The 57,671-nt window shown below is 37.9% G+C and carries 56 protein-coding genes, 2 pseudogenes and 3 riboswitches (1 of these 61 running past the window's edge); of the genes and pseudogenes, 16 read left to right on the plus strand and 42 right to left on the minus strand.

Annotated features, from left to right (window positions below):
- Positions 1-238 precede the first annotated feature (238 nt).
- Complete coding sequence (locus DS031_RS19430; protein WP_113807803.1) at positions 239-805, plus strand: MEDS domain-containing protein; 567 nt, start codon at positions 239-241, stop codon at positions 803-805.
- 188 nt (positions 806-993) lie between these two features.
- Here DS031_RS19430 and DS031_RS19435 read toward each other — a convergent pair whose 3' ends face one another.
- Both DS031_RS19435 and DS031_RS19440 read right to left on the minus strand, forming a co-directional pair.
- Positions 994-1,677 carry a GDSL-type esterase/lipase family protein gene (locus tag DS031_RS19435; RefSeq protein ID WP_113807805.1) on the minus strand — a complete coding sequence of 228 codons (684 nt, stop codon included), beginning with the start codon at positions 1,675-1,677 and terminating at the stop codon, positions 994-996.
- Between the two features lie 198 nt (positions 1,678-1,875).
- A complete protein-coding gene (locus DS031_RS19440; protein WP_113807807.1) occupies positions 1,876-2,364 on the minus strand; it encodes a GNAT family N-acetyltransferase in 489 nt (162 codons plus the stop codon).
- A gap of 241 nt (positions 2,365-2,605) precedes the next feature.
- Between DS031_RS19440 and DS031_RS19445 the strand changes: the two genes are divergently transcribed.
- On the plus strand, positions 2,606-3,034 hold the full coding sequence (locus DS031_RS19445; RefSeq protein WP_181833257.1) for a Fic family protein: 429 nt from the start codon (positions 2,606-2,608) through the stop codon (positions 3,032-3,034).
- Positions 3,035-3,077: 43 nt separating this feature from the next.
- Here DS031_RS19445 and atzF read toward each other — a convergent pair whose 3' ends face one another.
- From atzF to DS031_RS19470, 5 genes are all read right to left on the minus strand, one after another.
- Positions 3,078-4,829 (minus strand): allophanate hydrolase, encoded by a 1,752-nt coding sequence (gene atzF, locus DS031_RS19450; protein ID WP_113807809.1) that lies wholly within the window; start codon positions 4,827-4,829, stop codon positions 3,078-3,080.
- Positions 4,826-8,461: an urea carboxylase gene (gene uca, locus DS031_RS19455; protein ID WP_113807810.1), complete on the minus strand. Its 3,636-nt coding sequence runs from the start codon at positions 8,459-8,461 to the stop codon at positions 4,826-4,828. The genes atzF and uca overlap by 4 nt, the downstream gene beginning before the upstream one ends.
- 37 nt (positions 8,462-8,498) lie before the next feature.
- On the minus strand, positions 8,499-9,149 hold the full coding sequence (locus DS031_RS19460) for an urea amidolyase associated protein UAAP2 (protein ID WP_113807812.1): 651 nt from the start codon (positions 9,147-9,149) through the stop codon (positions 8,499-8,501).
- Positions 9,150-9,194: 45 nt separating this feature from the next.
- Positions 9,195-9,935: an urea amidolyase associated protein UAAP1 gene (locus DS031_RS19465; RefSeq protein ID WP_113807814.1), complete on the minus strand. Its 741-nt coding sequence runs from the start codon at positions 9,933-9,935 to the stop codon at positions 9,195-9,197.
- A gap of 95 nt (positions 9,936-10,030) precedes the next feature.
- Positions 10,031-10,163, minus strand: a riboswitch (guanidine-I (ykkC/yxkD leader).
- Positions 10,164-10,274: 111 nt separating this feature from the next.
- Positions 10,275-11,624 (minus strand): APC family permease, encoded by a 1,350-nt coding sequence (locus DS031_RS19470; RefSeq protein WP_113807815.1) that lies wholly within the window; start codon positions 11,622-11,624, stop codon positions 10,275-10,277.
- A gap of 190 nt (positions 11,625-11,814) precedes the next feature.
- A riboswitch (guanidine-I (ykkC/yxkD leader) is annotated at positions 11,815-11,936 on the minus strand.
- Positions 11,937-12,351: 415 nt separating this feature from the next.
- On the opposite strand from DS031_RS19470, the gene fbp reads away from it, so the two are divergent.
- The gene (gene fbp / locus DS031_RS19475) at positions 12,352-14,283 is read left to right on the plus strand and encodes a fructose-1,6-bisphosphatase (RefSeq protein WP_113807817.1); all 1,932 of its coding nucleotides are present in this window, start codon (positions 12,352-12,354) and stop codon (positions 14,281-14,283) included.
- A 118-nt stretch (positions 14,284-14,401) separates the two neighbouring features.
- Here the strand turns inward: fbp and DS031_RS19480 are convergent, their stop codons facing one another.
- Both DS031_RS19480 and DS031_RS19485 read right to left on the minus strand, forming a co-directional pair.
- Positions 14,402-14,869: a 2-thiouracil desulfurase family protein gene (locus DS031_RS19480; RefSeq protein WP_113807819.1), complete on the minus strand. Its 468-nt coding sequence runs from the start codon at positions 14,867-14,869 to the stop codon at positions 14,402-14,404.
- Between the two features lie 129 nt (positions 14,870-14,998).
- Positions 14,999-15,568 (minus strand): TetR/AcrR family transcriptional regulator, encoded by a 570-nt coding sequence (locus DS031_RS19485; RefSeq protein ID WP_113807821.1) that lies wholly within the window; start codon positions 15,566-15,568, stop codon positions 14,999-15,001.
- Between the two features lie 180 nt (positions 15,569-15,748).
- On the opposite strand from DS031_RS19485, the gene DS031_RS19490 reads away from it, so the two are divergent.
- Both DS031_RS19490 and DS031_RS19495 read left to right on the plus strand, forming a co-directional pair.
- On the plus strand, positions 15,749-16,678 hold the full coding sequence (locus tag DS031_RS19490) for a DsbA family protein (RefSeq protein ID WP_245947558.1): 930 nt from the start codon (positions 15,749-15,751) through the stop codon (positions 16,676-16,678).
- 15 nt (positions 16,679-16,693) lie between these two features.
- Entirely contained in the window at positions 16,694-16,999 is a 306-nt protein-coding gene (locus DS031_RS19495) for a monooxygenase (protein WP_113807822.1), read from the plus strand.
- Positions 17,000-17,024: 25 nt separating this feature from the next.
- Here DS031_RS19495 and DS031_RS19500 read toward each other — a convergent pair whose 3' ends face one another.
- The 18 genes from DS031_RS19500 to DS031_RS19585 form a co-directional block, all read right to left on the minus strand.
- Positions 17,025-17,942, minus strand: a complete 918-nt coding sequence (locus tag DS031_RS19500; RefSeq protein ID WP_113807824.1) for an energy-coupling factor ABC transporter ATP-binding protein — start codon at positions 17,940-17,942, stop codon at positions 17,025-17,027.
- A gap of 34 nt (positions 17,943-17,976) precedes the next feature.
- Entirely contained in the window at positions 17,977-18,753 is a 777-nt protein-coding gene (gene cbiQ, locus DS031_RS19505; protein ID WP_113807826.1) for a cobalt ECF transporter T component CbiQ, read from the minus strand.
- Between the two features lie 19 nt (positions 18,754-18,772).
- Entirely contained in the window at positions 18,773-19,051 is a 279-nt protein-coding gene (locus DS031_RS19510) for an energy-coupling factor ABC transporter substrate-binding protein (protein WP_113807828.1), read from the minus strand.
- Between the two features lie 2 nt (positions 19,052-19,053).
- Positions 19,054-19,812: an energy-coupling factor ABC transporter permease gene (locus DS031_RS19515; RefSeq protein WP_113807830.1), complete on the minus strand. Its 759-nt coding sequence runs from the start codon at positions 19,810-19,812 to the stop codon at positions 19,054-19,056.
- A 17-nt stretch (positions 19,813-19,829) separates the two neighbouring features.
- On the minus strand, positions 19,830-20,399 hold the full coding sequence (locus DS031_RS19520; RefSeq protein WP_113807832.1) for a nitroreductase family protein: 570 nt from the start codon (positions 20,397-20,399) through the stop codon (positions 19,830-19,832).
- Positions 20,383-21,183 (minus strand): uroporphyrinogen-III C-methyltransferase, encoded by an 801-nt coding sequence (gene cobA, locus DS031_RS19525; RefSeq protein WP_113807834.1) that lies wholly within the window; start codon positions 21,181-21,183, stop codon positions 20,383-20,385. The genes DS031_RS19520 and cobA overlap by 17 nt, the downstream gene beginning before the upstream one ends.
- 86 nt (positions 21,184-21,269) lie before the next feature.
- Entirely contained in the window at positions 21,270-22,787 is a 1,518-nt protein-coding gene (locus DS031_RS19530; RefSeq protein ID WP_113807836.1) for a cobyric acid synthase, read from the minus strand.
- Positions 22,780-24,156 (minus strand): cobyrinic acid a,c-diamide synthase CobB, encoded by a 1,377-nt coding sequence (locus DS031_RS19535; protein ID WP_113807838.1) that lies wholly within the window; start codon positions 24,154-24,156, stop codon positions 22,780-22,782. Before DS031_RS19535 ends, DS031_RS19530 begins: the two co-directional genes overlap by 8 nt.
- An 18-nt stretch (positions 24,157-24,174) precedes the next feature.
- On the minus strand, positions 24,175-25,299 hold the full coding sequence (locus tag DS031_RS19540) for a cobalt-precorrin 5A hydrolase (RefSeq protein WP_113807840.1): 1,125 nt from the start codon (positions 25,297-25,299) through the stop codon (positions 24,175-24,177).
- Complete coding sequence (gene cobM, locus DS031_RS19545; RefSeq protein WP_113807841.1) at positions 25,296-26,069, minus strand: precorrin-4 C(11)-methyltransferase; 774 nt, start codon at positions 26,067-26,069, stop codon at positions 25,296-25,298. The genes DS031_RS19540 and cobM overlap by 4 nt, the downstream gene beginning before the upstream one ends.
- Positions 26,069-26,770, minus strand: coding sequence for a precorrin-2 C(20)-methyltransferase (cobI, locus tag DS031_RS19550; RefSeq protein ID WP_113807843.1), 702 nt, complete (start codon positions 26,768-26,770; stop codon positions 26,069-26,071). The genes cobM and cobI overlap by 1 nt, the downstream gene beginning before the upstream one ends.
- A gap of 2 nt (positions 26,771-26,772) precedes the next feature.
- On the minus strand, positions 26,773-27,981 hold the full coding sequence (gene cbiE, locus DS031_RS19555; RefSeq protein ID WP_113807845.1) for a precorrin-6y C5,15-methyltransferase (decarboxylating) subunit CbiE: 1,209 nt from the start codon (positions 27,979-27,981) through the stop codon (positions 26,773-26,775).
- Complete coding sequence (locus tag DS031_RS19560; RefSeq protein WP_113807847.1) at positions 27,947-29,083, minus strand: cobalt-precorrin-5B (C(1))-methyltransferase; 1,137 nt, start codon at positions 29,081-29,083, stop codon at positions 27,947-27,949. Before DS031_RS19560 ends, cbiE begins: the two co-directional genes overlap by 35 nt.
- 3 nt (positions 29,084-29,086) lie before the next feature.
- On the minus strand, positions 29,087-29,734 hold the full coding sequence (locus tag DS031_RS19565) for a precorrin-8X methylmutase (RefSeq protein ID WP_113807848.1): 648 nt from the start codon (positions 29,732-29,734) through the stop codon (positions 29,087-29,089).
- A gap of 25 nt (positions 29,735-29,759) precedes the next feature.
- A complete protein-coding gene (cobK, locus tag DS031_RS19570; protein ID WP_113807849.1) occupies positions 29,760-30,533 on the minus strand; it encodes a precorrin-6A reductase in 774 nt (257 codons plus the stop codon).
- Positions 30,530-31,402 carry a sirohydrochlorin chelatase gene (locus tag DS031_RS19575; RefSeq protein ID WP_113807851.1) on the minus strand — a complete coding sequence of 291 codons (873 nt, stop codon included), beginning with the start codon at positions 31,400-31,402 and terminating at the stop codon, positions 30,530-30,532. The genes cobK and DS031_RS19575 overlap by 4 nt, the downstream gene beginning before the upstream one ends.
- Positions 31,403-31,425: 23 nt before the next feature.
- Complete coding sequence (gene cobJ, locus DS031_RS19580; RefSeq protein ID WP_113807853.1) at positions 31,426-33,063, minus strand: precorrin-3B C(17)-methyltransferase; 1,638 nt, start codon at positions 33,061-33,063, stop codon at positions 31,426-31,428.
- Positions 33,064-33,132: 69 nt separating this feature from the next.
- Positions 33,133-33,531 (minus strand): (2Fe-2S) ferredoxin domain-containing protein, encoded by a 399-nt coding sequence (locus tag DS031_RS19585; protein ID WP_113807855.1) that lies wholly within the window; start codon positions 33,529-33,531, stop codon positions 33,133-33,135.
- 214 nt (positions 33,532-33,745) lie between these two features.
- Positions 33,746-33,944: riboswitch (cobalamin riboswitch) on the minus strand.
- Between the two features lie 215 nt (positions 33,945-34,159).
- On the opposite strand from DS031_RS19585, the gene DS031_RS23890 reads away from it, so the two are divergent.
- Both DS031_RS23890 and DS031_RS19590 read left to right on the plus strand, forming a co-directional pair.
- Entirely contained in the window at positions 34,160-34,336 is a 177-nt protein-coding gene (locus DS031_RS23890) for a hypothetical protein (protein ID WP_181833258.1), read from the plus strand.
- Between the two features lie 53 nt (positions 34,337-34,389).
- Positions 34,390-35,037: a MerR family transcriptional regulator gene (locus DS031_RS19590; RefSeq protein ID WP_113807857.1), complete on the plus strand. Its 648-nt coding sequence runs from the start codon at positions 34,390-34,392 to the stop codon at positions 35,035-35,037.
- A 356-nt stretch (positions 35,038-35,393) separates the two neighbouring features.
- On the opposite strand, the gene DS031_RS19595 is transcribed toward DS031_RS19590, so the two are convergent.
- Both DS031_RS19595 and DS031_RS19600 read right to left on the minus strand, forming a co-directional pair.
- Positions 35,394-36,161 (minus strand): TerC family protein, encoded by a 768-nt coding sequence (locus tag DS031_RS19595; protein ID WP_113807859.1) that lies wholly within the window; start codon positions 36,159-36,161, stop codon positions 35,394-35,396.
- Positions 36,162-36,302: 141 nt separating this feature from the next.
- Positions 36,303-36,605 (minus strand): SIR2 family NAD-dependent protein deacylase, encoded by a 303-nt coding sequence (locus DS031_RS19600; RefSeq protein WP_245947560.1) that lies wholly within the window; start codon positions 36,603-36,605, stop codon positions 36,303-36,305.
- A gap of 628 nt (positions 36,606-37,233) precedes the next feature.
- Between DS031_RS19600 and DS031_RS19605 the strand changes: the two genes are divergently transcribed.
- Positions 37,234-39,168 carry an electron transport protein gene (locus DS031_RS19605; RefSeq protein WP_113807902.1) on the plus strand — a complete coding sequence of 645 codons (1,935 nt, stop codon included), beginning with the start codon at positions 37,234-37,236 and terminating at the stop codon, positions 39,166-39,168.
- A gap of 175 nt (positions 39,169-39,343) precedes the next feature.
- Here DS031_RS19605 and DS031_RS19610 read toward each other — a convergent pair whose 3' ends face one another.
- The 4 genes from DS031_RS19610 to DS031_RS19625 all read right to left on the minus strand — a co-directional run bounded on the left by DS031_RS19610 (position 39,344) and on the right by DS031_RS19625 (position 42,577).
- On the minus strand, positions 39,344-40,045 hold the full coding sequence (locus tag DS031_RS19610; RefSeq protein ID WP_113807861.1) for a GDSL-type esterase/lipase family protein: 702 nt from the start codon (positions 40,043-40,045) through the stop codon (positions 39,344-39,346).
- Between the two features lie 169 nt (positions 40,046-40,214).
- Positions 40,215-41,021 carry a DUF2935 domain-containing protein gene (locus tag DS031_RS19615; protein ID WP_113807863.1) on the minus strand — a complete coding sequence of 269 codons (807 nt, stop codon included), beginning with the start codon at positions 41,019-41,021 and terminating at the stop codon, positions 40,215-40,217.
- Positions 41,022-41,067: 46 nt separating this feature from the next.
- Positions 41,068-42,234 carry an alpha-hydroxy-acid oxidizing protein gene (locus tag DS031_RS19620; protein ID WP_245947562.1) on the minus strand — a complete coding sequence of 389 codons (1,167 nt, stop codon included), beginning with the start codon at positions 42,232-42,234 and terminating at the stop codon, positions 41,068-41,070.
- Positions 42,235-42,394: 160 nt separating this feature from the next.
- Positions 42,395-42,577, minus strand: a complete 183-nt coding sequence (locus tag DS031_RS19625; protein ID WP_245947564.1) for a hypothetical protein — start codon at positions 42,575-42,577, stop codon at positions 42,395-42,397.
- Positions 42,578-42,731: 154 nt separating this feature from the next.
- Between DS031_RS19625 and DS031_RS19630 the strand changes: the two genes are divergently transcribed.
- The 5 genes from DS031_RS19630 to DS031_RS19650 all read left to right on the plus strand — a co-directional run bounded on the left by DS031_RS19630 (position 42,732) and on the right by DS031_RS19650 (position 45,330).
- A complete protein-coding gene (locus tag DS031_RS19630; protein ID WP_342767268.1) occupies positions 42,732-42,935 on the plus strand; it encodes a DUF2281 domain-containing protein in 204 nt (67 codons plus the stop codon).
- Complete coding sequence (locus tag DS031_RS19635) at positions 42,922-43,206, plus strand: type II toxin-antitoxin system PemK/MazF family toxin (protein WP_245947566.1); 285 nt, start codon at positions 42,922-42,924, stop codon at positions 43,204-43,206. Before DS031_RS19630 ends, DS031_RS19635 begins: the two co-directional genes overlap by 14 nt.
- 543 nt (positions 43,207-43,749) lie before the next feature.
- Positions 43,750-44,268: a DUF4489 domain-containing protein gene (locus DS031_RS19640; protein WP_113807865.1), complete on the plus strand. Its 519-nt coding sequence runs from the start codon at positions 43,750-43,752 to the stop codon at positions 44,266-44,268.
- 12 nt (positions 44,269-44,280) lie between these two features.
- Positions 44,281-44,832 (plus strand): DUF4489 domain-containing protein, encoded by a 552-nt coding sequence (locus DS031_RS19645; protein WP_181833259.1) that lies wholly within the window; start codon positions 44,281-44,283, stop codon positions 44,830-44,832.
- Between the two features lie 27 nt (positions 44,833-44,859).
- Positions 44,860-45,330 (plus strand): DUF4489 domain-containing protein, encoded by a 471-nt coding sequence (locus DS031_RS19650; RefSeq protein ID WP_113807869.1) that lies wholly within the window; start codon positions 44,860-44,862, stop codon positions 45,328-45,330.
- Between the two features lie 1,423 nt (positions 45,331-46,753).
- Here the strand turns inward: DS031_RS19650 and DS031_RS24300 are convergent.
- The 4 genes and pseudogenes from DS031_RS24300 to DS031_RS19680 all read right to left on the minus strand — a co-directional run.
- Positions 46,754-47,425, minus strand: a pseudogene (locus DS031_RS24300) (IS3 family transposase); the annotation flags it as partial.
- A gap of 207 nt (positions 47,426-47,632) precedes the next feature.
- A complete protein-coding gene (locus DS031_RS19670; RefSeq protein ID WP_113807877.1) occupies positions 47,633-48,325 on the minus strand; it encodes a GNAT family N-acetyltransferase in 693 nt (230 codons plus the stop codon).
- A gap of 12 nt (positions 48,326-48,337) precedes the next feature.
- Positions 48,338-49,219, minus strand: coding sequence for a carbon-nitrogen hydrolase family protein (locus DS031_RS19675; RefSeq protein WP_113807879.1), 882 nt, complete (start codon positions 49,217-49,219; stop codon positions 48,338-48,340).
- A 296-nt stretch (positions 49,220-49,515) separates the two neighbouring features.
- On the minus strand, positions 49,516-49,878 hold the full coding sequence (locus DS031_RS19680) for a winged helix-turn-helix transcriptional regulator (protein WP_113807881.1): 363 nt from the start codon (positions 49,876-49,878) through the stop codon (positions 49,516-49,518).
- 177 nt (positions 49,879-50,055) lie between these two features.
- Between DS031_RS19680 and hxlA the strand changes: the two genes are divergently transcribed.
- Both hxlA and hxlB read left to right on the plus strand, forming a co-directional pair.
- Positions 50,056-50,703, plus strand: coding sequence for a 3-hexulose-6-phosphate synthase (gene hxlA, locus DS031_RS19685; RefSeq protein ID WP_113807883.1), 648 nt, complete (start codon positions 50,056-50,058; stop codon positions 50,701-50,703).
- Complete coding sequence (gene hxlB / locus DS031_RS19690) at positions 50,700-51,257, plus strand: 6-phospho-3-hexuloisomerase (RefSeq protein WP_113807885.1); 558 nt, start codon at positions 50,700-50,702, stop codon at positions 51,255-51,257. The genes hxlA and hxlB overlap by 4 nt, the downstream gene beginning before the upstream one ends.
- A 176-nt stretch (positions 51,258-51,433) precedes the next feature.
- Here hxlB and DS031_RS24595 read toward each other — a convergent pair.
- The 4 genes and pseudogenes from DS031_RS24595 to DS031_RS19710 all read right to left on the minus strand — a co-directional run.
- Positions 51,434-52,011: pseudogene (locus DS031_RS24595) on the minus strand (Fic family protein); the annotation flags it as partial.
- Between the two features lie 4 nt (positions 52,012-52,015).
- Positions 52,016-54,337, minus strand: a complete 2,322-nt coding sequence (locus DS031_RS19700; protein WP_113807886.1) for a heavy metal translocating P-type ATPase — start codon at positions 54,335-54,337, stop codon at positions 52,016-52,018.
- 12 nt (positions 54,338-54,349) lie between these two features.
- Positions 54,350-54,655 (minus strand): ArsR/SmtB family transcription factor, encoded by a 306-nt coding sequence (locus tag DS031_RS19705; protein WP_245947573.1) that lies wholly within the window; start codon positions 54,653-54,655, stop codon positions 54,350-54,352.
- A 716-nt stretch (positions 54,656-55,371) separates the two neighbouring features.
- The gene (locus DS031_RS19710) at positions 55,372-56,355 is read right to left on the minus strand and encodes a tRNA dihydrouridine synthase (protein ID WP_113807888.1); all 984 of its coding nucleotides are present in this window, start codon (positions 56,353-56,355) and stop codon (positions 55,372-55,374) included.
- Between the two features lie 440 nt (positions 56,356-56,795).
- Between DS031_RS19710 and DS031_RS19715 the strand changes: the two genes are divergently transcribed.
- The gene (locus DS031_RS19715; protein ID WP_181833261.1) at positions 56,796-57,422 is read left to right on the plus strand and encodes a hypothetical protein; all 627 of its coding nucleotides are present in this window, start codon (positions 56,796-56,798) and stop codon (positions 57,420-57,422) included.
- 76 nt (positions 57,423-57,498) lie between these two features.
- On the opposite strand, the gene DS031_RS19720 is transcribed toward DS031_RS19715, so the two are convergent.
- Positions 57,499-57,671, minus strand: partial view of a DinB family protein gene (locus tag DS031_RS19720; RefSeq protein ID WP_113807890.1) — the end only. Its footprint extends 352 nt past the window's final position; only the last 173 of its 525 coding nucleotides appear in the window; the start codon falls outside the window, past its right edge; its stop codon occupies positions 57,499-57,501.

Genomic DNA, 57,671 nt, shown 5'->3' on the forward strand with positions numbered 1-57,671 from the left:
ATGTGGAAATGGTTAAAAGGAAGCGTCATCGCCAATTGTTTCTATCAAAATCGAGCTGAAATCTGTTCTGCCGTTGATGAATTTGTACGTTTCATTCAGGATGTTCCTCAACAAGTACTAAAAAGAAGAAGCGATATTCATATGTCGATAAATTAACCTGAACTTATATATTTTTAGATTTATCTATTAAAATTTGATAGTATGGATGTAGATGGCTCAAGATGAAGGGAGTAATTTCTTGAAAAATAAAATGAAGCAATTATTCAAGGATCAAAGAAGTGTTCATGTGCTGTATGCCTATAACAACATAGAAAATTACCTTAAACAAGTCGTAAGTTTTATAGAAGAAGGCATTATGACAGGAGATTACGTTATCCTTATTGAAAATGAACCTGTTTACCATATGATTTACAAAGAGTTGAACACACGATTAACAGAAGAAGAAATGGAATTCGTGCACTATGTAAACAGTTTTAATTTCTATTTTTCAAGCGGTAGCTATCATCCTCCTGCCATTCTTGATTATTTTAATAAAATGGTTCAGCCATATGTAGAAAATAAAGTTTCTTTCCGGTCCTGGGCCCATGTGGAGTGGACCACTATGGAAGAGCCTCTTTATTTAATAGAAAATTTTGAGAAAATAGTAGACGAAGCTGTCAATCAGCTTTCTTTTCCATTAATTTGTGCCTACGAAGGAGAAGAAATGCCGGACTACCTTGTAAAAATTTTGATGGAAACCCATCCTTATGTTCTAATGGAAGATGATTTCATCGTTTCTGAACAATACCAACAAAAACTTGATTGAAATCGATAAGCGACTTGTTGAACTTGAAGATCATATAAACAATTAACACCAAGCAAGGAAAAAGTCCTCTGCTTGGTGTTTTCACTAGAAAAACGAAGCCATTATAATAATTATCCATTATTAACTAAAACCCATTGTATGACCGTAATTAATCGTTCTTTAATTACTGTAAATGGTTCTACTTCAAATTACTCTTCAGGCATATTTTCTAAATCTAACGGAGCATATCCTAACTCATTCAATACTTCCGCAATCTTGTCATATCCGAAATCATTCGGATGAACGCCATCGAAAGAAAGAAAGCGCTCTTCATTTCCTTGAAAAGCCTGATCTATTTTAGCAACACTCACACCTTTTAAACGACTAAAGCTTTCCAAATGCTTATTAAAGGCACGCACCCACTTTACGGCTTCTTTTCTGTCAGGAAACGGATTATATAAATTAACTAATCTTATAAAATAAAGGTCAGCTGACTGCGATTTTAGTTGATGAATTTTCTTTAAAATGCTGCTCATATTTTTCCTACAGTTCGTTAATGCCTGCAAGAGAACCTGTTCATCTTTTGTTTCTAAAAACTTTTCTGCAACATCAATCAGGTCGTTTCCTCCAGCAGTGATTGTGATCATTTCGGAATTTTTTATTTCTTCTTCTACAAAAGGTAAGTCAAGGCTTTTCAATACATCTTCTGTTGTAGCTCCCGTCTCTGCAAATTTCATTACATCAATTTGTTTCTGGAGCTTATTTTCAGCCAAATGTAAGTATCGTTCAACAAATCCTGGTGAAAACAATGATGCGCCCACACCAACCGAAAGCGAATCTCCAATCGCCGTATACCGCAGAACATCTTTTTCATTTCCATTCATCCAGTTCATAGTTCACCACTCTTTTTCTTTAATTGTAATTGTTATATTCCTATTCACAGCGATAAGAAGAAGCATCTGCTTTTTATAAAATTAGGCTGACAACACAAACGTGCTCCCAGCCTAAAGGTCTTTTCTACTAAATTATTTTGATTAAATACAAAAAAACGCCTTCTTACTTAAGAAGCCGTTCGTTTGTTTTAGAAACATTTACGACAATTTTTTAATCATATTGTACCAGGTGACTCCGCCGTGCTGAGAACTTGAAACACCGCTGTTACCGTATCCATACTTTTCATAAAAGCGAATTAAGTTCTCTTTACATGTAAGAGTAATCGTTTCACGTTCTTTCTTACGCGCTTCTTGTTCAAGGTGGGCAAGAAGCGCTGCTGCCACGCCCCGTTTTTGAAAGCTTGGTGAAACCGCTAATCCTAACACACTTTGATGCCCGCCGGATGCTGGATTTTCCTTTATCTCAGTAAATAAATCATCTGTAATAAACGCTGTTTCAATGACCGGTCCATTCACTAAACCTACAATTTTGTCATTCTCTTCAGCGATAAAAAAGCTATCGGGTATGAAGCGAATCCGCTGTTTAAACGCTTCTTCTGTCGCAGCCTCTTCTTTTGTAAAACAAGAATTTTCAATCGCAACAAGTTGTGGTAAATCTTCTATTGTGACGTTTCTTATTTTTAGCATGTCCCTTTCCTCCAATTCTGAATAAACTCGGCAGCCTTTTCCTCTGAATCATTGTGCCCAATTAGTTCCAACTGAAATTCTTTTAGTCTATCTCGCTCATATTCAGCACTCCATGAATCTTCATCATTTTAACATTAGTTGAGATGTAATAAACGTCTCACTCGCATGACCTTGTTTTAAATAATCCGCAAGCTAAATGAGAGTGTTTAAATTATGAAAAATTAAAAAACTTATGCTGCCGATGGAGACAGTACATTTAATTGGAAAAATTAATGAATATAAAGGAAAACAAGAGCTCTATAAAAAACAATCCCCTCAACTCTTAAAAAAATTAATTGATGTTGCTGTTATGCAATCAACGAAAGCATCGAATGCCATTGAAGATATTATTATTAAGGATAAACGTTTAAAAGGCATTATGACAAATAAAAACAAACCTATCGACCGATCTAAAGGAGAAATTTCTGGATATAGAGATTTTTTAAATATTATTCATGCATCCGCTGAGGCTATTCCTGTTAATAAAAATGTGATTTTACAGCTCCATCGCGATTTATATAAGTATGTATCTGTAAGGATAAACCTATTTGAATTTACTAAAAAACTAGTGCCAGCCTCTTGTCATACTCCCCAAGAGGCTGGCACTAATCCAAACTTCTTATATAATTAAGTCTTATAACGCCATTTTTATAAAATCGCTCATCAATAAGAAGTTAAATATTCAGAGGCACTTTCCTCCAACTTCCAGCGTCTGAAATATCCTCGGCATCTTCTGCGGCATAGCCTTCACAAATAAAGCCGGGTACTTCTGAGCCGTCTTGGAGCTCGATTTTACCGATCCCAAGCGGCGCTGGAATAAGTGCTGCAAAGGCGCCAAAGGAAGCGAGCGGCATTTCCCAAACTTCGATTTCGATTGCTTTACCGCCTGATTTCTTTTTAATTAAGCCTGGCTTTGTCGGTTCGGTTGCAAGTTTAATAAATTGGTAGCTTTCAGCAGTTTTAGCTTCACGAACAAAAGTTGCGCCAAATTCGAGCATTTGTTTTTCTAACGGAAAGCCTCTCATATGGAGGCCGCACACAGCAACAAGTGTTGTTTCCTGTTTCGCTTTCGATTGGTTTTTGTTAACGAACGCCTCAGCCGCTCCTGCGATCAGTCCTTCATCGTTCGCTAATGCAAACAATGTAATTCCAAACGGAAGATTTGTATCAGCTTCCCCAGCCTGCACGGCAACTGCACATAAATCTAACAAGTTGCAGTGATTCGTGTATAATCCCATGTCTCTGTTCGTTTTAATTGGATCGTTACGTACTTCATCGCGCGTCCATGTTCCGCCCGCTGTTGGTGTCACAAGTACAGCATCTTTTAAGAGAATACTTGCTCTCCGCTTAAATTCCTGTAATTTGTGCATCGCGTTAAAAACAGATGCGGCATCATATTTTGGCTGCGCGCCTGAGCGCAGTACTTTTTCTGTAACCGGGAATGTTACACCCGGATGATCATTAATAAAGCCGCCTAAATCTGCCCAGCGCTCTGCAACAAATGGACCGTCATATAAAATCGCTGCCGCTTCAGAAAAGAAATTATAGTCAATCGTTTCAACCGGGATATTAAGCTTCTTTACTTTTTCAACCGTTTCATTCCAAGCCTTTTCATATTGCTCTGCAAACGGACCGTAAAATGTTAACGGACCTTCCGGCAGGCAGATTTTTTTCGGAAGCTTGCCCTGCGGAATTGGAAGCTCACGCGACCATGGATCTTCTGAATCTAATCCTCGTGCGACCGCATCTACTCTATAAGCATCTTCTAAATTATGAGAAAAAACTGTTACACAGTCAAGACTTGCGCACGCTGGGACAACGCCTTTAGTCGGCCATGCGCCTAAGCTCGGTTTTAAGCCGACTAAGTTATTAAGCGCAGCCGGGACGCGACCGGAACCGGCTGTATCCGTGCCGAGTGAGAAAACAGCCTGCCCTCTTGCAACAGAAACGGCTGAGCCGGAGCTTGATCCGCCGCTAATAAGTTCTGGGCGCAGTGAGTTATGCGCCTCACCATATGGACTTCGTGTTCCGACTAACCCTGTCGCAAATTGATCTAAATTCGTTTTTCCGACTGGAATTGCACCTGCTTCAATTAATCGTTTGACAACAGAAGCATGTTCAGTCGGTGTATAGCTAAACTCCTCGCAGCCAGCCGTTGTCGGAACATCAGCTAAATCAATATTATCTTTAATCGCAAACGGAATTCCCCATAATGGCGCGGCGTTCATATCAAGTTCAGCAAGGCGATCAAGATAAGGCTGAATATGTTCAAGCTTTGGCACCGTAATCCAAATGTTCATTTCTTCGTCTTTTTTAGCACGTTCAATAACCTCTTCGATCACTTCTTCTGGTGCTAATTCATGATTTTGATATTTTTCACGAAGCCAAGCTAGCGTTAACTTACTAGGAATGTCTATTTTTCTCATTGCGCAACCCCCACCTTTTTTTCTTCATATATGCTGACAATTAATTGTCCAGCATGAACGGAATCACCAGGTTTTACATACACATCGGCAATTTCACCGTCGCAGGGAGACCCTTGCGGAAATTCCATTTTCATGCTTTCTTCGATAATAAGTACATCGTCTTTTTTCACCTGCTGTCCTCGAGACACAATCACTTTCCAAACACTTCCCGGCATTGAACAGTTCACAGCAATTGCACCTTCCGGAAGTTCATCTTCTTCGCCGTCAGCTAGTGAATCTTCCTCTGCGACATGCTCGGCGATTCCCTGCTCTTTCCATCGTTCACGTTCTGCACGGAAAGCTTTTTGCTGACGTTCTCTAAACTGCGCAGCACTTTCCTTAATCTCATCTTGGAATTTCAAATAGTCACCAAGATCAAATGTTGTTTCAGTTATATCCACTTCAAAACGGCCGCGGAGCACATCTTCTCTTAACTGCAGCAGTTCATCTGCTTCAACCGGGTAAAATTGAATTTGGTCAAAGAAGCGTAATAACCACGGCTTACCAGGCTCAAAGCTTTTCGTCGTGCGAAGCTTATTCCACATTTGAATCGTCCGCCCAACAAACTGATAACCGCCAGGACCTTCCATGCCGTACACACACATGTAAGCTCCGCCGATCCCAACCGCATTTTCCGGTGTCCACGTTCGGGCTGGATTGTATTTTGTTGTAACTAGTCTATGGCGCGGATCAATTGGTGTTGCCACCGGTGCTCCTAAATACACATCACCAAGTCCAAGCACAAGATAGTTAGCATCAAAGACAACATTTTTTACATCTTCAATACTGTCTAAGCCGTTAATTCGGCGAATAAATTCAAGATTATCCGGGCACCACGGCGCATCAGGACGAACATTTTGCTGATAGCGCTCTGTCGCAAGCTGTACAGACGGATCATTCCACGATAATGGCAGACGGACAACTCGTGACGGCACTTGAATGGATTCAAGCGGTGGCAAGCTTTGATCAATTTCGAGTACCTTTTTCGCTGCTTCTTTTACCGTCATTTTTGAAGCATCAATATGAATTTGTAAGGAACGGATGCCCGGCGTTAAGTCTAGTACGGGAATGTCTTCGCTTTTTTGAATCGCATCCATTAACACATGTGCTTGAAAACGAAGTAATAAATCTAATTCCATCTCTCCATACTCAACAAGCAGGTTTTCATCACCACTAAAGCGGATCGTGATTGGAAGTTGTCGATTTTCCTTTTCAGCGACAAACACCGGATAAGCTGGCGTGATTTCCTCTGTTGGTTCAGAGAGCACGACTGCTTTTAACTGTGCTGGACGATTTTCACCAATCTCTTGAAGGTTTTGATCCTGAAGTTTACGCAGACGGTCAGCTTCTTCAAGTGTAATCAGTTTAAATTGAACGGTATCGCCTGGGTGAAGCTGACCAATTTTCCAAAACTCTGCTGAAGCAGTCGTCACCGGACAAACAAAGCCGCCGAGACTAGGACCATCCGGACCGAGTAAAATCGGCATATCGCCTGTTAAATCAAGTGTTCCAACTGCATACGCATTATCATGAATGTTTGAAGGATGCAGTCCTGCTTCACCGCCATCTTCACGCGTCCAAAGCGGTTTTGGTCCAACTAAACGGACACCTGTACGCGAGCTGTTAAAATGAATCTCCCATTTTGTTTCCGTTAGCTGCTTTAAATATTCAGGCTGTAAAAACTCCTCTGTACAATGCGGACCTGGAATCACACCGATTGTCCATGTTTTATTAATTTCCGGCTGATGAGTTTCTGGAACGAAAGCATCAATACTTGGCGTTATATTATTATAAACAGAAAGCACATCACCTGTTCGAAGCGCACGGCCGCCGTGACCGCCAAAGTTACCTAATGTAAACGTAGAAGAGCTGCCTAAAATTTTCGGCATATCAAATCCGCCGGCAGCAAGCATATAAGCCCGCATTCCTGTTTTTGCTTCGCCAAATGATAGAATTTGCCCTTTTTTCGCAAGCACCGGCTTATATAACGGCACCGCTTCGTTATCTAATTTTGCTTCCATATCGGCACCCGTTAAGCAAAAAACCATCTCATTTCGGAATTGATACGAGCCGCCGCGGAGTGTAAATTCTAAGCCCGGAGCATTGTCGTCATTTCCTAACAGCTTATTGCCGATACGAAATGATAAAGGATCCATCGGCCCACAAGGAGGAACACCAACACCCCAATAACCTTTTCGGCCCGGCCAATCCTGTACTGTTGTCTGAACACCGCCGTCTAATACTTCAAGCGCATTTTCAACCGCTTCAAACGAATTCAGCATTCTCGTGTACACATCACCGGCAAGACAAGCTTCTTCCTGAAGCAGTGCTTGTAAATACTGCAGATTTGTTGTGATGCCGTATAAACGCGTTTCACTTAACGCCTTACTTAATTTTTGAATTGCATCGTTTCGGTTTTCTCCATGTACAATAATTTTTGCAAGCATCGGATCATACAGCGATGTAACCGTAATGCCGTCTCTCACCCACGTTTCATTTCGGGCGAGCTCAGATAAAATCACTTGATCTAACTGACCGGCACTCGGACGGAAATCATGAAAGCAGTCTTCTGCGTAAATTCGCGCCTGAATGCTGTGACCTGTTGGCTTCTTTACAAGCGGCTGTAAATTTTTTAACTCATCGGCCGCTTCTTTTACCATCCATTCGACTAAATCAACGCCTAATACTTCTTCCGTAACACCATGTTCCACCTGCAGGCGCGTATTCACTTCTAAAAAGTAAAACTCGCAGCTTGTTGGGTCATATAAAAATTCAACTGTTCCGGCACTGCGGTAGCCGACCTCTTCCGCTAACCGTTTCGCCGCTGCAAACATTTTCTCGCGTACGTCATCAGAAAGCTTCGGCGCCGGACTTTCTTCAATTACTTTTTGGTTGCGGCGCTGAATCGAGCAGTCACGCTCGCCTAATGTCACAACTTCGCCAAAGCGATTTCCGAAAATTTGCACCTCGATATGACGCGCTTTTTCGATATATTTTTCTAAAAATAAGCCGCCGTTGTTAAAGTTCGTTTCCGCTAAGTGCAGCACACCATCGTACGCGACACGTAACCCTTCTTCACTTTCACAAACACGCATCCCGATTCCGCCGCCGCCTGCTGTACTTTTTAAAATAACTGGATAGCCGATTTTCTGCGCCTGTTCTAATGCTGTTTCTAAAGAATCGATTAAATTTGTTCCGAAAAGAAGCGGAACCCCGGCACGCTCGGCAACTTCGCGTGCTGAGTGCTTCAACCCGAACACTTCCATCTGCTCTGGTGATGGACCAATAAACGCAATGCCTTTTTCTTCGCAAGCTCTTGCAAAGGCTGCATTTTCACTTAAAAATCCGTATCCTGGGTGAATGGCCTCTGCTCCTGTTTCAAGCGCTGTTTTAAGGATTAATTCAGCATTTAAATAGCTGTCTTTTGCGGCACCTTCGCCAATTAATACCGCTTCATCAGCATGATCAACGTGTAAGCTGTCTTGATCGGCCTTTGTGTAAACGGCAACAGAAGCTATCCCTAACTTTTTCAATGTTCTCTCTATTCGAACGGCAATTGCGCCGCGGTTGGCGATTAATACTTTTTTAAACATATGATCCTCTCCCTATTCTAAAAATTCTATGCTGTTTTTAGTTATCCCAAATTAACACGCGCACTGGTGTTGGATTGTAAGCATTACAAGGATTGTTTAACTGCGGGCAGTTGCTGATTAATGCAATTGTTTTCACGATTGACTGCACTTCGACGTAACGTCCTGAAGCGGAAACGCCGTCCGCAAATGTTAAGCCGCCTTCTGGTGTAACCGGTACGTTCATAAAGAAATTAATGTTTGGTGCTAAATCGCGCTTCGTATATTTGTCGTCATATTGAGACAGCTGCAGCATGAACGTGTCGCGGCAGTTGTGCATCGGCAGCGTGTCGTGTGAATAGCGGACGGTGTTGCTCTGCGCTGAGCAGGCACCGCCTAACGTATCATGACGGCCGCACGTATCGGCAACAATTTTTAATAACTCTTTATTCGATTCAGAGCGTAAAATCGTTCCTGTTGAAAGGTAAATATTTTGCTGACCTGCAATTGTCGCAACAGCGCTGTAGTGATCTTCTGGATCTTCCGCATTATAAAAAAGTGTATCTGCCGCTTGATTGCCTTCTAAATCAACGATTCTTAACACCTGACCCGGCTTCAGCTCATGCATCCATCCTTCCCCTGCAGGAATCACATGATCATAAATTGCTTCTTCGACTTTTCGCGGACTTTCGGTATAGTTTAAAACGGCCATTTTTTATTCCTCCTTTAAATTTCTTCTTACTTCTGCACAATTTTTTTATTTCACAACAACAGGTTTTGCTTCGCCTCGTAATGCGTGATATTCCCACGTATTTTCAAATGCTCGGCGGTTTTCCGGACGGAAGTTTACACAAACATCGTCCTCTTCAACCGGAGCTGCCTCAAAAACCTCTACTTTTACCGGAACAGATGGATAGCTTTCACTCGAATCTAACGGGTTCGGTGTATTTGAGAAAACAAATAATGTATCCAGTTCGGTGCGAAGGGTAACGGACGCCCCTTGTCGACAGTGATTCTTCACAAAATGCATATTGCCGTCTTCATCGCAGTACACTTTTGAAAATAAGTTTAAGACTGGCACGATGTCGCGTACGCCTAAACCATTTCGAACAAGCTCCACCGCAAAGTTTTCTTCGCCGCTTCGTAACCAATCATTGCGAAGCTCTTGATATGTTGTTACACCATATTTCTGATCAGTCAGTTTTCGTGACGTATAACCTGAAATGCTGTCATGCCAGCCGAGGGTATCTTCCACAATGCTCGTTAACACTCTGCCGTTATCGCTCATCAAGACATGACCTTTCGTTAAATGAGACGTATGCTGCGCCTTTAACGTATCCGGCATATTGTAGCGCTCTGTTAAATTATCAGCGTGATACAGTAGTGTTGAAAGATTTACGCCGTTCCCTAAAGCTGTTAAACGAACGAGTTTTCCTTTGCCGATTGTTCCAGACCATTTCCCGCCTGCAGGGATGATTTTGCTAAAAATGCTATTCATAAAGAATTCCTCCTTTAAATTAGTAATGTGAAAGGCAGCCTCTTATCGCAGTCAGCCTATTAAAATAAAAAAAGATAAAAGCCTGGGAGATTTTCGTCTCCCAGGCTTTTATCCTTCCGTGTATACAGCTGGCGATTGCCTGCCGCTGTACGCTCTCTCTCGGACCAGACTTCCTATATTGAATAAGGAGATATTCAACACAGAAACGGAACCCTAGACAGCTTTTTTCTTCTCAATAAGAGAATCTTTATTCAATTCGATGTATTCTGTAAATTCATTGTAAACAAATCTGTTAAACTTGTAAGATCTTTCGTTAGATTATGTAACGCATTTTTAAAATTACCGATTTTCGACTGCTACTTTTCCTTTTCTTAACTCTGTTTCAGGTTTTCGGGCTAGACTTGTGCGAATGCCGATGTAAACAAAGCCTAATACAATCCAACCGACGCCGATCAGAAGTGTTTGCTTTTCCAATAACGTTAACAACCAGCCGATAAAGCAGGCGCCAATTAGCGGGAAGACGAGATATAAAAACGTTTCTTTTAGAGAGCGCTTCTTATTTCTCACATAATAATGAAAAATCACGGAAACATTTACAAACGTAAATGCTGTTAATGCCCCAAAACTAACGAATGTAACAGCCGTATCAAGGTCAATGGCGATCGAGAAAAACGATATTATTGTCACAAACACAATATTTACAACCGGTGTTTTAAACTTCGGATGAAGATAGCCAAACACTTTATTAGGTAAAATCGACTCTCTACCTAAAGCAAATAAAAATCGTGTTACACTCGTTACTGATGAGACGCCCTGTGTAAAGATCGCGACAATTAATACGGTAGTAAAAAGAGCACTTAATACATTACCGCCAACCATCTGCACAAGTTCAAATGAAGCTGTATCACTATTTTCAAATACAAATCCTGGATACGCAACTTGAGTTAAATAAGAAATCGAAATATATAAAACAGCGGCAATACTTACAATCATAAAAATCGCTTTTGGAATCGTCTTACGTGGGTTTACTGTTTCTTCTGCCATCGTTGTAACGGCATCAAAGCCTAGAAAACAGAAGCAAATGAGCGCGGCCCCTGAAAAGATGGTAGAAACAGAAAAGTCATTTCCAAAAAACGGCTGCATCGAAAACAGTGCCATGCCATCACCGCCAACAATGATATCCTTTGCAACGAACACACAAAATAAAATGATAAACAAGATTTGAAAGATAACAGAAAAGCCGCTCACTCTTGCTGCTGATTTAATACCGATAATGTTTACAAATGCTAAGACGAGATTTAAGACGATAATCCAAACATACACCGGGATACTCGGAAACTGCGCATTTAAAAAGAGACCAAATGTTAAACATGCAATAATTGGTGAAACGATATAATCAAGAAGAAGCGCCCAGCCGACGAGAAAGCCCATCTTTGGATTAAGTGCTTTTTTCGTATACGTATAAGCAGAGCCTGAAATCGGATAAGCTTTCACCATGCGGCTGTAGCTGTAAGCTGTAAAAAAGATTGCCAGAAAAGCGACCACATAAGCCGCTGACAGCATCCCACCCGCCGCTTCAAAAGCAACACCATACACTGTAAAGAAAATCATAGGCGTCATCCACGCAAGTCCGAGAAAAACAACTCCAAATACATTTAAAGACTTTTTAAATTCCGTTGTTTGTGCCATTATGAAACCCTCTCCCTTTTATAACTGAATATTCTGAACGAAATGGCCATACTTATTTACATTTTCCTGTTAATGATAAACGAACAGTTTTCTTACAAAATTGCGCTCAACTTTTTCAAATTAGTTTGAAAATGTAATAGTCAAAAGAATATCTAGCTCGCGAAAAAAAAAGAAAAGCCTGGGAGAGGTCGTCTCCCAGGCTTTTATCCTTCCGTGTATATGGAAATCAACACATTTTCCATACGCTCTCTCTCGGACCAGACTTAATCGTTGTGTAATACAATGATCAACGGAACCCTAGACAGCTTTTTCGTTCACTTTAACCGTGAACCTTTATGAAATTAGTGGGATTAATGTGCTTTGTTACTTCAAGTATAGAGAGGAAAAAAGGAGCCTGCAATGATCGCGTAATAAAATATCACATGCTTTTCACATGGAGTGGACTAAAAGTTATCATATGAACATTTATAAAATCGCTTCTTAATCCAAAAAATAACGAATGAATCAACTGCTTTGACGTTTCCAAATAATTCTTTTCACACTGGAACCAAAATATGTTACGATCTATCATATAAAATTAAGAAAATTCTTTACAATTGCAAACAAAACCAACAAAAATTTACGTACTGTTATAGTTTCAATTTAAGGTTTCTCTTATAATATAAGTAGTTAGCAGAAATCTTTTAAAAGCTAAACAGCTCTGGATTGTGAAAGGGGATACATAGTTTTGAACAAAAAATACTTAGATTTACTCGCTCAAAAATATGATTGTGAAGAAAAAGTAGTTACTGAAATTATTAATCTTGAAGCAATTCTTAATTTACCAAAGGGAACTGAACATTTTGTCAGTGATTTACACGGCGAGTATCAAGCCTTTCAACATGTGTTAAGAAATGGATCAGGGAGAGTAAAAGAGAAAATCAGAGACCTTTTTAGCGGGGTCATCTACGAAAAAGAAATTAATGAACTAGCCACATTAGTTTATTATCCTGAAGAAAAATTACAGTTAATTAAAAATAATGTTGATAATGAACAAGAATTAAATCTATGGTACAAAGAAACGATTGAGCGTATGATTAAGCTTATTTCTTTTTGCTCCTCTAAATATACACGCTCGAAAGTACGTAAAGCACTGCCTAATCAGTTTACCTATATTATCGAAGAGCTGCTGTACAAAACAGATGAATCCGCAAATAAGGAACAGTATTACACAAAAATGGTCGAGCAAATTATTTCACTCGGACAAGCTGATAAGCTTATTACAGGTCTTGCTTACAGCACGCAGCGATTAGTTGTTGACCATCTTCATGTTGTAGGAGATATTTATGATCGCGGACCGGAACCTGATAAAATTATGGAAGCTCTCATTAACTATCATTCCGTTGATATTCAGTGGGGCAACCATGATGTGCTGTGGATCGGTGCCTTTGCCGGTTCAAAAGTTTGTCTTGCGAATATTATTCGTATTTGTGCTCGCTACGACAATTTAGATATTATTGAAGATGTATACGGAATCAATTTAAGGCCACTTCTTAACCTTGCCGAGAGATACTATGGAGACAATCCAGCCTTTCGACCAAAAATACATTCCGATAAAAAAACAACGGACCATGAACGATTACAAATTACGAAAATGCATCAAGCGATCGCAATGATTCAGTTCAAACTTGAAAGCCCGATCATCAAAAGACGACCGTACTTTAATATGTCAGAAAGACTGCTTCTTGAGAAAGTTGATTATGATAAAAACGAAATCACGATTGGTGAAACAACGTACCCATTAGAAAATTCTTGTTTTGCAACGATTAACCCAGAACAACCTGATCAGTTATTAGAAGAAGAACAGCAGGTAATAGATAAACTGTTATTTTCTGTCCAACATTCAGAAAAGCTTGCGAGACATATGAATTTTCTTATAAAAAAAGGCAGTCTTTATTTAAAATATAACGGGAACTTATTAATTCATGGTTGTATTCCTTTAGATGAAAACGGAAATATGGAAAAAATGGTGATTGAAAATAAAACGTATGCAGGTCGTGATTTACTTAATGTTTTTGAACATTATTTACGTCATGCATTTGCCCATCCTGAAAAGACAGATGACCTTGCGACAGATATGGTTTGGTATTTATGGACAGGAGAATATTCATCACTGTTTGGAAAAAGAGCAATGACAACCTTTGAACGATATTTCATTGAGGATAAAGCCACTCATAAAGAGGTAAAAAATCCATACTACTATTTACGTGAAAATGAGGATACGTGCCGTCAAATCCTGGCAGAATTTGATCTTAACCCAGATCAAGGTCATATTATTAATGGCCATACACCTGTTAAAGAAATTGAAGGAGAAAATCCAATTAAAGCAAACGGCAAGATGGTTGTTATTGACGGCGGCTTTTCGAAGGCGTATCAATCAAAAACAGGCATTGCCGGCTACACGTTATTATATAACTCTTACGGCATGAAACTTGTCGCCCATAAGCATTTTAACTCAAAAGAAGATGTTCTCCTAAATGGAACAGACGTTTTATCCGTAAAAAGGTTGGTCGATAAAGAACTGGAGCGCAAAAAGGTTCTAGAAACAAATGTTGGCGAGGAATTATTACAGGAAATCTCTATTTTGAAGAGTTTAATGGAATATCGTTATATGAAATGATGAACCTCCCCCACTTCCCTATGGTTGAAGTGGGGGTTTCTAATGTTTCTAAATGGATGGATACTTACAATCTTTAGGTTACTTTTACTTCTTTGGAGCAGCTAGCAGGATGCTATTTTTAATCGATTTCCTTAATCATTTCAAATATATTTTCCTCTGAAACAACTTTAATACCGTTTTGTTGAAGTAAAGCGGCCGTTACACCGCTCCCAGCAATCTTCTCACCTTTAAATGTTCCATTATATATCATGGCACTTCCGCATGATGGGCTGTTTTCTTTCAAAACGACAAGTAAAGCCCCTACTTCTTGCGCAATTTTTAACGTTTCATACGCACCTTTTATATATTGACCCGTGACGTCCTCACCTGATACAGTGATTACTTTTGCTTTCTCGTTAAGAACATCTTCGCCACTCCCACCAACAATCTCAGCCGGTTCTCTTGGAGTTGAAAAACCGCCGAGCAGCTCAGGGCATACTGTCATTGCCTTATTTTCTTCTACCAGTTTTTTAATTTTGTTATGTAAGCAGTCTGTGCCGTTGTATCTGACCTTTAAACCTGCGAGACAAGAACTGACTAGAATCATAGAATTCACCTCATTTCCCTTTATTTAAAGCCTACTGCTTTTTTGTTTTATAAAATGTTAAGATGACAAGTACCGTTCGCCATATCTTACTCCTCGTTCGATAATTGTTGCATGATCAGACATTTTGATTTAATCTTTGTAAGGCTCAAAATCAACCCCATACATAATAAAAGGAAGAAGTGATGTAATAAATTCTTCCGGCGGTACTTCTCTATTTCTTCTCCATTCTACAGATGCGCCGTAAATTCCCCAGCTTAACATAACAGCTGCTCTCTTCAGTGCTGTATTTTCATCAAGTGAACGCTTTTTCAACAACATTTTACAAAAAATAATTTCGAGCTGCTCCCTTATAATCTGGGCTATCGTGTCTTCGTATCCTCGATGGCAGCGGTTAGATAAAGAATTTTGAAAATTGGTAATCGCTAAGAAAATATTAACCACCACCTCTTCATTTAGATCATTTTGTTTGATTTTCTCAGAATCCAAATTAATCAACAGCACTTCTGATAATACCTTTTCCAATAAATCATATTTATCAGCGAAATGATAATAAAACGTCGCACGGTTTACCATTGCCTTTGTTGTAATATCTTTAATCGTAATATCCTTGAATTCTTTTTCACTTGAAAGTTCAATAAAAGCATCCATTATTAATTTACGTGTCCGAACAATTCTAGGGTCCGTTTTTTCTTGAGTCATTTTTTAACATCACCTTCTACTTTTTAGACAATTTTTAAAATGTGTTGTATATACGATAAATTTAATTAATTATCGGTATGGGTGTTTTTTCTTATGTATTACAATGCCATTGTACAACAACTATTCACGCAAATCTAAACTGCAGCTTTTTATGCTTATAAAAAAAGGTGGTATGTTGATATGAAGGAAACGAATAAAATGATTTGTGATCTGGAATCCGGTGTCTGTGGAGAAGTTGGAGAAAAAGAGTTCGAGATCATTGATTTCAATCAACGTAAGAAAACGGTTGATTTATATTATGTAACAGACCCTATCTGTTCACATTGCTGGGTGCTCGAACCAGTGCTGCGCCGTTTTACAGAGCAGTATGGACACTATTTTAACTTTCATACGGTGATGGGCGGATTGCTCGAAAAATGGGGTGACGATCCTGTTGATCCTGCAAACGGTATTTTTGGACCGGCAGACGTTACCGGTCACTGGAGGGAAGTTGGCGAATATTCCCGCATGCCAATTGACGGGACATTGATGATTGATAATCCAGTTCAATCATCTTACCCTCCTTCCCGTGTATTTAAAGTGATTCAAAAACACTATAATGATGGATTAGCTTCTGAATATTTACGGCGTACAAGAGAAGCTCTTTTCCTATTCAATCAAAATATTTCAGAAAAATCTGTTTTGATTGACATTGTAAATAAGCTTGAACTTGATGGAAAAACAATTGTAAACGAAGCGGAACAACGAAGCGGACAGCAATTATTAAATGAAGATTTCAAGCTTGCCGCAAGTCTCGGTGTGCGGGGATTTCCAACAATTATTATCGTAAACAAAGAAAATAAAGGAGTAAAAATTGTCGGTGCCCGCGCTTTAGAAAACTATGTTTCCGGGCTAGAGCAAGTTTTAAATAATGAAGAACTTCTGCCAAAGAAACAACAGGCACTTTCAAGCTTGCTTAAACAGGAAAAATTATTATTTTCAAAAGAAATTGAAGTCATGTACGATATTGACCAATCAAAAGTAAAAGCTTTCATTGAAAAAGAGCTTTCACAAAATGAATATCAAGTAAAAGAACTTCTAGGAGAATCCTATTTTACAACCACAAACTAGTAAAGGAGAATAGAAATGGCATACGTATTACAAATCGATTTTACAATGAATGGACCGTTCGGTGATCAAATGGCTGAGGAGTTTTCCGATTTAGCAAAGAGTATCACTGAAGAAGAAGGTTTCATGTCGAAAATTTGGACGGAAAACCCGGAAACAAATGAAGCCGGCGGCATTTACATTTTCGAAACAAAAGAAACAGCCGAAAAATATTTAGAGATGCATTCTAAACGATTAGCCGGATTTGGCATAGAAAATGTTAACGCAAAAATCTTTACGATCAATTCTAAATTAACTGAAATTACGAACGGGCGAGTGAACTAAATAACTCGGAAAGCTTTACCGATTTTCAGAAAAAAAGTCTAGTGCCTTTAAGCCTGGCATGAAAATAAGTCGAACAGGGTTTATTCATTATGTAGTTTTTATTACAAGAAAAAGATAAACTCATTCGTTCCAATAGTTCTTTTTTTGATTTAGGATAGCTTACACCTTGGAAATCGTTTAGTTCCTTTAATTGATCGTATACTTCCATTACCCAAGGTTGTTCTAAATGACTTTGACGAACAGCTTTAACATTTTGAAAGACTTCAACTGGTGAGCCATGTGAAAGAATCGTTCCGTTGTTTAAAACAATCACTTCATCAGCCCATTCATAAGCAAAGTCAACATTATGAGTAGACAGTATAATTGTTCTGCTTTCATGATGAATCGAATCTAATAACTTCATAATTTTTTTCGAGTAATACGGATCAAGTCCTGCTGTTGGCTCATCTAAGACCATGATCTCCGGGTTCATCGCAATAATACCTGCAATAGCGACTCTCTTTTTTTGACCAATGCTTAAAAAATGGGGCGGTTTATCTTTTAACGATTCAGTCTCTGTTAGCTTCATTGCGTCCTCAACAGTTTGCTTCACCTTTTCTGGGGATAGTCCTAAATTTTTAGGACCAAATTTAATATCTTCGTAAACACTTGAAGAAAAAAGCTGGGAGTCAGGATTTTGAAAAACAATCCCGACCTGTTGGCGAAGTTCCCGTATTTCCTTTCGTGTATAGGATAGCATTTTTCCCTTATATAGAACGGTACCCTTGGTAGGCTTAATAATCCCATTAAGGAGTAAAAACATTGTCGACTTTCCCGCCCCATTGTTTCCAATTAACGCAATTTTTTTCCCGTGATTGATCGATAAATTAATATCTTTTAACGCAACCGTTCCATCCGCATATTTATAAGATAAATGTTCAAAGGAGAGAATTGGTGATTTCACAATGCATGCCCCGTTTCCAATTTGATTCAACGTGTTAAGTTAAAATAGTAAGAGTAAAAAGCCCTGTCATCGAGAAGAAAATGGTAGCACAATGTAATCGATTATAGTTTAAGTTTAATTCAATTTCATATAACCCTTCACCCCCACTGCGACTTTCTATCGCGATTTGTACTTCCTTAGCGGACTGGATCGATTTTATAAAAAGACTCACAATTAATTGGGCTGCAGATATAATCCAAACTCGATAATTTTTATAGCCTAGTCTGCTCGATTGTGCCAAATAGATTTCATGCATTTTATCTAAAAGCACAAAGATAAAGCGATATGTTAAGGCTACTAATTCGATAAATAGAGTTGGAAGTTTTACTTTTTGCAAGATCCATATGAGCTGATTAAGAGGTGTTGTTAAAATAAGAAAATATAGACAGCTCACACTAGCTATTACCGTCGCGCTGAGATGATAAGCTTGTTTTAGATTAGATAAACTAATATAGATTTGCCATGCTCCCATTTCAATATTCCAGATTGCATCTGTAATAACACTATTCACTGGAGCAATCGATACGATGATCGCAATGACACTTGAAAAAAGAAAAAAAGATGGCAGGAAAAGAAACTTTATATATTGAACCAACGATATTTTTGCAGCTAAAACAATCGTTATACTCATTACAAAAAACGTGATGAAAGCAATAAACATATTTTTGGTGATGATCGTAAATAATAGAAAAGCAAAAGCAAAGCCAACCTTTTCTACTGGATGGACATCTTTTAATACACTTGAATAAGCATAATCATCAATTTTTAACATAGCGAGTCCCTTGTCCGTGTTATTCTTTAAACGAATATTTTTTTCTAGCTCGGCCAAAGCCAATTACATAGCCAATAACGATCGCGCCTACAGCTACTTGTAAAGAAAATAGTAAACTTTCAATTTCACCGCTTGGCGGCTCCCAAATCGAATTAAACCAAGGCTCATAGTCAGGTGCGATCTCTTCAATCACCCCTTCTGCTTGACCATCAGCGCCACTAAATTCAGCATCTTTTTGAAAAACTAATGGAAAGATAGCCAATAGTACAACAAATAAAAACAAAATCGCATTTTTCATCCTTAACTTGCCTCCTTTACTGCAAATAAGTGCTGGAGCTCAGACATATTGTATTTTAAAAGAAAATTCATAACCATAACGGTTAATAGCCCTTCACTAACAGCTAATGGTATTTGAGTAATGCCAAAGATACTTGCAAATTTGAAAAAAGAAGCGAAAAAGCCACCAACTTCAGCTGGAAAAGCAAGCGCTAATTGAACAGAAGTGACGATATATGTCCCTAAATCTCCAAGCATCGCTGCTAGAAAAACAGAAATCGCAAACGATAAGTTCATTTTACGCCCCAATTTGAAAACAGCATATGCTAATAAAGGTCCAACAACCGCCATTGAAAAAGCATTTGCACCTAATGTAGTCAAACCACCATGTGCTAAAAGTAATGATTGGAACAGTAGTACAATCGTACCTAAAACACTCATTGCCGTAGGTCCAAACAAAATAGTCCCTAAACCAACACCAGTTGGGTGGGAGGTGCTTCCTGTTACAGAAGGAACCTTTAAGGCCGATAAAACAAATGCAAACGCGCCAGATAAACCGAGCATTATTTTTAATTCAGGATGGTCTTTCAGCTTTTTTCGTATACTTCTCAAACCAAGGATTAAAAACGGGAGTGTGGCAGCCCACCAAAAAGCAGCCCAACCAAATGGTAAAAACCCTTCCATAATATGCATCGCATAAGCTTCTTCATACGAATTCAGCCAAAAATAATTTGTGAATCCAACGATTATCATAAGTAAAACTAACAATGATTTTATTTTCATTTTTATTCCCCCTGAATTTACAACCAAACTGTTTTTTCTTCAAATGACGTTCTTTTTGAAGCTTTCATTTTTTGTATCGAATCATCATCTGGATAGCCAATGAAAATATTTCCAATCACTTTTTTGTTTTCAGGTGCGCCAATAAACTGATGTAAACGTTCATCATGAACGAGTCCTACACCTCTTGTACGCCAAACAAATCCAAGATCCAATTCCTTTGATGCTATCCACATTGAATGAATGGCGCAGCAAACGGCATATTCATTATCCTTTGTAGCTTCTTCATCGCCTGGAACAATATCAGATGTCACAACGATATGAACAGGTGTATTTTCTAATACTTTAATGGAGCTGTTAACTAAGTGTGGTTTCGTAGGAAAACGCTGCTCCAAATATTCCTTCGCGAGAACTTCATAGCGTTTTTTCGCTTCTCCTTTGATAACATAGAAGCTCCACGGCTCCCTCATCCTATCATTTGGTGCCCACGTAGCAACTTCTAGTAATCTCTTAATCTTTTCAACTTCTACTTCTTGATCACGGTAGTCACGAATTGCTCTACGGCTTGCTAACTCACTGATAATTGACATAATTCTCCTCCTTTTGTTTTTCTATATTTAATTGAAGCTCTTCAAACCATTTAATCTTCTCACGCAGTTTCACAACTTCGCCAACGATAATGATCGACGGATGCTTCATTCCCTCTTGACTTGCCAATTTTTCAATTGTATTTAATGTACCTGTAAGCGTTTTTTGCTTATCGGTTGTCCCCCATTGAATAACAGCTACGGGTGTATTGGCACTTTTTCCGTTCTCAATTAATTTCTTACAAATGTAATTTAAGTTTCCTACTCCCATGTAAAAAGCAATTGTGTCGATTCCTTGAGCAAGAGCATTCCAATTAAGATGATCTTCCTGCTTTTCGGCACGACCATGACCTGTCACAATCGCAAAAGAAGAAGAGTAATCTCGATGGGTCACGGTAATACCAGCATAAGCAGGTGCTGCGATACCAGATGTAATGCCGGGAACAATTTCAAATTTGATATGATTCTCCGCCAGCACCTCAGCTTCTTCGCCAACACGGCCAAATACACATGGATCTCCGCCTTTTAAACGTGTGACAGTTTTTCCTTCTAGTGCTTTTTCAACTAGAAGCTCATGAATTTTTTCTTGAATTAATTCATGATTGCCAGGCTCCTTCCCACAAAAGATAAGTTCCGCACCGGCTTTTGCATGATCCAATAATTGTTTATTAACTAGTCGATCATATAAAATGACATCTGATTTTTGAATGCACTCTAATCCATAGATTGTAATTAACTTCGGATCTCCTGGTCCCGCCCCAACAAGATAAACTTTTCCTTTCGTCATAATAAGCACCCTTTTCTATTTTGTGTTTCGTTCGTTCCTTATCAGAAATACTTGTTGAACTAAAAACAGCGAATCTCTTTCACCGTTCACATTGTCACACTTTTTTGGTGGAACTCGACCATTTTTTGTTCAATCATATTCATATCAACATGCTTTCGAACATGATCAGCTAATCGATCAAAAACTTCTTCTCGTAATTGTTTAAAAGAAATACGCCGCTTGATAGGAGGCAGCCCCTTTTTTGCGCGAATATGATTTAATAACGCTTCACGAAAGGCATCATTATGAAAGATCCCATGAAAATACGTTCCAATTACATTTTCATTTGGACTTTTACAGCCATCAACTCGATCCGAAAGGTGGATAAGTGTGCGATTTTGTGCAACCATTTTTGTTTCTCCCATATGAATTTCATAGCCTTTTACTTGAAAAATCTGATCATTAAATTGCAGCTGTCCTTCCGATAACAGAGTTGTTTTCTCTTTCGTAATCGTCGTACTTAGCGGCAGTAAACCGAGTCCATTCATGAACTTGTTTGGAGATTCAATTGCATCTGGATCATGAATGTCACACCCTAACATTTGATAACCTCCGCAAATTCCTACTATTTGAGAATTACCTTGCTCGTGCAAATCTAATAATCTTTGAAAGATCCCACTTTCTTTTAAAAACCTTAAATCCTCTAATGTGTTTTTGCTTCCAGGTAAAATGACGAGATCTGGTTGTTTCAGCTGCTCTTCTTTTGTAATGAACCGAACATGACAATCAGGCTCTTGGAAAAAAGGATCGACATCTGTAAAATTTGAGATTTTCGGGTATTGTATAACCGCAATATCCAAATCCTTATCTTCATTTAAGACCGCGGTATAGTTATTTAAAATAACAGAATCTTCTGCATCAATATTCAAATGAGGCATATAAGGAATAACTCCTAACACTCGTTTTCCGGTATATTCTTCAAACCACTTTAGACCTGGCTCTAAGAGACGAATATCTCCTCTAAACTTATTAATAATAACGCCGATGATACGATCCCTGTCCTCTCGTTCTAAAAGCTGAAGCGTCCCTACTAAACTAGCGAAAACGCCTCCCTTTTCAATATCGCCAATAAGAATAACCGGGGCATTCGCCATGTTTGCTACCCGCATATTCACGAGCTCACGGTCCTTCAAATTGATTTCAGCAGGACTGCCGGCTCCTTCAATCACGACTCGTTCAAATGTATCGGTAAGATGAGCGAGTGACTCTTCAATTAATTTCAAGCCGGTCTGAAAAAAATGTTTTCGATATGTTCCTGCCTGCATATTTTTATATGGCTTTCCGTGAACAACGATTTGCGATTCGTTCTCACGATTCGGTTTAATTAAAATTGGATTCATGTATGTTGACGCTTCAATTTGTGCTGCTTCTGCTTGAACTCCTTGAGCTCGTCCGATTTCCTTTCCATCGATTGTAACGTAGGAATTTAACGCCATATTTTGCGATTTAAATGGAGCTGTCTTATAACCATCTTGTACGAAAATACGGCAAAATGCGGTAGCAATGACACTTTTCCCTGCATCTGAATGAGTACCTTGGAACATAATTGGCAGAGCCTTACCCATATGTTTTAATCTCCTCACAAAACTTCATCCAATTTTCGACCATATTGAGACAAGAGGCAAAATGAAAATGAGTATACCCCGCAACAAGATTATGCTTCAAGTATCCTTCCAGCTTTGTTCCGCGCATCCCTTTCGTTTCATAAGCGTGCTCTACATCATCTTCAGAATGAAAAGTTGAATAATGAAATTCATGTCCTCTCGCTTGTTCGTGCTCACCGATCAGAAAATTCCCTTTTCTCCCCCGTATTTCTCGATAGCCTAACGCGACTCGTTTTGAATGCATTTTTACTTCACCGGAAATAACCCCGACCATTTCATAGCGATCGTTTTTTGTCGTTTCAATCGAGTCAGTCAAGTACATGAAACCGCCACATTCAGCAAGTGTCGGCAAGCCCTGCTCAATCGCTTTTTTTATCGTCGATCGTGATCGATGATTTTCGGAAAGCTCGGCCGCAAACTCCTCGGGAAATCCTCCGCCAATGTACAGCCCATCGATATTTTCTGGCAATCGCTCATCTGCTAATGGAGAAAAATAAACAATTTCAGCTCCATGAGATTCCAATAGGTCGAGATTTTCAGAATAATAAAAGTTAAAGGCTGCATCTTTTGCAACAGCAATTTTTACTGATTTTTCTTTCTTCTTATTAAAAAGTGATGATGTTTCGTTTGTAACAATTGGCGGTGCTTGAGCTAACTGAAGCAATTGATCAATATTAACTGTTTCAAGGACAAGATCGCCTAATTGATCGAAAAATGGATCAAGCTCTCCTCTTTCAATCGAAGGAATAAGACCAAGGTGTCTTTCAGGGATGTTAATCGTTGGATCGCGCTTTAAATAGCCGATGACCGGTACTTGACATTCTTGCTCGATTGCCGTTTTAACAATCTTAAAATGCCCTTCACTGCCGACTTTATTCGCGATAACGCCAACAATATTTGCGCCTTCGCCAAGCACTTGAAATCCTTTGACGATCGCAGCCGCACTACGGGCCATGCTCGCACAATTCACAACGAGTAAAACAGGGCTTTGTGTAATCATACTAATTTCCGCTGTACTGCCTTCATTCGTTTTTGGATTTTTCCCATCAAAAACTCCCATGACCCCTTCTATAATGGAAATGTCTGCTCCATCACTTCCATGCGTGAAAATATCTAAAACATGTGCTTTTGCTAACATCCAGCTATCCAAGTTCCGTGAAACTCGGTTTGTTACAGCCGTATGATAGGATGGATCAATATAGTCTGGTCCGCATTTAAACCCTTGAACTGTTAATCCTTTTTTTCTTAATGCGGACATCAGTCCTATTGTTAACGTTGTTTTTCCAACACCGCTTCCGGTACCAGCAATGACAATTCTTCGCTCTGTCACCTAACGAACGCCACCTCTCTAATAGGGAATAACTGCAACTGAAATCGTTACGTTACCTGATTTTTTCTTTGTAATCTCTAAAGTGTCAGCACCGCTATACAAGCGGGCGGCAGGTTCACTTACTCCATAAGCGCCCGTAAATTTGTAAACCGTGTTAGAAGGAAGTTCAATTTCGACACGATTAAGCTCTTCAGCGGAATAACATGTGAAATCCCAGTTGTATTTTTGAACGACAGCAAGAATTCCTTCTTCGTCTTTTTTTAGATCAATTGAGCAAATTGCTTTCACGCTTTTCATCGAAAATTGTAATTCATCTAATGTCTCTTGAATCACTTGTTCAATTTCTTCTTTAGACGTCCCTCTATTACAACCAATCCCAAGCACGATCACTTTAGGGCGATAAAGAACGCCGTTTTGCAAAATAACGTCTTCATCCTCCGTTAAATTCCGATGAGTCACAACAAGTGCTGCTTTCGGGTTAGTTTCTATTGCTTCTTTAATCGTTGAATAAACGTTAATCGTTTCTGGAAGCGGCTTATCATAGTTCCACCAGTCTTTTTCCCCAGACTCCTGAATCACTGCGACTTGTTCTTCATTTACGACAGATGCACTTACTGGTGTTAACTTCTCAGCACTTTCCCACACCCAGCCAAATCTACTGCCAAATAAATCAACAGGAATCGTTTTTTGAACATCTGAAGCGGTCGTAATAACTGGTGTCGCCTTTAATAGTTCAGCAACTTCCTTTGTTAATTCATTTGCCCCGCCTAAATGACCAGAAAGCACACTAATAACATGCTTTCCTTTATCATCAATTACAACAACGGCAGGATCTGTTTTTTTATCTTTTAATAACGGTGCAATCATGCGAACGACAGCACCTAATGAGATAATCATAATAATGCCTTTATAGTGTTGAAAAAGGGATGGAAGAAGCATCCGGACATTTCCTTCAAAAAGAGAGATGTTTCGCTTCGCTTCATCGCCCTTTTCAAATTTACTCATGTAAAATAAATCGGTTTGATGGAAATTAGCATATAAGCTCCGCGCTAGTGTAACGCCATGCTTTGTAATCGCCACAATCGCATATGTTCCATTTTGTTTCAATTCAACGTCTTTTCCTTCTTCTAAAACGAGTGTCATTCTTTCACTCCTTTACGAAAACCGTGAGTGAATGCTTTATCATAAAGCTTTGATTTAAAATTCTTTTCATGAATACTTTTATCAAGTGCCCAACCAGCTAAAATCATCGCTTGTTTGCGGATTTCATTTGTACGCATATCTTCATCAAGATGCTCAAGTGTCGAGCGAATAATTTTTTGATCAGGCCATGTTGCTTTGTAAACGACACCAACAGGTGTATCCTTGCTCCAGCCAGCAGCTAAAAATTCTTTTACAATCTTTTTCGTAAGCGTCGCACTTAAAAACAACGCAACCGTACAGTTATGCTTTGCGAGATCTTTTAGCTTCTCAGACTCTGGAACCGGTGTTCTTCCTTCTGCTCTTGTAAGAATAACCGTTTGTGTTAAGTCTGGAATCGTCAGCTCGACACCTAGCGCGGCAGCTGATGCAAAAACAGAGCTTACACCAGGAATAATTTCTACAGAAACGTCTTTTTTGTTTAGTATTGCGATTTGCTCCATGATTGCCCCATACACAGCAGGATCACCGGTATGAACACGGACAACTTTTTTTCCTTCTTGAACACGATTAACCATCACTTGAACCATTTCCTCAAGATGCATCCCTGCCGTTTTAATAATTTCCGCTTCAGGCTTTGCTCGTTCAATTAGTTCTGCACTAACTAATGAATCAGCGTACAGGACAACGTCCGCCTCTTGAAGGAGTTTTAACCCTTTTACTGTAATTAAGTCTGGATCGCCTGGACCCGCCCCTATAATTGTAATTTTCATTATTTTCTCACCACCATAAGTGTTAAATATTCTAATTCCGCTCGCTCTAATTCGCGGATGTCCCAAATAATTTCTTCATTAGATGTTACCTTTGTTACAACAGACGCTTTATCAACTAAATCGAGCTCGCGAAGAATTTCGAGCATTAAATCGATCACTTTTGCGACTTTAATAAAAATCACACAATCATTTTCTACAATCGCTTTTTTCATTGCTTCATAGTCATCTCTTGCAGGAATGATCGCAACATGATCATCTCCCTCCGCAAGGGCAATACCAAGTCTAGAAGCAGCCCCGTTAATCGATGAAATTCCTGGTACGGTTTCAATGTTAACTTCTGGGTAGCGCTCTTTTACGAGATTCATCATATGAATAAAGGTACTGTACAAAAGAGGGTCTCCTTCTGTTACAAACGCAACATCCTTACCTGACTTAAGTTTTTCCCACACAATCTCGACCGTATTTAACCATTCACGTTCAAGAATTTCTGGATCCTTCGTCATCGGAAAGACGAGGCCGAGCATTTCTTTTTCACCCGGGTTTATGTACACATCAATAATCCGTTGTGCATAGCTTTTACTGCCCTTTTGCTTTTTAGGATAGGCAATCACTGGAGCTTCTTTTAGCTTCCGAAACGCTTTAACGGTTAAAAGCTCTGGATCTCCCGGACCTACTCCTAAGCCGTATAATGTTCCTACCATTCTTATTCCCCTTCCTTATGTTGTGCAGTAATAATGTAAATTGGATTTAATGCGTCAAATCGCGTTAAGTTTAAGATCGGTTTACTTCTCGAAATTTGGGCTAAAGTAATGTTCACTTGGAATCCATTTTTTTTAAACGTTTCACCTGCTTGATATAAGTTCTCAATCGTCACCGCATTTAAAACGATTCTTCCGCCCTTTTTTAATCGCGAGCAGCAAACCGATAAAATCTCTTCCATACCTCCCGCTGTCCCGCCAATAAAGACCGCATCAGGATCTGGGAATTCGTCTAAACGCTCTGGAGCTTTTCCTTGAACAACAGTAAAGTCCGTTCGAAATTTCACCATATTCAAACGACAATTTTCTAGATCATGTTCATTTTTTTCAATCGCAAATATTTGTCCTTCTTTTGCAATCATGCAAGCCTCAATCGCAACAGATCCTGTACAAGTGCCAATATCCCATACAGTACTGCTTTCGGTAAGCTTTAATTCGCTTAAGCTAAGCGTTCTAATTTCTTTTTTCGTTAATAACCCTTTTTCAGGCTTTCTCTGATAAAATTCGTCGTCATTAATTCCAAATGACCACCGTTTTCCTTCTGATACTTTTTGAAGGATTACAACATTAAGCGGAGAAAATTCTGTGTTTTCCATCTCATCAAGCTCATAAAACGCATATCGTTCATTTTCCCCTCCGAGATTTTCAGCGACAAAAGCTCTGTACTCCTTCATTCCAAATGAACGTAAATAACGCGCGATTTGATTAGGGCTATTAACAGCATCCGTAAGAAGAGCAACTTTTTTGCGGCCATTGATCTTTTGCGCAAGTCCTTTCATGCTTCTTCCATGCACACTTACGACATACGCATCCTGCCAGCTCTCATTCATTTTGGCAAACGCTTGCTGCAGTGAGCTTATATAAGGATAAATTTCTACATCTAGTTTTTTGGCAAGATAGCTGCCGATTCCATAAAATAATGGGTCCCCAGAGGCTAACACAACAACTTTTCTCGTTTCTCTTTCTAAGGAAGTGACGAGTGAGGATAAGCCGCCTTTAATCGTTACCTTTTCCCCTTCGTAATCTGGAAAAAATAATAATTGTCGTTCTCCCCCTACAAGAACCTCACTTTCGTCAATCCATTTCTCATAGATGGGAAGAAGGCTTCTCTTCCCATCGTCACCGATTCCAATAATTTTCATTTTCTTCGTCATTTTCCCCTGCCTTTCCAAGCAATGTACCTTTCAACGTGTACAAGCTTGTCTCAATCGAGATCCCACCGCCAACTTCCTTTAATCCTGACAAGCAGCAGTAAGTACAAAGAATCTTAAAAAAATCATGATAACCTTGGTCATACAGTAAATCACCTACTTGAGAAGCGGTGTTTGCCTGCTTGATCGTTTCAAGCAGCACTTCATCCTTTACCCCAGATTCAACAGCTATACTTGCTAGAAAGTTAAAATCAACTGGTGCGCTTTTGGAATGAACCATCATCACACCTTGTGCAACTTTTGAAAATTTCCCCATCATTCCAACGAGAGATACTTTCTTAATTCCTTGTCGTTTGCATTGCTTTAGTGTAAAGCCAACGAAATCGCCCATTTCAATAAATGCCTCTTCAGGAAGTTCTGGATATTGCTGCATCCCATATTTCTCGCTTCTACCTCCCGTTGTGATCACAACATGGTGACATTCACTTGCCCGCGCAACACTAATTGCCTGGACAATACTTGCCATATAGGCAGAGCTTGAAAATGGAATAACCGTTCCTCGTGTTCCTAAAATAGAGATCCCACCGATAATGCCAAGGCGCTTGTTCAATGTCGCTTCTGCGATTTTTTCGCCATCAGGAACTGAAATCGTAATGTGAATGCCTCTATTAATTCTGTGAGACGTAAGAACTTCTTGAGCTGTTTCAAGAATCATTTTCCGCGGTACAGGGTTAATGGCTGCTTCACCTACAGGCACAGGGAGACCCTCTTTGGTCACACGACCAACCCCAATACCACCATCAAGGGAAATGCCAGGCTTATCACTCCAAGAAACGGTCGATTTAATAAGTGCTCCGTGTGTAGCATCTGGATCATCACCGGCATCTTTAATCGTTCCTGCCTCAGCTAAATGAGGCTCAATGATGCAGCTTTCCATTATAAATGTCGCAAATTTGCCAACTGGTAAATATATCGTGCTTTTGGTTTGAGTTTCACCCGTTATTAATGCAAGCAAAGCGGCTTTTGTTGTCGCAGCTGCACAGGCACCTGTTGTGTAGCCTGAACGCATTTCTTTCTTGTCTTTCTTTTTAGCTTTCGCGTCCATGAATTACTCCTTTTCAGCTAAAAGAGAAATTGCATTTAACGCCGCAACCGTGACCGTACTGCCACCCTTTCTGCCTACATTCGTAATAAACGGAACATCTAATTTCGCTAATTCTTCCTTAGACTCAGGTGCTGATACAAAGCCTACTGGAAGACCGATTACTAAGCTTGGCTTTGCTTTTCCTTCTTTAATTAAGCGAATTAATTCTAATAATGCAGTTGGAGCATTTCCAATTGCAAAAATTCCACCGTCAAATTGTTGAATCGCTTTTCGTACCGAAATGATCGCGCGAGTTGTGTTTAAACGTTTCGCTTCTTTCATTACTTCTGGATCAGAAATATAAACATTTACACTCCCGCCATGCTTTTCAATTCTTCCTTTGCTCACACCGCTTAGAATCATTTGAACATCCACATAAACGTGTTCCCCATTGCGAATTGCATCAATTCCTGCTTGAATCGCTTTGTCATGAAAAAGCATGCTATGTCCCAATTTAAAATCAGCCGAAGCGTGCACAACACGTTGGACAACTTTGTACTGTTCCTCTGAAAAATCATGTTCACCAAACTCTGAATCGATTATGTTAAAACTCATACCCTCAATTTCCTGAGGTTGTACGGTTAAAGGTTTAAACTCTGTTTTAAAGTCCATCATTCATTCCTCCAATTTGCTTTTGTTATTTTTCTTCTTTACAAATGGCATCAATACTAGTTAGAATACTTGAAAAGTCTGAGTAAGCATTTCCATATTGAATGTTTGGTCGTTTTATCATGATTGTTTCAATTCCTAATTCAATCGCAGCTTCTAATTTTTCATCCACAGACCCTGCTTTGCCACTTTCCTTTGTGACCATTGTTGTCACGCCGTACTGATTGTACAGAGCACGATTGAATTCCTTTGTAAAAGGGCCTTGAATCGCGACAATGTCTTTTTGCGGCAAGCCGAGCGCTTCGCATTTTTCCATATTATCTTTTCTTGGCAGCATACGAGCAATAACGCGGGTATCAGGTTCATTTAATAGTCTGCTTGTGAAGACATTAAGCGTTTTACTTCCTGTTGTAAGCATAATCACACCTTTTTTTTCAGCTGCCAATTGTGCCGCTTCTTCATAGCTGTCAACCATTATAATGCCTTTATGTTGATAAGTTTGTGATTCACGTTCGTAACGTATATAAGGAACATTCGCTTCTTTTGCGCCTAACAAAGCGTTTTTACTCGCTTCTTCTGCAAAAGGGTGACTAGCGTCCACAACAGCTTTAAAACCTTGTGTTTGAATCATCTTCACAAAATCCTCATTCGTTAACCGTCCTACGTAAACGTCTAACCCAGCCTTTTGCATTTCCTTTCCGGCATTTTCTGTTACGACAGTTGTTAAAATTTTGTATCCTGCTTCTTGAATCATTAAGGCTAATGCTCTTGCATCACCCGTACCAGCTAAAAAGAGAATCATAGTTTTTGCGCCTCATGTTCATGATCGTGGTGGTGATCGTGGTCGTGATGATGATGGTGATCAATATGTTCCATTGCTTCAATTCGATAAACACATGTATCACAATTCATTTTCACATCACCCTGCAGCGCTTCTTTAATTCTATCTTTAATAATCGTCTGTAACCTTGGATGAAACCCAAAATACCCTGCAAGCTTGAACTCGATCCCAGGATGCTCTTGCTCAAATGTTTCAATCATGTTTTCAAGACGTTTAATTAAAATACCGGTAAAAAGAAAATATGGTAAAATGACAATCTTTTTTGCACCTAACTTTACACATCGTTCAACCCCTTCTTTTATGAGAGGATCTGTAACACCCATAAAAGCAGGCTCAACATACTTGTAATGTATGTTCTCCCATAATAAACGAGTGATTTTATACAAATCACTATTTGCATCCTGATCGCTTCCACCGCGGCCTAATAAAAGAACAGCCGTATCCGCGTCATGTTCTTTTAGATTCTCACCCACTTCTTCTAAGCGGCTTTTACAAATTTCAATCGTTTCCTCATGAATACCAAATGGTCGACCGTATGTGAACGAGATTTCAGGATATTTTTGTTTCGCTTCATCAATCGCTGCGGGAATATGAATTTTTGAATGACCTGCCCCTAGTAACATAAGGGGAATAACATATACATGAGCAGCTCCTCTTTCAATGCATGTTTGAATTCCTTGGTCAATTGTCGGTTTTTCAAATTCTAAAAAACATGTTTCAACTAAAAGCTCTGAATCTAACTGGGGCTTTAACTCGTCAATCATTTGTCTTACTTGTTCATTTCCTTCAGGGTCCCGGCTTCCGTGTCCAACTAGTAAAACAGCTTTCATACGCTTCTCCCCTATCTTTTCATTTAGTCTCCACATGGAGCTGGTTCAATTTCAATCTTTGGTGTCATATCTTTATAGGTATAATCTTGAACATTTCCTACGCGTTTAAAGTATTTAAAAAACCGTTCATTCGGATGACCTTTTTCTTTGTATTCGTAAACGATGTTTTCAATAACCTCAATGATTTTCTCAGGCTCAATTCCTTCAGCGACTGGCTGTCCAGCGTGAGCTGTTCTCCCAACTGTTTTTGCACCTAAAAACAAATCAAATTTCCCTTTTCTAAACACAATTCCGATGTCTTCCTTTACTGCCCCGTAACATGCCATACCACAACCGTTAAAGCCCACTTTTAACTCTTTAGGAAGTTCAAAACCGCTTAACTTACGATGAAGCTCTTCAGCATATGGAATGGAATCCTTTTTTTCACCTTCACAGAAATCACATGCTTTTAGTTGAAAAACATCACCAATAGGCTCTAACAGAAACCCAACATCACTTAATTTTTTCGTGATCACCTCTGGTTCACTTGTTGGTATTCTTAAATAAATTTGATGGTGTGGCGTGTATTCCATCGAGCCCTCACTTCCTACAACCTCTGCAAGAGTCATCATTTGTTCAGATGTAAACTTTTTATTGGCAATTCCCGGGCTAACAGCTAATTCAAAAATAGATGTAATAGGGGGACTTACCGAAACAAGTTGCGAAGTACTCGTCTCATTTAATCCACTCCCTACTTTACTAAGAGCCTCTAAAGCGACTTGTAAAGATGTTCCATCCTCCTTTTTTTGTTTCACCTTTTTTACCTCGCTGTTTTGAACAGAATCTTGTATCCCTCTATGAAGTGCCCATGGCTCATTTTCATGCCTTAACCGTTCATGTGGTTTTAATCGCTGCTCGATTGTGTTTAACGTATACTTTCGTTGATAGCCCCTTGGAGTAATCATTTTATTATCATAAAGAAAAGTTGTTGAATTCCCAATAACAACAGTTGTTAACATGCCAATCTCATAATCAAGCATATGTTCAAGGTCTGTAATGATAATCTTTTCCCGATCACGATAAGCACTTTTTACAAGCCCAACAGGTGTAGCTGGTGATCGATAGTTTAATAGAATTCGCTGCGCCTCTTGAATTTGTCTTGTACGACGTCCGCTCTTAGGATTATATAGTGTGACAACAAAATCAGCTTGTGCTGCCGCTTCAATTCTTTTTTCAATTAAATCCCAAGGTGTTAAGTGATCGCTCAAACTAATTGTGCATGCATCATGCATAATTGGTGCTCCTAATAAGGAAGCACAAGAATTGATCGCTGATATACCAGGAATGACTTCAACACTAACACCTGATTCTTCTTTCCAGCCTTGTTCGATTAATACTTCATAAACAAGGCCTGCCATACCATATACACCAGCATCACCGCTTGAAATGACAGCGACTGTTTTCCCTTCTTCTGCAAGACGAACAGCTGCTTGTGCACGACTTACTTCCTCTGCCATCCCTGTACTAATGATCTCTTGATCTGTTAATAAACCCTGAATTAGCTCTACATAAGTTTTGTATCCAATAATACAATCGCTCTCTTGTATCGCTTCTTGAGCTCTTTTTGTCATATGTTCAAAACTTCCAGGTCCAAAACCAATAACAAGCAACTTTCCTAGCAATTAACATTCCTCCTTCCAAAGGATCGTTTTAGTAAGCGTTTACAATTTTACGTTATTCAAATCTAGTCTCTATTTCAGGTCCAAATTAACTTCGTTTTTTTGTGGTTTACATATACCAACCACACAACTTGAGTTTTCCGGAGCAGTAAAGCGCTCAAAATCATATTTATAAATCACACTATCTTCTACAATCTTGTTGCGAGCCAAGTGTTCTTGGACAATTTCTCTTCCTAGTTCAGATGTAGCAGCTTTGTACCAAACTCCTTCAGGATAAACAATAACAACACAAGCATCCTTGCATCTTCCATTACATCGTGTTCTTGTTGTATGTATAGCACTATCTAAATTTAAGTTAGTAATTTCCTCTCTTATCGCCTGTGTTACTTCTTCGCCACCTTTTCTCATGCAGCTGCTTCCGTTACAAATCAATAAATGATGTTTTGTTTCTGATAAATTCCAAGTGGTCATTTACTCACTTCCAATCTATTTTTTTGTGAAAATGCATGGCTAAACAACTAATATCTTTTTTCACTTAGAAAATCAGATGTTTTTATCCAAATAAAAAATCCACTCAGATTCAAACTGAGCGGATGAAAAAAGCAAACGAAAGCTCCCAAAAAACATATTAAACATCGTGATTTTTGGTTACAATCGTTTCACCTTCTCACCTCCCGAAGAAACTGAAACTTTATAAATTAAGACAGGTCTCCTGACTCATGTATCTTCCTACTTTAAGCCCTTCCCATATAATCACTCTTATAATAAGAGTATCTTATACAGTGGTACGCTTATTTCGTCCACATTTACAGTTGCGGGGACAGTTCTGGATTTTCACCAGATTCCCTTTTAAGCCTTATGGCATCTTAACTTATCGTCTATTAATTTTTAGTTTACTTATCTAATATCTATAATAACACATTTATAATTGATAAAGGTATTATATTTTCTAAAAAATCTAATTAATCCGAAAATTAAAAAACCAGAGGAACAGGTACCTTGCCTCTTTCCAGTTCAGGGCGTGGAACCCGTCGCCTTGGCTCAGCAGAATTGCTTTTCAGATATTCCAGACACCTAAAAAAGGAAGCAGAATACCTGTTTGACACCTTTTTTTGCAATATATTACAGTTTAAGCCCAGTCGTATCAATGAGTCATAGGGTATCATCAGACTTTTGGAAAATATCTAAAAATGGTGTCATACAGCCGCTTCTTCCAAAAAGACATTATTATATTGATCAATCAAAAGGAATTATTTTGATTACTCCTGCTTCTTAATTTGATAAAATAAGAGATTATCAGGTGGAATTTGTAAGGTGGGAGATAAGAGAATGGCTCAATTTTGGAAAAGTAGTGATTTTGCGAAGCTGATCGGGAAACATCCGAATACAGTAGCTAATTGGTTTAAGCAGTTAGAGGCCCGGGGACTGCACTATATTGGTCGAACCCAAAACAATGAAAAAGTATATGATGAGTTAGATTTAGAAATCGCCCGTCATATAAACGAAAAGCGTGGCGAAAAATGGGCATTAAACGCCATTTTTGAAAACGTGAAGGAACACTTTGAACTAAGGTCACCCGGCGAGTATGTACAGAACACAAACACGCCACAAACTCAGAACATGGAAACTATAAAAAATGAGATCATGACAGCGGCACAAGAAATTGCCAACACACAGGTGCAGGAAGTAAAAGAACACTATGAGAAACTTTTAAGAAGCTTACCGCAGCCAAAAACTGCTGAACAAGAAAGAGAAGAGCGAATTGCAGAAATGGTACGCATACGGAAAATCGAAACGGAATTAGTGGAAGAAGCTCAAAGAATATGGGCTTTAGAGCCGGAAATAGAGCGGATGAAAAAAGGAAGTTTCTTTGGAAAAGAAGAAGATCAAATAAAGCGTGACCAATTTGTGAGAGACTATGTAAATAGACATTTTGAAGATCGAATCAGAAAGAAATTTTTCCATGAAGTAAGATGAAATTATTCTATCATTTTTCAAATTTAGTACCAGTCATTTGCCCAATACGATAAGTGACTGGTACCTATTTTTTCTAATTATAAAGCATAAAAGAAAAACTTTTGCATATTTATCTTTTTACATACATATTATTTAGGATAGCTTTAATACATAAGTCATTTAAACCATTCTCCTCTATACATACCATTATAAAGGAGTTGGTTTTATTGAATAGTCTTTATCATTTTTTAATGGTACATTGGTATTTAGGTATCCCAAATTTGTTTATTATACTTTTTTTGTTACTTCACGGTTTTTCCAATAAAAAGTAACCTAATCCAACAAAAAAAGGACCAAAATACATTGGCCCTTCCCTCTTAAGCTTCTTTGCTGATGGATTCGTCTAATTTTTTTGCTCCCGTAAACCAGCCAGCAAGTACAATAATCAGCATGAATGCCCAAAAGATTCCTTTCACTAACGCTCCATGCGCAAAATGATCTGTTACAAAGGTAATACCCGTTGTATCGTGAAACCCTGGGTGAGCGAGCGTAATGATGAGAAGCTTTACGCCTACGAGCGTTACTAAACCATATGCTGCTTTCTCAAGGTTTGGTCGTGTTTCCATCACCTTTAATAAACCTGTTGCCGCATAACGAATTGCCACAACACCAAGTAAACCGCCGATCATAATAACTCCAAAGTGCCCGGCGTCAAGACCGCCGATTTTAAACCAACCTAACTCTTTTAAACCAACAGCGAAGGCGATCGCTGCAAGCATACTGTCAATCGCAAATACGATATCCATAACCTCTACTTTAAGAACAGTCGGCCAGAAACCAGCCTTGCTTTGTTTTTCTCCATCTTCTTCGTCTGCTTCACCCGCAGCTAAACCTTTAATTCCAATATATAATAAATAAAGGGCTCCTAATGCTTGAATAAACCACCATTTCATTAATAATCCAATAATAAAGAAACATGCAAACCTAAAAACAACCGCACCAGCTAACCCATACTTTAACGCTTTAGCCTGCTGTTCTTTCGGAAGGTGCTTCACCATTACTGCCAGTACTGCTGCATTATCTACAGATAACAATATTTCTAAAGCAACAAGGGCAACGATGGCCACAATATATTCTACTAACAACGCTTCTCTTCCCTTCTAAAAAAATAATATCCTTAAGAGTATACCATTTATTTTAAATGAATGCTCATAATAATATAAAGAGAAGTTATGCTAGTCTTTTGAACCTGCTGCCCACCTCGATTAGAATCCCTAAAAGACTATTCAATCTACGTTTTGCGTTGCAATCGCATTTACAAGTCCTCTTTTTTCAAAATCAGCTAAAATAAGATGTCCCTCATGCGGCACACAGCTTTCCAAACTTTTTATACGCATGCTGTAAAATTCATGAAATAATGAATAGTGATCTTGAAATGCTTCAACGGTTGCGACAGTACGCGGGTCAATATTCTTCCACAATCCAGACGAAGAACGAAAATCTGGAATTCCGCTTTTAACAGACATCCCTGCACCTGTAAGAACAGTTGTATAGGAGGAAGATTTTATAAGCTGCGCTAATTTAACCACTTCAGGGTAACAAGCTTTTGCTCACTTTTTGTAGTTCGATTGAGTTAATTTTCTACTTCGGATTTCCTGCCATATTTGAAATTTAAATTGAGGATGGATGGTCATTGGTTTTAGATCCAGCCAAGGATAGGAGTCTAATAACTCGATTGCTTCTTTCCATGAGGAAGCATTTGATGAAGTCGATTGTGCAGATTGCTCAATTGAATGATCGTCTAGATCTTTAAATATTAGTTCATTAACATTTTTGTGAAAAAGCTAGTTTCCTTGTTCATCATATTAAAAACGTTGTTAAACCATATGCAATGACAGCCAGTTACTAGTCTCATTATCATCCCGAAAACGGCTGCTGTAAGCACCTTTTTTGGTGTTAATTCTGATTTCATTGACCAAATCGCATGAATTTGACCAAAGATGTCGGAAAGCGGTAGACAAGATGAAACTAATACGAAAGTATGAATATGATAATTAAACTATAAACCTCTCCCAAATGTATTAATGATTGTAATACTCCGACTTTTTTGATTCCCATGATGGAATTTAAGAAAATATTAAGTACCAAGAAACGGAATATTATTTTCAAGAAAATCCAATATTAATATTGTCATTTTATAAAAAGGAGGAAAAAGCTATAAAAAAAGTGCTAATTGGTTTAATTGCTTTCCTGTTTGTATTACTTCTTATTACAACTTTTTATCAAACAGGATATGCTTTTATTCCATCAGACGACCAAATTTTAAAGTCGGATCAAATGATTTCTGAAAAACCTGCGTATGACCTTTGGGGCAAACTATTTTCACAAAAAGAGGCTGAAAAGCTGATGAAAACTGAGGAAGGAAAAGCTTTGTTGTCTCCTAAAAACGGAGCTGTAAAAATCGACAAGAAGTTGATTGAATTAGGCAAGAAAGCTTTTTATGAGGAAACATTTGGAAATGAGGTATATCTTACAGATATTATTGGCGCTTTTAACGGGCCAATAACATTAGAAAACATTCAAAAGGCTGTAAAAAAATTAAACGGCAAAGGAACGACAAATTTACAAGTAGAACTCGCTGAAACAATTACGATTAATGGAAAAACTTATAAAAAAGGAACATTGGTAAATACAGGATTAGATGTAGCAAAAGAATCAAATGAAATCTTAGGGGTACCGCTGAAAAAGGTAGATGGAAAATTAAAAGCTGGAATAAGCTGCGCTGCCTGTCACGCCACTGTTGACCGGGAAACAAAACAAGTGATAGAAGGTGCGGTAAATACAGACTTGAATGCTGGTTTACTCATTGCGATGGCAACTAATTCTGCTTCCTATTTTACGCATACGAACATCAAATCGTTAAAGAATTACATAAAAAATTCGGAGCGAATGGTCGTGACGAGCAATGGAAGTTCTGCACCTCTCCCTAATCCAAAAGCATTAGAGGAAGCTGTCGATGCTGTGTTTATTAAATGGCCAAAAGGAAACTTTGATTCAACGATTGACATGGAAAGCAATCCAGCACAAATTCCTGATTCTTTTACTTTTGGAGATTTTCCATATGGTTGGAGCGGACATGCAATGGCTGGACCATTTAAAGGATTAAGTACCTTTAATAACAATGTCCATGCCCAAAATTCAGATCCACTTACGCAATCTGAAATAAGCGAGGATCTATTTGGAATTGATAAAGAAGTTTATCTCGGTACGCTATTGCAAAATGCGGCAAATCCAAAATTCCGCTATACTCCTGATAAAAAGGAAAAGCCGTCAGAATTCTTCCATACAGTCGATCCTAACCCAGAAGCACCCGGTGTGAATGAAGCTGTTAAACCACCGTCTTTTCCAAAAGTAACATTAGCTGCTCCAGACGGGTTAATTGTCAGCTCACCCGGCTATATGTTTAACGAACAAAACAATGCAATGTCAGCATGGCAAAATACTCTTGTCCCTCCTAAACCGCGGGTAAAATTGGAAGCAAATGCGATCAAAGAAGGAGAAAGAGTATTTAATAAAGCTGGCTGTATTAGCTGTCATGCAGGTGCAAATTTAACGAATAACCGGATTGTATCTGTAAATGAAGTTAAAACAGAACCATCGAGGGCTCAATCATTGAAAAAAACGGAGAAAATTTTTGGTGACGCCTATTTGTATTCACCAGATACACCAGTTCCTGTACCAAAAGATGCCCGTGTGTTAAAAGTGCCTATTGATCATTTAGATCCTGAACAAATTAAGCTTGGATTTGCCTACGGAGATTCACCAGGAGGATATAAAACGCCAGCTTTAAATGGTCTCTACTGGTCAGCTCCTTATCTTCACGACGGAGGAGTAGCTGTAGGACCTGATGTAAACAAACATCTGGGCATACCAGGGACATTTGAAAAAGGGATTCTGCCTGATCCGGCAAACAGCTTATATGCATTAGTGGATAAAAAGTTACGAGAAAAAGTCATTTCAGCAAACAAAAAGGCTGGACTAAATGATGTTCATGTGTCAGGAATTGGACATGAATATTGGGTAGATGATTCTACAGGCTTTACTAAAGCTGAACAGGAAAGCTTAGTAAAATATTTACTCTCAATACAATAACGCTAGAAAGTATGAGGAGTTTGATTCAAAAGGCAGCAATAACCTTTTGAGTCAAACTCCTTTGCTTATACATGTAAAGATAATGATTGAATTCATTCATAAAAAAGCAACCTTTTTATGAAGCTCATCACGCTTAATTTTTGGATCATATTATTAATTTAAACATTTACTGAATCTATAAAAGCTTACCTTTGTGAAGCATATAGATTTGAGAATGTCCATCATCTGTTGGATGAGGGTCGCGTTCCTTTTCACAAAAGTGAGTCCACTTACAAACCTTCCAATTCTCGTTCATTTTTCCTTTAAAATAAGAATACACATCCACTACTTCATACTTATACTTTTTTATATAAGCTGAATTAAGAATAATGCGATTAATTTCTTGAATAAACGAATCAGCCTTCGTAAAGTTCGGATCACTTCCTCTATATGGATTATAAAGCGTCATCACATATATACTTGCTTTAGATTTAAGACGCTTTCGAATTTCATAAAGTATTTTAGGCCAATCATGTTGAAAAGATAAAACACCTAATGCTGCACATCTTTCATCAATAATGCTAAAATTGTCACCAGCCGCAGAAAGCAGATTGTTTCCACCGATACTAATTGTAATAAGTTTAGCTTCTTTTACTTTATGTTTCGTGTTAGGATCGATACGCAATTGAGAATAAAGTGACGAGGTTGAAAAGCGCGGAACAGCTAGATTATGAAGAATAAACTTTTTATCAATCATTTTTACAAGAAACTTGTAAAACAAATCCACATACCCACGGTTTTGGGCAGCTCCTAGCCCCCAAGCGATCGAATCACCTAAAGCAACATAACTTGACCTTGCTTCAGATCTATGCCAGGTACTAAAAACATTTAGCACCATTGATCACTAACCTTTCATTTATGTTTTAATTAAGATATTTGTATGCACCTGGTGCTTTATTGTTGTAAAGAGTTTAGTTTTTATTTAGCTATATTATATATAGGCTCCCTTTAACCCAATCAAGCAGATTAGAGTGGACTTTTATGATTTCTATCATTATAAAATTAACCTATTTTTCAGGTCGCGGACGGGTTGGATCACATATGATTGTTTTTACGTTTGAGACTTGTGCTAATTTCATTAAATAATAGCATCCCTCTCTCGCCATATGATCGACAATTAATGGAGAAAGATTGCCAAGCAATTGAGAAGTCATTCCTAACTCCTCCAATTCATCGAGAAACTCCTTAAATAACAGCATTTCCAGTTTCACTTCATGATTAAAACGATCCAAGACAGGAAAACTTGCAAGATTGGAGCGCATATATCCAGCTAATTCAATCGCTTTCAGATAAAAATTATCAAAATGTTTTGTAAATGATTCACTTTTTTGAATGACACTTTTTTCTATTGGATCAAGAGTGCGTACAATGGCGCTCGCATGAACAGAGGCATCTGACATCCATAAGAGGTGATGGTGTATAGAATGAAGAGCGGGAGGTGTTTTTTCCTCTATTAAAAATAAAAGAATTCGTGAATACTCTTCTACCTCATTAACCATATGATTCAGAAATGTAGGAGGAAGATATATCATTCCTGTAAGATGCTGGCGAATTAGTTCAAGTTTAAATAAACGAATTTCTGAAGCGTAATGATTTGCTTGTTTGTTTAATTCCATAAGCTCTGTACTTGCCAAATCTTGACGTGCGTAATGTAGTAATTGATCGAATGTTTTAATAAATTGAAAAGATAATTTAGTTTCTTTAATCGCTTTACGAGATAAAGATTCGAAGATAAAACGAGCATGATCACCTAAAACCTGTAACCAAAAGCGGTGTTCAAATAAAGCTGTTTCTTTATAGTTTAACTCGTTCAAATCATAAAACCCCCACCTATTTTTATAGAATGAAGTTGCTTGTGTTTTATTGTTTTACAAGGTCATACTGATGAAGTTCTCTAGTGGTCCTTTTTCCTATGTTAGCCATTGTTAGATCAAGATCAGAAATTAAGTTTTTTATTACTCTTCTTACCCCTTTTTCTCCGGCTGCAGCTAATCCATAAACATAAGGACGACCGATTAGAACAGCCGCTGCTCCAAGTGACAGCGCCTTTATGACATCCGCTCCTCGGCGGATGCCGCTATCCATAAGGACAGGTACTTGCCCTTGAACAGCATGATATATTTCCGGCAATGCATCGAGTGCTGCAACCGCCCCATCTACTTGTCTCCCGCCATGGTTCGATACAATGATTCCATCTGCACCGTAATTCAAAGCTAATTTAGCATCTTCCGGATGAAGAATTCCTTTAAGTAGGATGGGGAGATTTGTTAACTTTCTTAAAGAAGCAAGATCTTTCCACGTTAAACTAGGATTAAGAAGGTTTCTAAAAAATAAAGCAATCATGTCTTGAGGGTTACCGCCCGGAATCTTGGAAAGTTTAAACATAAAAACAGGGTCTGAAGTATAATTACTCAGTCCTATTCCTTGCGAGTAAGGAAAATAAGCATTACGGTAATCTCTTTCCCGCCACCCATACAATGGTAAATCTACCGTAACGACGATTGCTGAATAACCGGCCTTTTCAGCTCTATGAAGCAAACTAGCTGTTACATCCCAGTCTCTTCCTATATAGAGCTGAAACCAACGTACAGCATCCCCCATTTCCGCTGCGATTTCTTCTATAGTATAGGAGGAAACATAGCTAACAATGAATGGTGTCTTAGTGGAAGCTGCCGCTTTAGCAGAGGCTAATTCTGCTTGTACATGGAAAATAGATTGGGCGCCAATTGGAGCTAGAAGAATAGGACTTGGGAAGGTATGGTTAAACATCGAAACGGATAAGTTTCGATGTGACACATCAATCATCATTCGAGGTCGAATACGCCAACATTTAAATGCCTTTTCATTTGCTGCTATCGTATCTTCTGAACCTGCTCCTCCTTCTATATAGTCAAATGGTGCTTTTGCTAAAATGAGGCGTGCCCTCTCTTTCCATTCCTCGAATGAAATTGGAAGCTGATCATTAGCAGCACTGGAAAAATTCGCACCTTGATAGCGGCTTAGTTGAATTCTTGTTCTTTCGTTCACTACGCTCTACCCTCCTTTATAAAAAAGTTTCAGGATACATCCATTCTTAATAATTATGCCTTTTTACAATAAAAAAGAAATAGAATATTCCATTGACGAGTGTTGATTAACCAATAAAATCTAGTAAAAGACAACAAAAAAGGATACCTTTCCTGTAGAATTAATCTTTAATTAGTGATGCATAAAACGATGCCTGATAAGAAGGATGAACTGTTTCCCGTTCTCGTTTTCCTAAAAAGGTTCGAACAATTCCATCTCCTTCACAAGTTTTTGCCTTCTGCCACTGCTTCAGCTCTATAATCATCGCATTCTTCTTCCCTCTAGCATCTCGTCCGGCAATCATAAAATCAATTCTTTTTTCAGTAGACGGCAGTTTATATTCGAGTAATACATAACAATTCTCATTTTTTTATAAGTTTCCGAAATCATAACAACAAACAAGAATACACAGTTATTCGCAAGGAAAGTTTATAGTGATATAATGGAAGAAATTATTCATGGAAGCAGGTGAAAACATGAATACAGCTAAAGAACGACTCCTTAAAATTATTGATGAAATACCTGAAAATGAAGTAATTAAGATTTTAGATTTTGCTGAATTTCTAAAAGCTAAGAAAGAGAGAAAGTTGTCTCAGGATTTAACAAAAGCAAGCGAAAGCAGTCTTGATTTTTGGGATAATGACATCGATGATGAGGTTTGAAATGATGTATGAACAAGGAGACATTGTTTTAATACCTGTGCCATTTAGTGACTTATCCCAAAGAAAACAGCGTCCGGTTTTAATCATTTTCAATAATAGCTACAATAAAACAACAGAAGACCTCCTTGTTGCAGCAATTACTTCTCAATTAAAAGACCTTGATTATTCGGTGGTTGTTGAATCAAAAGATTTAGTAAAGGGAAATCTCAAATTAACTTCAGCAATTCGAGCAGATAAAATATATACACTGTCTAAGCAAATTGCAATTTAAAAATTTGGTCAAGTGAATACAGGCGTTGTAAACAATGTAACTTCTAAAATAAATGAGTTATTAGTTAATCAATAAAAATTAATAAGATTTAAAAAGGCTAGCCTCAAATCAGAATAACTGATTCATGAGGTCAGCTTTTTTATGTTTAATAACGAATAGTGACAGTCACGAGCTAAAATACTTGAAATTTATTGCCTTTGAAGTATTTTAACCCATTTTTTAATGTATTTAATTAATTGCTTTATGTATCCTCTTGCTTAGGACAGTGATCATGGGAATTGTAGTTTGGAAGACCAAGATTTACGAATATAAATAATAAGACTGCGCTAGAGTGCATTACATACAACACTCAACACAGTTTTTTTCTTGTTCTTCATTCAACTCATAGGTCTCATATGAACTTAATTAAAAAAGCAATAAATCTCTAAACAGACCCAATACTAACTGCATACAATGTACCAAACGATCGATGTAAGCTCTCTTATTAATAGGAACGCTTGAAGACATACAATAAGAAAAATAATAGGAAGAAGGAGTTGAAAAATGGATAAAAAAAGTGATTTACCATTTGTGAAGTGTGGTAAAGTGTTCAACCCCGACTTACCAACTCAGTTAGATCCAAGTGAACCTCCTATTTTATTAGCAGAAGTTCATGTAAATACAAAACGTATCGCAAGACCATGTGTCCTTGTTAAATTCTCTGAATTTATCAATGTTTCATTGTTAGGACTTAACCCAAAAATAAAAATCCTTTACCGACTTGTCAGAGAACAGCGGAAAATTAAGGATGCACAAATTTTACAGGAATGGGAATTTGAATTTGAAGCTTCTGAGGTACTAGAAATTGCTAATGTGGATACGAATCAACCTACAGTTCTTAACTTCTGTGATTGTTTAGATTTTAATGTTAGTGAAAACTTAACCTATAAACTGGAAATCGTTCAAATTGAAACGAATAGTGTGAGGAGCTACAATATTACGAATAAAAGTATTACAGCTACAGTTATTCGTGAAGCACCTGAGCACATTAAAAAGTCGAAAAGAAGTCCATATAAACAATAGGAGGTGGCCAATGTGAAGAAACGAGAATCTACTTCTAAACCTCAACTGTATATTAATCAAGGACATAAAAAAAGTTCAAGTGCAAAGAGGCTCGAATATAATAAACGTGTTGTACCTTTTGTGAAATGCGGCAAAGTATTTAATCCGGTCTTACCTCTTCAACTGAGTAAAGAAGATCCACCTGTCGTACTAACTCAATTAACCATTAATACAGAAAAAATAAGTAAACCATGTATTTTAATTAACTTTTCTTGTTTTATCACTTCCATTTTGAAAGAAGAACGGTTCAATGACTTAGTATTTAGATTGGTGAGAATGTGTACTGATCACTCGAATACAGAAGTTCTCCAAGAATGGCCGTTCAGAAGGGCATTTGTAAATAATACGAATATTAAAGAACCTCTCGTATTTAACTTTTGTGATTGTTTAAATACTGACAATGATCGTTGTTGTACTTACACAATCGAATTGATTAAGGCGAAGTTATCAGACAACTCTTCCTACAACATCACTCAAAAAAGTATGACTGCCCAAGTTTTTTCCAGTTCAGATAAGCTCACTTAAAAAGTATTTTAGGAAGGAGAATCACTCATGCAAACAATACCTTTTTTAAATTGCGGCAAAGTATTTAAAGTCAATTTACCAAAGAAGTTAATGAATAATGATCCACCTATAAATTTGGCTGCAGTAAAAGTAAATCCAAGAAATATAGAAATGCCATGTGTTCTATTTAATTACTCGCAAATTTTAGAGTTTGAGATTTTTGGTTTAAATCCATCACTAAGTATAGTGTATAGACTTGTTCGCAAGTCTAATCATACAGGAAAAATAAAAGTACTAGAAAAATGGACTTATAAAGCATCAGAGATTTTTCCTACTGTAGTACAGAATATTAAATCAATTGAGCCACTAGTGCTTAACTTTTGTGATTGTTTAGATGATCGTAGTAATAAATCATTCACTTATATAGTGCAAATAGAAGAAATAATCGTAAATAATGCGACTTTTAATATAACAAACCAAGAAATATCTGCAATTGTTAGTTGTGGAGAATCGGAATAACAGCTCTATTATTGACAAAAAAAGACTATGAAATATAGTTCCAATTACATTTTACAATAATTCGGTGTTTATACGTATCCGTTTTTTCTGGAATGCTCATTACCAGCATTCTATCATCTATTACAGGGAAGATATTTGATAAAATGGCTGCAAGATGGCTTATAATCAGCGGTTTATCGCTTATGTAAATGCCAGCCACTTGTCAAACTCGATAAGTGACTGGTACTAATCAAGACCTTTCATAATAACGATATGATTTTTACAACAAGCAACGTCATTTTGCACTTCTTCCAGCACAAGATCAAACATCGTTAACGAATCTCGAACTCGTTGATTACTTAAACTATAAAAAATATATTTCCCTTCCTGTCTTCCAATAAGTATCCATATCGATTTTTTTCAGCAATATATTAACCTCCGTTATATTAGATTCTTCTAATACGTTTTATTAACAACATATTAGAAATATCTAATATATATCAAAACTTATATCAAAAAACACACCTTTCTTATAAAAGATGTGTTTCTCTTATTGCACTATTCTGCGAAATATTCTATAGTCCTTGGATAAATGATTCGTTGTGTCTTTGTAGTGGCTTTTAATTTTTAAATGTTTTAAGATCCTAAAAGAAGGTGCAGTTGCAGCTATGGCCGTTTTTCTTGAAGTCGAATACTTTGACTGTTCGTATGGCTTACGGACCATTACCTCACTGTCTACGCTTAAAGACAAGAGTTATCCCTTGTCCCCCAAGACTCGCTATGAACGAATAGCTAATTCTTACTAGGCGGGAATCCCAATCGCTATATGTTGCAACCTAGGCTCAGGTGCTCTGCCAGTCACTTATCCAATTCAACAAGTGACTGTAACTTAAACAATTAAAAATTACCACTTAGCAATTGTTTCTGGACCCCATTTTGCAATAATTCTACCTCCAACCTTTACTTCCACCCTTGCATCTAACCTTTTACCATGTCTTGAAAAAACAAATTTTGGTTTTAAACCTGATACACTTTTTTGAATAACTACTGTGTTATGACCTTCCATCTTAATCGAGTCATAGCCAACCCTATGCTCATTAATATAAGACGATATTTTAATTTCATTTGTCCATACTTCTATTTTTACATGACAATTAAATCCGATTCCTAAATACTCAAATAAAAAAAGAGAGATATCTTCTTTAAGCAGTAATTTGTTTTCATGCGGTGGAGGTTCAACAGGTGGTGGCGATACATAATGAATAATAAATTTTTCCCACGGACCAATCCTATCACGATTAGCCACTAATTCTCTTCCTCCACCGCCTTCAGCGGCTACATATTTCCCATTTACTGCTTGTAATGCAATATATGTTTGTTGACGTGAAACATACTTATTGTAGTCATTATATTGTGGATAAAACCATTCATGATGACCTATATAGTGATTATAATAATAGTAGTGAACATAATCATGTAATTCTCTAGTCAATTCTTCCAAGCTATCAAAATGACGCCCTTTGACAAATTCAGTCTTAATAATTTTAAAAACAGCTTCTGCCACTGCGTTATCGTATGGACAGCCCTTCATACTTAATGATCATTGGATGCTAATGTCTCTAATGCTTCATCGATGAGCTTGTTTTTAAACTCATTTCCTCGATCTGTATGGAAGATCTGGATGTTGCGAAGATCTGTTTTTACGGACGCAAAGGCACGATAAACCAATAACGCATCTCTGTTTGGTCCAGCGCTGTAGCCAATAATTTCTCGATTAAAGAGATCGACAAATACACATATGTAATGCCACTTTTTATTGACTCTCACATACGTTAAATCACTGACAACAGCTGCGAATGTTTTATCTTTATTAAAAATCTCGATTTAATTCATTCGTTTGTTCGGACTCATTACTTCCATTTGAATGTGGTTTAAATTGAGCGACGGTGTAGGAAGAAACAAGCCCCTGCGCTTTCATGATTCGGCAAATTCTACGTCTGGACACTGTCTTCCTAAGCTGTTGTAATTCCTGCTTAATCTTTCGAGTTCCGTAGTTTTGCCGACTTTTATGAAAAATCTCAATAATAGCAGAAGTGATATCGGTTTTGTTCCTTTTCCAATTGGAAAGCGAAATTGTTTCTGTCTTCTATGTGCGAGGTTTGTGATGGGACTGGCTATTTCTTCTGGTATATCGTTATAATGTTTCTGACTGAACGTTGTTAAAGCAATAAAAAGAGCCATACTTTTTCTTAAAGTATGGCTCGCACATTCATTTAGATAGATAAAGGATCTGCGATATTTGTTATTCGACGAAACTCCACCTTTATTTATTTGTCTTCTGGTCTTTATTTGTTGTAAAGTAAGGGTTTTTCCATTCCATAAGTGCCGCGTAATTGCATGATTCCTCATCGTCTAGGTAGTCAGCTGCCGCTTTCACAGGTGTACGACCGCACCTGAGTAAAAAAGTAATAACTGGATCTTTTTTATTCCCTTTTACCACTTCATCCAAATATTGATCGGCAGTCATTTCATCTGCTTCTTTATGATAACCAGGCATTCTTCCTCCACCGAGTAAGCGTTTCAATCCTAAATGAACGACCACCTCATACATGGACTGCATGAGCCACTTCCCTAACCCATATTTTCGGTATGCAGGACGTACGCCGATATCGACAACGTACAATGTATTTCCATTTGGATTATGGTTCGTAATATAACCGTTATCTGTAATCTCTTCCCAAGAATGGTCTGGATGATTAGGATCATAATCGATCATTAAACCTGTCATCGAAGCCGCAATTTCTCCATTCACTTCCAGACATAATGCACCTTCTGGAAAGAGGTTTACGTGATTTGAAAGCTGTTTCGTATTCCACCATAATTCAGAAGGAAATGGCGGTGGAAAGCTTTCCTCTTGAATACGAATTAAGCTTGGAAAATCCTTAGATTCATAGTTGCGAATAACGGCTGGAATAGGCTTTTCATCTTTGAATACATAAAACTCCTTACGATACATTACGCGGCCCCCTTATACGAGAGTTTCTGTTTTTGTATTTTCCCAATCTGGATAAAGATCTGTTCGTCGATCACGCCAAGTCGTCACAGAACCATGTTTCCGCACTTGGTAGAGAAGTTCTAAATCAAGGTCCGCGGTTACAATCATATCTTGATTGATTTCCCCTTCTGCTAAAATCCCTTTTGGCGGAAATGGCACATCGTTTGGCGTAATAACTGCTGCCTGTCCAAAGTTTCCGCGCATAAAATCAACGGTTTGAAGCGATCCTACTGTACCTGTTGTTACAACATACACCTGGTTTTCAATCGCTCTTGCATGACTTGTATACCGAACGCGGTGAAAACCATGGCGATCATCTGTGCAGGAAGGACAGAAAATCACATCGGCTCCTTTTGCTTTTGCCATTCGAACAATTTCCGGAAACTCGATGTCATAGCAAGTTAACATCGCAAGCGTGCCTTTTTCCGTTTCAAAAACCTGCAGCCCATCCCCAGCCTTCATATTCCATTCATCCACTTCTGTTGGCGTAATGTGAAGCTTAGCTTGTTCGACAACTCTTCCATCAGGATAAAACATATGTGCTACATTATATAACTTGCCGCCCTTATTAATTACATGAGTACCAGCAATAATGTGCATCTTTGCTTTAATCGCAAGCGTCATAAATAAAGAACGGTATTGTTCTGTAAAATTCGGTAATTGTTCGATTGTTAAGGCCTCACCAAACTCGTTTTCAATAGACATTAATTGAGTGGTGAAAAACTCTGGAAATAAAATAAAATCAGATGAAAATTCCTCGGCTGTTTTTACGTAATGCTCAACCTGCCGTGCGAATTCATCAAAAGAACGAATTGTATGAAGGTGATATTGTACGGCTGATACTCTTAGCTTCATTCAAACCCCTACTTTCTATGATAAACTAGCAAACGATGATCAACATTGTTCACTGTTCAATATATATTTTTTTAATAAACTGTAATGCTATTATTAAATACATTAAGCTGATTAACAAGTACTCACTTTTTAGTTACTAGGTTACTTAAAAAACACTAAGGGAAATAAAAGTCTCTCTTTCACTTTAGCTCTATTTTGACAAGCAGTTCTCGTTGACTTATTCAATGCAATGATTCTATTTAAAAGGTGAGACATCACTTCGATGTCTCACCTTTTTTAAGTACCTAAGTATTTTTTTATAAAGAGGAGCTTTCTTCTTCAGAGCCCCCGATTACATTTTCCATATAATTTTTTCCCCATTGATACATCGAGTCAAGGATCGGCATGAGACTTTCTCCATGCTCTGTTAATGAATATTCTACTTTTGGCGGAACGACCGGATAAACTTCGCGATGAACAATACGGTCTTCTTCGAGTTCCCGTAATTGGTTCACAAGCATTCTTTGAGTAATGCCCGGTATGAGTGCTTTTAACTCACTAAATCGTTTCGTTCCCTCTTTACCTAAATGCCATAAAATAATCATTTTCCATTTACCGCCAATAACAGAAAGGGTTAATTCTTTTTCACAGTTAAACATTTTGTCGTCAAATCGTGACATTTGTTTCACCTCCGTCTCCATAGTTTATCATATAGTATACTTTTTAACACTATGTAAAAATAAAGTGCGTACTTCCTAAGTTTCATATTACAAATTATACTTACAACTACAGCAATTGCTGCAAGAAATAGACACTGCATAATAAAGCAGAAAAAAACATGAGGAGTGAAGTATAAAATGGAATTACAATTAGCGTTAGACTTAGTAAATATCCCAGAGGCACTCGAATTAGTAAAAGAAGTTGAGGAGCACATCGACATCGTAGAAATCGGTACACCGGTTGTGATCAATGAAGGTCTCCATGCCGTAAAAGCTGTAAAAGAAGCATTCCCTCATTTAAAAGTTTTAGCAGATCTTAAAATTATGGACGCTGCTGGCTATGAAGTCATGAAAGCTTCTGAAGCAGGTGCTGATATTGTGACAATCCTTGGCACAGCTGAAGATATGTCAATTAAAGGCGCGGTTGAAGAAGCAAAAAAACAAGGCAAAAAGATCCTCGTTGATATGATTGCTGTCAAAGACCTTGCAGAACGCGCAAAAGAAGTTGACGCACTGGGAGTAGACTATATTTGTGTGCATACTGGCTACGATCTTCAAGCAGTTGGAAAAAACTCGTTTGAAGATTTACAAACAATTAAAAGTGTTGTAAAGGATGCGAAAACAGCAATCGCAGGCGGCATTAAATTAGAAACACTGCCAGAAGTGGTTAAAGTTCAGCCAGACCTTGTCATTGTCGGCGGCGGTATTACTGGACAAGAAGATAAACATGCTGCAGCAAAAGAAATGAAAGAAATGATTAATGAGGCAGTGTTCGTGCAGCAATGAATACAATCCACTATTTAGAAGAAATCATAAAAGAGTTACGTTATTCACTCGACTTAATCGCTGATGAAGAAGCCGAAAAACTTGTTCATGAAATTCTTGAATCTAACAAGGTCTTTGCAGCTGGTGCCGGCAGGTCTGGATTTATGGCTAAATCATTTGCAATGCGAATGATGCATATGGGAATTGATGCGTATGTAATAGGTGAAACGGTTACACCAAACTTTGAAAAAGGTGATATTCTCATCATCGGATCAGGATCTGGTGAAACAAAAAGCTTAGTTTCCTTAGCTGAAAAAGCAAAAAGCATTGGCGGTAAGATTGCAGTCGTTACACTCTCACCAGAATCTACGATAGGAAAACTCGCAGATTTTACGATTAAACTGCCTGGATCACCAAAAGATCAGTCTGAAGGTAACTATAAAACGATCCAGCCAATGGGCTCATTATTTGAGCAAACACTGCTGCTGTTTTACGATGCAGTTATCTTAAGATTTATGGAGAAAAAGGGATTAAATACTACGAAAATGTATGGCAGACATGCAAATCTTGAGTAGATCCGAAGAATGTATGCAGCAAAGAATATGACTAAAAAAAGCTGTCCTCAAATTAGAAAAAACAATTCATGAGGACAGCTCTTTTTAAGTTTACTAACGAACGATTTGCTATGTTTATATAAGTTCCAGTCACCCGAACAAACGTTATTTTGAAAACATCTTTTAAATAAAGCTCCTTAATTCAATGTGCTTAAATAGAGATCCAATGAATCTTCCACTTCCATTGCGACTAACTTAATAAAGTCATCATAATCTTTTTGTGTATGGGCTTTATCTAATGATTCATAATAAGCTAGTCGATTTGCTGCTTTAATGACAATTAGCGGAAATCCATCTTTCAGCAATTCTAAATTCAGTAATAAACGCGAGTTGCGTCCGTTACCGTCTATGAAAGGATGAATTCCAACAAAAATTGCATGTAACATCGCTGCACGGGTAACAGAATGCAGCTGCTGTGTTTCTTGTTCATACCAATTTTATCGCGATAAAAACCTGCATACTCGTCATCAATACCCTTTAATACAATTCGGTGTAAATTTTTAATTTGCCATTCAGATAAAGGCTCCGATTTTTGCACAATTTCTTCTACATACCCAATCGCATCACGATGATTAATAACCTCTAAATGTTCCCGCATTGTTTTACCGCCAACGGTTATCCCATCTAGAATCACTTTTGTTTCATTAATTGTTAATGTATTTCCTTCAATTGCGTTTGAGTTATAGGTCCATTCAAGCAATAACTTCTCACGTATTTAGCTATTTAACTTTTAAAAGGCGCAGCGCATTTAAAATGACGATGATCGCAGCTCCTGTATCACTTAAAACGGCTAACCAAAGTGTAAGCCAACCTGGAAAGATTAAGGCTAGTGCTGCGAATTTAACGATTAATGAGAACCAAATGTTTTGTTTGATGATCGTAAGTGCTTTTCTGCTTAGCTTAATCGTGTGCGGCAGTTTTTCAAGGTTATCAGCCATTAAAACGATATCTGCCGTTTCCATTGCTGTATCTGTTCCTGCTCCACCCATCGCAATTCCTAAATCAGCTGTCGCAAGTGCAGGAGCATCGTTAATGCCATCCCCAACCATTGCTACTTTATAACCTTCGTTTTGTAATTGCTTGATCGCATCTACTTTATCTTCTGGTAATAGTTCAGCAAAATAACGACTAACACTTGCTTCTTTTGAAATCATTTTCGCTGTACCTTCATTATCACCCGTTAACATGACAACTTGGCTAACTCCGACTTGCTTCAACCCATTCAATGCGTGTACGGTAGTTGTTCGAATCGCATCAGCAACAGAAATAATACCCATGATTTCTTGTTGTGTACCGATGATCACTACGGTTTTTCCTTGACTTTGTATGTTATCTACTTTGGCCTTAACATCACTTAAAGAACTATTCATTTCTTCAAATAGTTTTAGATTACCGGCATAATAAATTTCTCCATCGATTATTGCTTGAACACCTTTACCGACGATACTTTTAAAAAATTCACCGTTTTTAGCCTGAACTCCCTTGCTTTTCGCATAGTCAACAATTGTTTTTGCTATCGGGTGTGTAGAATAATTTTCTAATGTTAGTGCTGTAGAAATTAAGTCGTCTTCTGACGCAGCTAACGCATCAACTTCAAAAACTTTTGGCTTTCCTTCTGTTAAGGTCCCTGTTTTATCAAATGCAATCGCATTGATAGCCCCAGCCCTTTCTAAGAACGTACCCCCTTTTATTAAGACACCATTCTTTGCAGCGTTTCCGATAGCAGAAACAATAGCAACAGGTGTAGAAATAACTAATGCACAAGGGCAAGCAACAACTAATAATGCAAGTCCTTTATAAACCCATTCTCCCCAAGTACCAAAGCCAAATAGTGGTGGCATCACGATTACAACTAATGCTAAAACAAACACGATAGGCGTATAAATGCTGGCAAACTTATCAATAAACGCTTGGGTAGGAGCTTTCTGTTCTTGTGCTTCCTCAACTAAGTGAATGATTTTAGCTATTGTTGTATCTTCAACTAACTTCGTAACTTTTATTTCAAGAGAACCACTTTCATTGATTGTTCCTGCATATACCGGATCTCCAAATTCTTTATCGACTGGAATCGATTCTCCTGTAATCGGCGCTTGATTAATACTAGATTCACCTTTTACAATCTCACCGTCTAATGGGATTTTATCTCCTGGCTTTACGATTAAAACTTCACCAACAGACACTTCTTCAACAGGTTTTTTAATCAATTGAGAGTCTACTTTAATCCAAGCCTCTGATGGAGCTAAATTCATAAGATTTCGAATTGAATTTCTCGTTTTCTCAATAGACATATTTTGAAGAGTGGTTCCTAAAGTAAACAACCAAACTACTGTGGCCCCTTCTAACCATTCACCAATTAAGGCAGCACCAATAGCGGCAGCTGACATTAGCACATTCATATCTAATGAACGACTTTTTATAGAGAAATAGGCGCTTTTTACGGGCTTATAACCGCTAATAACAATTGCTATTGCATACATTAGTGTTGTAAGTAAAGATGAAACTTCTGTAAAAGAACTAATAAAACCTAGTGCAATTAACATGCCCGAAGATAGAATGATTCCATTTCCTTCTCTGTTCTTTCTTGATTCAGAAGAATGACTATTCTTTGAGAGCAATGACGCTTTAAAACCGATTTTAGAAACTTCAGAGATAATATCTTCCACACTGTTCTCGTGTTCAACTTTCATTTTTCCTGTTGAAAAATTCACACTGACCCTTTGAACTGTTGGGATTGTATTTAAGTGGTTTTCAATACTTTTAGCACAACTACCGCAATCCATTCCATCTATTCGATATTCAACTATTTCACCTTTTGCAGCAGCATTTTTGCTTTCATTTGATTTATTTTCAACACCTTCATTACTGCAGCAAGATATACTATTTCCTTCATTCTCATCAACAGATACTTGGCTGCTGCAGCAGTTCTTAGAATACTCACCTTTAGAAAAATCTTCAATGTTCGAATTATTACTACAACAACTTGTTTTTTCTTTCACTTTAATGGGTTCTCTTTCATTAGAACTGCAGCATGGGTCTGCCATTTATTCCCCCTCCTAAACGATATGATTTTTACAACAAGCAACGTCATTTTGAACTTCTTCCAACACAACATCAAACATCGTTAACAAATCTCGAACTCGTTGATTACTTAAACTATAAAAAATATATTTCCCTTCCTGTCTTCCTACAATTAACCCGCAGCCTTTTAAACATGCTAAGTGCTGCGATATGTTTGATTGATTGCCGTTTAATTCATCGACAATTTGGGAGACCGTTTTTTCTTCTTCTTTAATACACTCCAGAATTTGAATGCGTATTTTATGTGCAAACCCTTGTAATAGCTTTACTTTCGTATCCATATCGATTTTTTCAAGCAATATATTAACCTCCATCATATTAGATTTTCCGAATATGTTTTGTTACTAACATATTAGCAATATCTAATATGTGTGTCAAAACTGAAATTAAAAAACACACCTTTCTTATAAAAGATGTGTTTTTCTTATTGCCCTATTCTGCGAAATATTCTATCTTACTTGGATAAAGATTCGCTTTGTTTTTGCAGCAGCTTTTAATTTTTAATATAGTTTTGAAACAGTAAGATATCACTCCAACACCGGGATTACAAAATTCATGATGTTGTTAGAAATAGAGCATATCAATTCCAATCAATTCCATGGTAGTTTTATTTTCCACATTCTTTGAATAATTCTTTCATTTAACACATGTTCATTAATAACAATTTGTAATCTGTTAGCCAGATAAAAAAACAATAATTAAGTTACTGATAAAACATATATTCAACAGCACAATTAGGAACTTCAGACCAAACATCCGTTCCGAGAATACTTCTTATAAGTGGACCAAGAAGCTTAAAGTACCCGCTAAAAATCACATCGCCTATTAAAGATGTTAGTAGCTTTATATACAGCTGTTTTTCTAACAATATTTTGAAGTAAACTGCCAATTTACTTGAATAAGCAAAAGGAGCTGGAGTCGTCGGTAACCCCTTATTGAATTCAAGCACCCTTTAGTTGATGTGATTCATTTTTTCTCTAACTTTTTGAGAGTTACATCATTTCACTGTCCCCGTCCCATCAACCTCTTTTTCAAAGTTATCAAGCAATGCACGCACTTCATCTGTTGATTTCGTGTTCATCAATTGATTTCTTAATGCACCAGCTCCACGGAATCCTTTGACATAAATTTTAAAAAAGCGATGAAGCCCGGTGATTGAACGTGGCAGTGCTTCCGCATATTGGTCTTGAAGATCAAGCTGCAGTCTTAAAAGATCAAGGTATTCTTTACTGCTATGCTCTTTTGGCTCTTTTTCAAAAGAAAAAGGATTTTTAAAAATACCTCGTCCGATCATAACGCCATCAATACCATATTGTTCTGCAAGCTGCAGCCCAGTTTGACGGTCAGGAATATCTCCATTAATTGTTAGCAGCGTATTTGGTGCGATACGGTCACGTAATTTTTTGATTTCCGGAATTAACTCCCAATGCGCATCTACTTGGCTCATTTCCTTTCTTGTACGCAAATGAATGGAAAGGTTCGCAATATCCTGTTTTAAAATATGCGTTAGCCACTCCTCCCACTCATTTACATCGTTATAGCCAAGGCGTGTTTTCACGCTGACAGGCAGTCCGCCCGCTTTTGCTGCTTGAATAAGTTCTGCCGCAACGTCTGGACGCAGAATTAGACCACTACCTTTCCCTCTTGATGCCACATTCGGTACAGGGCAGCCCATATTAATATCGATGCCTTTAAATCCTAACTCTGCCATGCCAATGCTCATTTGCCGGAAATATTCGGGCTTATCTCCCCAAATATGTGCCACCATTGGCTGTTCATCTTCTGTAAAAATCAAACGGCCGCGCACACTTTTCATGCCCTCTGGATGACAATAGCTATCCGAGTTTGTAAACTCTGTGAAAAATACATCCGGTCTACCTGCTTTACTTACTACGTGACGAAAAACAACATCTGTCACATCTTCCATTGGTGCAAGTACAAAAAATGGTCGTGGTAAATCACGCCAAAAATTATCTTTCATTTCAAACTCAAATCCTCTCACTATGAATACAACTTCAAACTCTCGGTCAAAAAATATAAAGAAAAATGTTCCACTTCTTTTACACTTATATCATGCTTAATAACTTATTATCAAACACAAGTACATTTGGACATTTATAATTTGTGAAAAACTATTGTGAAATCGCAATGTTTATTTTAACGGAAATCGGTCCTGAATGGTATTTTTATAAACAAAAAATCCTGAGGGACAGGCAACTTGGCTCTTCGAATTATATTTAGAAAAGAAAACTTATGTTTGCTATAATAAGAAGACTAGATATTGTTCTTATTGTGCTGGCTGGTACGCATTGCTAAGTTAACGTTATAGTTGATAAACCATCATTAATTTACAACAGGAATTAATTCTTTAAATGAAGAATTTATAAATAAAGTTCAGCATTTTTGAAAAGAGGTGCGTACATGAAAAAAATTCAAATCCCCCAAGATGCTGAAGCGATTATTAGCACTTCAAGTAAAGGTGATCAATCAAAATGGCTCGTAGGAAATAAGTGGTTGAAGGAAAATACTCGCGGCTATGAAAACATGGCAGAATATGCTGCTTCTCTTGTTTTAGATAGCTCCACTTTACCAAAAACTTCTTTTGTTCCTTATGTACCTTGTTTAATTGAAAAGCACGATGGAACGGTTGTAGAAGGCTGTTATTCCATCGATTTTCGTGGTCATTTGCAGGAAGTAACACTTGAACGCTTATTTGAAGCAAATTTTGAAACAACGGATGAAATTTTAACTAATACCCGCTGCTCTACAGCCGATAAGTTTAATGCTATTATGGAAAAAGCCCACCAGTTTACAGGATTAGATGTTTCGGATAAAATTGCACAAATGCTCGCATTTGATGCATTTATTCTAAATGAAGATCGTCATACGAATAACCTTCTGTTTCTTTTTGATCATGGTTTAAGCTTATTATCGGATGTGAAAGATTATCCACTTGGTGTTGATCTTCAAATTTTAAAACGTAAAGTAAAAGCAAAACCCTTTAATAATAGCTATAGAAACAAAGTAGTCGATGCAGCAAGTTATTAATCTGCATCGACTACTTTATTATAGAATAAAAAGGGATTTTTCTAAGTGGAATCTATCTTTTTTTCTTATGTTATCATTATTTTCTCAATATACTTAAATATTCTTTCCAAGGCCCAACGTCCACCATGTATCTCTTAGCCATTACCCGTACGATTTGAACAGTGTGTGTTAGATCATGGACAACCCATGTAGAAAGCAATTCTCTTAACTTCACGACACCGAATGCAGGGTGTATACCTGTTAATTCAA

It is taken from the genome of Bacillus taeanensis, assembly GCF_003318295.1.
Lineage (GTDB): Bacteria > Bacillota > Bacilli > Bacillales > UBA6769 > Maribacillus > Maribacillus taeanensis.

Bases quoted from the DNA above. Each gene is read 5' to 3' on its own strand.
- DS031_RS19435 (WP_113807805.1), bottom strand. From the start codon at position 1,677: ATGAACTGGATGAATGGAAATGAAAAAGATGTTCTGCGGTATACGGCG.
- DS031_RS19440 (WP_113807807.1), bottom strand. From the start codon at position 2,364: ATGCTAAAAATAAGAAACGTCACAATAGAAGATTTACCACAACTTGTT.
- DS031_RS19445 (WP_181833257.1), top strand. From the start codon at position 2,606: ATGGAGACAGTACATTTAATTGGAAAAATTAATGAATATAAAGGAAAA.
- atzF (WP_113807809.1), bottom strand. From the start codon at position 4,829: ATGAGAAAAATAGACATTCCTAGTAAGTTAACGCTAGCTTGGCTTCGT.
- uca (WP_113807810.1), bottom strand. From the start codon at position 8,461: ATGTTTAAAAAAGTATTAATCGCCAACCGCGGCGCAATTGCCGTTCGA.
- DS031_RS19460 (WP_113807812.1), bottom strand. From the start codon at position 9,149: ATGGCCGTTTTAAACTATACCGAAAGTCCGCGAAAAGTCGAAGAAGCA.
- DS031_RS19465 (WP_113807814.1), bottom strand. From the start codon at position 9,935: ATGAATAGCATTTTTAGCAAAATCATCCCTGCAGGCGGGAAATGGTCT.
- DS031_RS19470 (WP_113807815.1), bottom strand. From the start codon at position 11,624: ATGGCACAAACAACGGAATTTAAAAAGTCTTTAAATGTATTTGGAGTT.
- DS031_RS19480 (WP_113807819.1), bottom strand. From the start codon at position 14,869: ATGATTCTAGTCAGTTCTTGTCTCGCAGGTTTAAAGGTCAGATACAAC.
- DS031_RS19485 (WP_113807821.1), bottom strand. From the start codon at position 15,568: ATGACTCAAGAAAAAACGGACCCTAGAATTGTTCGGACACGTAAATTA.
- DS031_RS19490 (WP_245947558.1), top strand. From the start codon at position 15,749: ATGAAGGAAACGAATAAAATGATTTGTGATCTGGAATCCGGTGTCTGT.
- DS031_RS19495 (WP_113807822.1), top strand. From the start codon at position 16,694: ATGGCATACGTATTACAAATCGATTTTACAATGAATGGACCGTTCGGT.
- cbiQ (WP_113807826.1), bottom strand. From the start codon at position 18,753: ATGTTAAAAATTGATGATTATGCTTATTCAAGTGTATTAAAAGATGTC.
- DS031_RS19510 (WP_113807828.1), bottom strand. From the start codon at position 19,051: ATGAAAAATGCGATTTTGTTTTTATTTGTTGTACTATTGGCTATCTTT.
- DS031_RS19515 (WP_113807830.1), bottom strand. From the start codon at position 19,812: ATGAAAATAAAATCATTGTTAGTTTTACTTATGATAATCGTTGGATTC.
- DS031_RS19520 (WP_113807832.1), bottom strand. From the start codon at position 20,399: ATGTCAATTATCAGTGAGTTAGCAAGCCGTAGAGCAATTCGTGACTAC.
- cobA (WP_113807834.1), bottom strand. From the start codon at position 21,183: ATGACGAAAGGAAAAGTTTATCTTGTTGGGGCGGGACCAGGAGATCCG.
- DS031_RS19530 (WP_113807836.1), bottom strand. From the start codon at position 22,787: ATGGGTAAGGCTCTGCCAATTATGTTCCAAGGTACTCATTCAGATGCA.
- DS031_RS19540 (WP_113807840.1), bottom strand. From the start codon at position 25,299: ATGACACTCGTTTTAGAAGAAGGAAAAGACGTTGAATTGAAACAAAAT.
- cobM (WP_113807841.1), bottom strand. From the start codon at position 26,069: ATGAAAATTACAATTATAGGGGCGGGTCCAGGCGATCCAGACTTAATT.
- cobI (WP_113807843.1), bottom strand. From the start codon at position 26,770: ATGGTAGGAACATTATACGGCTTAGGAGTAGGTCCGGGAGATCCAGAG.
- cbiE (WP_113807845.1), bottom strand. From the start codon at position 27,981: ATGACGAAGAAAATGAAAATTATTGGAATCGGTGACGATGGGAAGAGA.
- DS031_RS19560 (WP_113807847.1), bottom strand. From the start codon at position 29,083: ATGGACGCGAAAGCTAAAAAGAAAGACAAGAAAGAAATGCGTTCAGGC.
- DS031_RS19565 (WP_113807848.1), bottom strand. From the start codon at position 29,734: ATGGACTTTAAAACAGAGTTTAAACCTTTAACCGTACAACCTCAGGAA.
- cobK (WP_113807849.1), bottom strand. From the start codon at position 30,533: ATGATTCTCTTTTTAGCTGGTACGGGTGATGCAAGAGCATTAGCCTTA.
- DS031_RS19575 (WP_113807851.1), bottom strand. From the start codon at position 31,402: ATGAAAGCTGTTTTACTAGTTGGACACGGAAGCCGGGACCCTGAAGGA.
- DS031_RS19585 (WP_113807855.1), bottom strand. From the start codon at position 33,531: ATGACCACTTGGAATTTATCAGAAACAAAACATCATTTATTGATTTGT.
- DS031_RS19590 (WP_113807857.1), top strand. From the start codon at position 34,390: ATGGCTCAATTTTGGAAAAGTAGTGATTTTGCGAAGCTGATCGGGAAA.
- DS031_RS19610 (WP_113807861.1), bottom strand. From the start codon at position 40,045: ATGGTGCTAAATGTTTTTAGTACCTGGCATAGATCTGAAGCAAGGTCA.
- DS031_RS19625 (WP_245947564.1), bottom strand. From the start codon at position 42,577: ATGATTGCCGGACGAGATGCTAGAGGGAAGAAGAATGCGATGATTATA.
- DS031_RS19630 (WP_342767268.1), top strand. From the start codon at position 42,732: ATGGAAGCAGGTGAAAACATGAATACAGCTAAAGAACGACTCCTTAAA.
- DS031_RS19635 (WP_245947566.1), top strand. From the start codon at position 42,922: ATGATGAGGTTTGAAATGATGTATGAACAAGGAGACATTGTTTTAATA.
- DS031_RS19640 (WP_113807865.1), top strand. From the start codon at position 43,750: ATGGATAAAAAAAGTGATTTACCATTTGTGAAGTGTGGTAAAGTGTTC.
- DS031_RS19650 (WP_113807869.1), top strand. From the start codon at position 44,860: ATGCAAACAATACCTTTTTTAAATTGCGGCAAAGTATTTAAAGTCAAT.
- DS031_RS19670 (WP_113807877.1), bottom strand. From the start codon at position 48,325: ATGTATCGTAAGGAGTTTTATGTATTCAAAGATGAAAAGCCTATTCCA.
- DS031_RS19675 (WP_113807879.1), bottom strand. From the start codon at position 49,219: ATGAAGCTAAGAGTATCAGCCGTACAATATCACCTTCATACAATTCGT.
- DS031_RS19680 (WP_113807881.1), bottom strand. From the start codon at position 49,878: ATGTCACGATTTGACGACAAAATGTTTAACTGTGAAAAAGAATTAACC.
- hxlA (WP_113807883.1), top strand. From the start codon at position 50,056: ATGGAATTACAATTAGCGTTAGACTTAGTAAATATCCCAGAGGCACTC.
- hxlB (WP_113807885.1), top strand. From the start codon at position 50,700: ATGAATACAATCCACTATTTAGAAGAAATCATAAAAGAGTTACGTTAT.
- DS031_RS19700 (WP_113807886.1), bottom strand. From the start codon at position 54,337: ATGGCAGACCCATGCTGCAGTTCTAATGAAAGAGAACCCATTAAAGTG.
- DS031_RS19705 (WP_245947573.1), bottom strand. From the start codon at position 54,655: ATGGATACGAAAGTAAAGCTATTACAAGGGTTTGCACATAAAATACGC.
- DS031_RS19710 (WP_113807888.1), bottom strand. From the start codon at position 56,355: ATGAAAGATAATTTTTGGCGTGATTTACCACGACCATTTTTTGTACTT.
- DS031_RS19715 (WP_181833261.1), top strand. From the start codon at position 56,796: ATGAAAAAAATTCAAATCCCCCAAGATGCTGAAGCGATTATTAGCACT.